Source organism: Oceanobacillus sojae (genome assembly GCF_007991515.1).
Taxonomy (GTDB): domain Bacteria; phylum Bacillota; class Bacilli; order Bacillales; family Amphibacillaceae; genus Oceanobacillus; species Oceanobacillus sojae.
The window spans coordinates 1-57,671 of sequence record NZ_BJYM01000009.1; the positions used below are offsets into that span (position 1 = coordinate 1).

Sequence of the window (57,671 nt, forward strand, 5' to 3'; positions counted from 1 at the left end):
CGGTGCAGGAATATCAAAATGCTCTCCATACATTTCTTCTTTTTCAATTTCAAAGTACTCGCCAATTCCTTTGGCAATTGGATGGGATGGGTCTACATTCCAAACACGTTCTGTATCGTCTGATTCACGCCATTTCAAATCACAGCCTGTTCCCATAAGAGATTTAAAGATTTTCGAGAAATGCCCTGAGTGAAGAACAATTAATCCCATACCGTCTAACACACGCTTTTTCACTCTTTCTACAATGTCATCCTGTACTTCATCATGTGCCATATGCCCCCACCAGATCAGCACATCTGTTTTCTCTAATAAATCCTCCGATAAACCATGCTCCGGCTCATCTAATGTCGCCGTAGTAACATCATGACCCGCTTCTGTTAAAAAACCGGCAATTGCTCCGTGAATCCCTTTCGGATAAATAGAAGCAACTGTTTCATTTGTTTTTTCGTGACGATTTTCATTCCATACTACTATATTCATATCAGACACTCCTTATTTTTCTTTTATTCCATCGTTACATTGATGACAGAACTATTATCTTTAGTTAATTTTCTATGAGACTCTCTCGGCTCAATTTTTGCAGGAATAATTACACTGCGTTTGAAAGTATCAGGATTATTAATCAGCTCAACTACCCCTCTTGAAGCTTCATAACCAAGCTGAAAAGCTTCTGTGTCTATGGACGTAAGCACAGGTATTGACATTTCTGTTATCAATGTCTTGTTAAAAACAACCAAGCTTATCTCATCAGGTACATGCACTCCTCTTTTATGTAATGCTTTTAATACACCTACTCCTTGAAGCGGGGTAGAAATGACAAGCGCTGTTGGTTTCGCTTCCATTATTAAAAATTCTTCTACTACTGCCCCTTCCTCTTCTGGAGTATGTACAAATTTCACATAGCTTGCATCTCTTCGGATACCATGTTCTTCAAGAGCTTTATAGTAACCTTCTACGCGATCCTGAATTACTTGAAAGGTGGGATTATCTCCTATAAAACCAATTCGGCTGTGATTTCTATGGATTAAAAATTCCGTAGCATCTTTTGCTGCCTGCATATTGTCGTTGTCCACAAACATGATTTCATTCATTCTTTCCATTGGTTTTCCGACAACAGAAAAAGGAATTGCTTTTTCCAATAAAAAAGGAACCACTTTATCATTTTTCTTAGCGTATAAAACAATAATTCCGTCTACTTGTTTTCCTTGTACCATTCGGCCAACATCTTTATAAATTTCTTCTTCTGTGCTTCCTGTAGTAATCATAATACTGTATCCGTGCTGTTGACAGTGAGCACTTATCCCTTGTAAAACCTCAGAGACAAATAGATTTCCTAATTTCCATGCATCGCTTTCCGAATACTTTAATACAACGCCTAATGTTTTCGTAGATTGCTGAACAAGACCTCTGGCATTCAGATTGGTATGATATCCGAGTTCGTTCATTACCTGTCGAACCTTCTTTTTTGTTTTTTCACTGATATGCCTGCTGTCAGAAATTACTCGGGAAACGGTAGAAGGGGCAACATTCGCTGCTTTAGCTACATCCTTGATAGTTATTGCCATGTGAATACTTTCCCTTCCTAAAATTTGTATTAAAAAGAATCTTAATTAAAAACCTTTTAATTACATTCAAAATAAAGCAAACGTTTGCATGAAATTTTGGTTTAATACTATCATTCATTTTATTGATATGCAAGAGTATTATATTCATTCTATTTAAAACATCACTTCCCTTTCAATCACATCAACGGAAACGTTTGCATAAAAATAATAAAATCTATAAACCTTTTTTTGAAAAATTGCTGATAACGAGTTACCAGCAATTTTTTCATTTCATTACTTTAACCGAATTCCGGTATGCGATAGAATGAGGAATAATAATCCGCTTTTTATGCAGCACCTGATTCGTGCATATTTGAATAATTGCTTTTGCTGATTCTACACCAAGACGAAAGATTTGGATATCCACTGTTGTAAGTGCAGGATGTATAATTTCTGAGAAATAAATATTATTAAAGCTGACTAAAGATATATGTTCAGGAACCTTCAGCCCATATTCCTCCAACATGCTGATAACTCCTACACTGATTAAGTCATCGCTTACAACAATAGCATCCGGCTTTACTTTAAGTTCTAAAATTTGTTCAACAGCTTCCCTTCCACCAGACTTTAGAAACTCTGTATGGATGATATACTCCTCTGTTACAGGAATGTCAGCTTCTTTTAATGCTGTTTCATAGCCTTTTTGCCGGTCGATGGTTACAACCAGATCTGCGGCTCCTCCGATAAACGAAATCCGTTTATGTCCATTTTCTATCAAATGCTCAGTAATATCTTTCCCCGCTTTTATATTATCATTGTCTACATGAACTATTTCGTCTTTATATTCTGAAGGTTTTCCCACCATAACAAAAGGGAAATTCTTTTCCTTTAAAAAATCCACTATGGAATCATTCAGTCGTGAATAAAGTAAAATTACCCCATCAACATATTTACCCAGGACCATTCTTTCGATTTCTTTAAACTTTTCTTCCTCTGTTTGCCCAGACGAAAGAAGCATTGAAAACTGCTCTTGATGAAAATATGATCCTATCCCTCTTAAAACTTCTGTAAAAAATGGATTCTGCAAAGACTTATCTGCTGAAGACGGCATAATCACGCCAATCGTTTTCGTTGACTGTACGACTAAATTCCTGGCAGTCAGATTAGGGTGATATCCTAATTCTTCCATTGCTGCTCTAACTTTTTGTTTCGTCTCTTCACTTATCCTCGAGTTATTAGCAATTACCCGGGATACTGTAGAAGGAGAAAAACCGGTCACCTTTGCTATATCTTTGATTGTAACTATTTTCATCACCCTCTAAGTCAGCTTATTCATGATAGTTTAATAAAGCAGAGAAACAGAGCTGACCAGCAAAACCCCATAAAACCTCTATAGGCTATTACGTCGGGAGTTCACAAAGCAACGCAGTCCCCAGGTATGCTTACCATGCAGAAAATAAATAATAACGGAAAAATTCTCTGTCTCTTATATCTTTTTATAGGACTTTATAACAAGTTTTATAAAACTATTTCATTTAGCATACAACATTTTAACCTTTTGTACCACCCGACGCTAAACCAGAAATTAAGTACCTTTGCAAGAATAAATAAATTGTTGCGATTGGAACAGCAATTAATACAGAGCCTGCTGCAAATCTAGTGAAATTATTCGCAAACTGATCGTTAATAAAGTTGTATAGCCCCAAAGCCAAAGTATAATTTTCTTCACTTGAAATTACAATGGACGGAAGTAAAAAATCAAATAATGGTGCCATAAAATTAAATAGAGCAACTACTGCCAGAATAGGTTTTGCCAGCGGAAGAAGAACACTCCAAAAAATCCTGATAGGACCGGCTCCATCAATCTTAGCAGCTTCATCCAGCTCTTTCGGAATTGTGTCAAAATACCCTTTTACCAGCCAAGCATTAAAAGGAATTTGACCACCTAAATAAATCAATATTAAACCGGTTAATGAATCTAATAGCCCAATCATATTTAAGAAGATGTATAGGGCAACCATCGCCATCATTACAGGAAACATTTGCAGTAATAAAAAGATATACAATCCATTCTTACGTCCTACAAATTTAAACCTCGAAAAAGCGTAAGCTACAAATGCTGTCAAGACTACACTCCCGATGGCATTTGCAAAAGCAACAATCAATGAATTTTTATACCATAATAAATAATCGCTTTGCGGACTGAACAGCCATTTATAATGTTCAAGCGAAAAATTATCCGGAATAATGCTTGAAGAGTATAAGCTTGTACCCTGATTGAGTGACATACCTATTGTCCAAAGCAGTGGATAAAAAATAATGACAGAAACGATTGCCAGTATAAGATAAATCGCCGTTACTTCTAATTTTGATTTCGTTTTCGAGCTCATTAAATTTCACCTTCTTCTTTAAAGGATCTTGTTTTTCGGAATTGGTAAAATGCAAAACCAGATACAATTAATCCCATGATGATGGAAATAACAGCTGCCATCGAATAGTTGTTTGTATCGAACGTCAATTTATATACCCAGGATATCAAAATATCTGTACCACCGGCATTCTGTCCGCGAACTGCGGGACCGCCTTCATTAAATAAATAAATGACATTAAAATTATTAAAGTTTGAAGCGTACTGCATAATTAATAAAGGGGCTGTTGCAAACATAACATGGGGAAATGTAATACTTTTGAACTTTTGAATCCGTGATGCCCCATCCATGTCAGCTGCTTCATACCAATCTTTTGAGATACTTTGCAATATTCCAGTGAACAAAGCAAAAATAAAAGGAAATCCAAGCCATGTTTGTATCATAATAATTGCTATACGGCTGTAGAGCGGATCACTTAGCCAGGATATTCCCTCCCCTCCGAATAAAGGAATGATAATATCTCTGTTAATCGCTCCAAAATCATCATTAAACATTGCGGCAAATACCAGAATAGTTACAAACGCTGGAACTGCCCAAGGTAAGATTAAAATTGTTCTGATTAATTTTTTAAATCGTACTCTTTCATCATTTACAAGGACTGCCAGAAAGAAACCCAGAGCAATCTGTAATGTTGTTGCTACTACTGTCCAGACAATTGTCCAAACAAATACACTAAGAAAGGTTTCCTGCCAAATTGGTACTGTAAATAAACTCTTAAAATTATCCAATCCTACCCAGTCTACTAAATTACGGGGAGGAGAATGATATAAATCATAATTTGTAAATGCTAATAGTAAAGAAAACAGCAATGGAAAAATAACAACAAAGATCATTAAGAATAGGCCTGGGAACGTAATTATATAAGGAAATGAATAATCATATACCTCTTTAATTACCTGTTTAAAGCTTAAAGGTACCCATCCTTTTTTTATTTTTTTTGCCTGTTTTCTTGCATCAAGTACATTAAATACATACAGTGTAATTGCTATGACCGAAACAATTAAAGACAGTACACCCAGTACAAGTAATCTTATAGAGTGATCTGTTCCTGGAATGGTTCCTAATGTACGCAATCCCCAAAGTCCAAAATTTAACGCATCTAAAAATGCCAGAAGGAATGCTCCTTCAATAAAAATAAATATACTTCCTTTTAAATATCTACGGTTATATAACTGACCTAACCCGGCAAATAAAATGGACAAAATTGTAGCAGTATTCGGGTTATGTTTATGATAATTCTTTTTCGGCTGCTTTTTTGGAGTAGTCAATCTTACCCCTCCTTTAACTTAACTGTGTATGAAATAAACAAGATTATTTTTAATAGCCTGCTCCCTTAAGAATCAGTAAATTAAAAAGAGGAGATAGACTCCTCATTTTAATTAATTTCCTCCGCCGCCGGCTTGTATGTTTGTATTGATCTGATCTACAGCTTCTTCTAATACTTCTCTGGCATCTTCACCTTCAGTTAAGAACTGTAATGCATTTTGCATCGGTTCCCAGACTTGGGCCATTTCTGGAGCACTAGGCATTGGAACACCAAATTGAATTTGCTCAGCAAAGTCAGCATACATTGGATCTTCAATATTATTTAAAGCCTCTTCATTTGGAGGGAGCTCTCCGGCAATATCATAATAAGTCTGTTGATTCTCTTCGTTTGTAATAAACATCGCTAAATCTTGAGCCCAATCTTTATTTTCTGAGTAATAGGATACCATCCAGGATTTAACACCTACGAAAGTAGAACTTGGTTCCCCATTAATTTGTGGGAAAGGCGCAAATGCTAAATCATCTCCCAAAGCACTTTCATAAACTGGAATACTCCAAGGTCCATTAATAACTGCTCCTATTTTTCCTTCTGTGAACAAGCCATCGATTACATCTGCAGTTGTAGCAGCCGGGATTTTACCAGAACCAAAAAACTCTTGATAGAATTCTCCGCCTTCAATTGCACCATCATTCGCTAAGCCAACGTCTGTAACATCATAATCACCAACTTCTCCCCCAAAGATATATCCACCATAATTAACTAAGAATGGGTAAGAAAAATAGAAATCATTTGGCCGCATTAAAAATCCATATTCATCATTAGAAGCATCTGTATGATCTTCCAGTAATCCTAAAACATCTTCCATTGTTTCCGGTGCTTCACCAATAATACTTTTGTTATAAAAAAGACCATATGTTTCAATAACTGCAGGTAAACCATATATATTTGTTTCATCATCATAAGTGTAAGTAACAGCATCTACTGCTGCATCTACGTATCTATTTAATTGGTCATCCGTAACATCAAGAGGCTCCGCTAATCCTTGCGCAACAATATTTCCAATCTGGTCGTGGGGCTGATAGAATAAATCCGGACCATTCCCTTCAGGTCCAGCTAATGATAATTGCTGTAATTGATCAACCATTGGTCGTCCTTCCACTTTGACTGAAATACCTTCTTGTTCTTCGTATTTCTCCACAATTTCATTAATTGCATCCATCTGTTCATCCTGATCATTCATCCAAATCACTAATTCTTCCGGCTTTTCAGATTCACCGCCAGCACTTTCCTCTCCTGGTTCTTCTCTATCAGGTGCACATGCTCCTAAAACCAGAATAAATAGTAAAGAAATTAACGCCAAGAAACGAACTTTCCCTTTCATTTCCCCAACTCCTCTTATATTTTTTAGTTGCGCAAACGTTTGCACAACAGCTACAAAAATCATTCTAATCTATTTAATCTATTTTTGCAAGGGGTTTCATAATTTTATTTTTCCTCTTGACTTATTAACTCTATTCTGCAAATAATAGATTTAATTACTATGTTTCACATACAATTTGAGGGCAATGCTTTGTCATGACAACAACCCCTGTTTTCTTAATTTGAAAACAGGGGTTGTTTATTTTTAAGGAGGAATTCCATGTTAAAAGAAGCTATCTATCACAGACCTAAAGGAAACTTTGCTTATGCTTACAAAGAAGAAACACTTCATATCCGGTTAAAGACGAAGAAAAACGATGCCAACAAAGTAAATTTGATTTACGGCGACCCCTATGATTGGAAAAAGAAAAAATGGACTTACAAGAAGAAAACGATGACTGTTGCTGCTTCCGATGATTTATTTGATTACTGGTTTATTGAACTAGATGTACCTACAAGGCGCTTACGGTACGGCTTTGAAATAAATGATGGGAAAGATACATTGATTTATACAGAAAAAGGATTTTATTCTCAAATAGAAACGGACGATATATCCTATTATTTCTGTTTTCCATTTATTAATCCCATTGATATTTTTGAAGTACCTGCATGGGTTAAAGAGACTGTCTGGTATCAAATTTTCCCGGACCGATTTGCAAATGGAAATAAAAAAAATGATCCTGAAAAAGTATTGCCCTGGGCCAGTGAAGCGCCAGCCTTAGACAACTTTTTTGGCGGGGATTTTGAAGGGATTATTAAGAACCTAGATTACTTAACAAATTTAGGTATCAATGGGATTTATCTGACACCTATCTTTAAAGCGTATTCCAATCACAAATACGACACCATTGACTATATAGAAATTGATCCGCAATTCGGAGACAAAGAAACGTTTAAAAAACTTGTCGATGCATGTCATCAAAGAGGTATCCGTGTAATGCTGGATGCCGTGTTTAATCATAGCGGTCTGTATTTTGGGCCATTTCAAGATGTCCTGAAAAATCAAGAAAAGTCCAAATACACAGACTGGTTTCATCTGCATGAATTTCCAGTAAAGGATGTCTATCCACCTAACTATGATACATTCGGATATGTTGAATCAATGCCAAAACTAAATACCGAAAACCCGGAAGTGCGCTCTTATTTCTTAGATGTAGCCTCTTATTGGATTGAAGAATTTGATATTGACGGCTGGCGCCTGGATGTGGCAAATGAAGTAGATCATTCTTTTTGGAAAGCATTTCGTAAAAGAGTTAAATCGATTAAACCAGACTTATATATTCTTGGAGAAATATGGCATGATGCACTCCCATGGCTGGAAGGAGACCAGTTTGATGCAGTTATGAACTATCCGCTCACTTTAGCCGGACTCGATTATATTGCAAAAGAAAAAATTAATACTATTCAATTTGCTAACCGATTATCCAAATCTTATACATCTTATACAGAAAACAGTAATGAAGCAGCTTTTAACCTGCTTGGCAGTCATGACACACCACGAGTCCTGACTGAATGCGATGAGGATATTAACAAGGTTCGTCTATTATATACCCTGTTATTTTCTTTCCCTGGTACACCTTGTGTTTATTACGGGGATGAAATCGGCATGACTGGAGGAGAAGATCCAGAATGCAGAAAATGTATGGTCTGGGATGAAGAAGGCCAAAATACCAGTCTGAAAAACTTTGTTAAACAGTTTATTCAATTGCGCCTTTCTGAAGAAGCATTTACACAAGGAAAGCTCTCCATTATCGAGCCGGATAATGAAGATGATTGTTTTCACTTTGTAAGAACTGTCAAAAATACTTCAGTTCACTTCTTTATAAATACGTCAGATCAGTCAGTGAAGACATCATTGGACTGCAGTTCTACTGAGTATGCTTTTGATTTATGGAATCAAAAAGAACTGAATATCAAAGAAGATAAATTGGACTTTGAGTTACCTGCCAATGATTTTGTAATTATAAAGCAGAGAAATTATAGTAAGTAACCTAAGCCAGTGAAGGTACAGCTATGTCATTCTCCTTCACTGGTTTTTTAATTTATTTCCAACAATATAGAAGCAAACAATATTTTTAATATGTTATTATAAAAGTAAACAATCCGCTAGAAGGTGTATTCTTATGAAAGTAAAAATGAATGTTCAAACTGCTTATCACGGTGATTTATTACGTGCCGGAAAGGAATATGAAATTGATGAGGAGACTGCAAAACGCTGGATCGCCAGCAGACTTGCTGAGAGAGTACAAGAGAACTCAGAAGATGAATAAATAAAGTAACCAAAAAAACAGCCCGTCTGTCTTCAAAATGCAGGTGGGCTGTTTCTTTGGAGTTCCATCAATTAAAAGTATTTATCTGTTTGCAAAAAATTCTTCTGCTTCTTCTAAATACTTTTCTTGATCGGGAGTTAAATCGTACTCCTCTTCAATTGCAGACACTGGACAAACTGCCTTGCACGCGCCGCAATCGATGCAAATATCAGGATCAATATAAAATTGCTTGATGCCTTCTTCTATACAATCAACAGGACAAACACTAACGCATTCTCCCGCTTTTTCACCTCTGCATGGATCAAGAATAACAAAAGCCATGGAAAGAAAACCCTCCTTACATGATTAACATGATTCATCCTAAATGATAAGGGTTTTATGGGATGAAGTAAACTGTTTCACCTCTGTTTATGTGTATTTTCTGTGAAAAAAGCGAGACTTTATTAAGCAGATTTGCATTTTTTCTGCTGAAATTAGGTGACAGTAATCGAGCTGTCCAGCAATCCGTTTTATCCTATTTAATTTCAATAATACCGTTCTCTCCAGCATCTACCCCTGTTTTCAGCAATCCAACTCGCTGACCATCTTCCAGATTTGTAAAGATAATTGGGCTAATAGTTGATTTAGCATATTCACTAATGCAATCTAAATCAGCTTTTAATAACGTTTGACCTACTTTCACTTCCTGTCCCTCTTCTACAAAAATTTCAAATCCTTCACCTTTAAGATTTACTGTATTAATACCAATATGAATCAAGATTTCTTTACCTGTTTCTGATTCCAGACCAATCGCATGCTTCGTAGGAAAAACATTCGTGACTTTCCCATTTACCGGAGAAACTACTAAACCATCCGACGGCTCAACTGCAAAGCCATCTCCCATCATTCTGCCGGCAAATAATTGATCAGGAACTTCTATAATCGAAATTAATCTTCCGTTTAGCGGGGAAGCAATATCTTCAACGAAGCTTGGATACTGTCCATGTTCCTTTGTTTCTTCCGCAGTGTAAAGCCCCGGATTTTCTGGCACAAGTCCAGGTGCCCTGCCGGATATAATATCCTGTATCTGCCCTTTAATAATTTCTGAGCGTGGTCCGAAAATAGCCTGAATATTATTTCCAACCTTCTGAATGCCTGTCGCGCCCAGCTGCTTCAGCTTATTTTTATCGACCTCTTTAATTGAATTCACAGACACACGTAACCGCGTAATACAAGCATCCAGATGAGTAATATTTTTCTGTCCGCCCATTGCTTCTAATACATGATAGGCTAAATCAGCGGATTTTCTTTTTCCACCATTATTCTCTTCTTCAACTGTTTCTTCACGTCCCGGAGTCATCAGGTTAAACTTCTTAATAAAGAAACGGAATAAAAAGTAATAAAGCACTGCAAAGAAAAGTCCAAGTATAATTGTAATCCACCAGGGCTCCTGATTCGGCAATACTCCGAACAGTACGAAGTCAATTGCCCCTCCTGAGAAGGTATAACCGACATTGACACTGAACCATGTCATCAATACATAGGATAGCCCATCTAGAACTGCGTGAATAAAAAATAATAATGGTGATATGAATAAGAATAAGAACTCAATCGGTTCTGTAATACCTGTTAAGAAGGAAGTCAATGCCCCTGAAACAAGCAGTCCGGCAACAAGCTTCTTTCTTTCTGGACGTGCAGTGTGATACATTGCAAGCGCTGCAGCAGGTAACCCAAACATCATAATCGGAAATTCTCCTGCCATAAAGTTACCTGCAGTAATCTTTACACCATCTCTTAACTGCGCAAAGAAAATGGTCATATCTCCACGAATAATTTCGCCGGCAAGGTTCGTATATGTACCAAATTCATACCAGAAGGGAGAATGAAAAATATGATGCAGTCCAAATGGAATTAATAGACGTTTAATAAATCCAAACATAAACACTGCAATATAAGTTCCTTCTTCAATCAGCCAATAGGAAGCACTGTTCATAACGTTTTGTATCGTCGGCCATATAAACATTAATAAAATTCCGGCAAGGAAAGAAACAGCTGCCGTCACAATTGGAACAAAGCGTTTTCCCGCGAAAAATCCTAAGAAGGATGGCATCTCCATATTATGAAACCTGTTAAAACAATAGGCGGCTATTAAACCGGCGATAATCCCGCCAAATACCCCAGTCTGTAAAGTCCCTATCCCAAGTACACTTGCAAAACCAGGATCTTCCCTAATCATTTCTGGAGTTACCTGCATAAACGAACCCATTACCTGATTCATAACCAGGTAGCCTACCAGTGCAGCAAGCCCGGCAGCTCCGTCACTTGCCAGTCCTATCGCAACACCAATTGCAAAAATAAGCGGTAAATTATCAAAAATAACTCCGCCGGCATCTTCCATTACTGTTGCAGTTAATTGAATCCAGTCCGCTTTAAGAAACGGAAGATATCCAAGCATGGTATCCTGTTGAGCAGCATTTCCAAATCCAAGCATAAGACCTGCTGCCGGCAAAAGAGCTACCGGAAGCATAAGTGCCTTACCAACCTTTTGAAGAACTCCAAACGTTCTTTTGAACATATAAACACCTCTTTAATCTGACCCCGGCGATAAAAAAGGCATAAGCAGAAACACAAGGATAGTGCATGCAGATACTGAATACTGTACCTCTCACTATCTAAGTATCCTTACTCATGCCTGATCAAACCACTCACACGTTTAAGAACTAAATAATTATTTCGTCTTTGCTTTTAATTGAATACTTTCATATAGACGCTGCAAATGAATTGTCAAATAGACGGATTCAGCATCAAAGATTGGTTTCTTTAAAGCCTGCTGCATAATTTTAATCAGCTTCCATGACAAATTATAGAACACCGGATATTCCTCTTTCAATAAGGCTGCCATTTTTTTCGGCTCCTCTACCTTATCTTCAATTAAAACACGTTCTATTGTATATCGGAGATGCCTGACAAAACGAGCATAATCCATACCATCTCTATCTAAAGTTATACAGAGCTGATCCTCAATCACCTGAATTAAATTAGATACAAGCTGTGAATACCGGTTAATTTCATTTAATGTTGTACCCTCCATTGCACTATGAATATGCAATGCAATAAATCCAATTTCTCCCACTGGCAGATGGACCGGTAAAAATTGATTCATATATTCTACAATTTCGGATGCAATTTCATATTCAAATGGATAAAGCACCTTTGTCTCTGACAGAAATGGATTACGAATTTCTAACCCTTTCTGCAAACGGGCAATTGCAAAAACAATATGGTCTGTCAATGCAACAAGTGCATGTTCATCCGTAAATGTATTGACACGTTTTTTGATTATTTCTATAGAATCCACAATACTCTGCAATGTTTTTTCATCGATATTGTGAATAATCTTTTTATAATTTTCCTGTTCTGCTTTATTTCGGAGAACAAATAGCTTCTCTACGGTTTTGGATTCAATAAGATCATGCTTCTTTTTAGCAAATCCGATGCCCTTCCCGATAAGGATGACTTCATTTTGATCCGTATCTTCGGCAATAAGAACATTGTTATTGAGTGATTTGATTACAGAAAAGGCATCCATATCAATCATCCCCTCTACGTATTAACTCTCTCTTCTACCTATTATATATCACTTCAACTAAACTGCAAATTATGGATTTTTTTAGGGAATAAGGTCTTTTAGTATTGAAATGATGTACTTCCTATCTCAGCAAATACCTACTTAAAAAATCATTTTTTATATCCTTGTTCTTCGTTTCATTAGATGAAAAAGTCCCCATTTTTATTGTGGGGACTTTACCATTTCTATTCACTCAGGAACGATCTTTTAACTTCGCCAATGCATCTGCAAGAGCATTGTTTTTAAAATCATCCTGCTTTTTCATATACTTATTGACATCTTTTTTAGATACCTTCTGGTTCTTTTCTTTTTCTTTTCTGGCCTGGAAGGTAGATAACTTTTCACGATGCCCGCAGGAGCACATAAACATTTGACCCTCGCCTTCGCCGCGGAGTTCTAAACGTTTATGGCACTTAGGACAGCGCGCATTAGTATATTTTGCGATATTCTTTTTACCGCCACAGCTGCGATCCTGGCAGACCAGCCTTTTACCATGCTTGTTTTTAACTTCCAGCATCAGCTTACCGCATTTCGGGCATTTTGTCCCTGTCATATTATCATGTTTGAACTTTTCTTCACTTGCTTTTATTTCTTGAACAGCCTGCTTTGTATACGTCTTGATTTCTTTTAAGAAGGCTTCTTTCTTTAGCTTGCCATCAGCAATTTGCCCTAATTTTTGCTCCCACTCTGCTGTTAAGATTGGAGAACGGAGCTTTTCAGGTGCTAATTCTAACAGCTGCCTTCCTGTCGAGGTCAGATAGATATATTTGCCCTTCAGCTCCATGTATTGATTATTGAACAGCTTTTCAATAATATCTGCACGAGTAGCAACCGTTCCAATGCCGCCTGTCTGCTTCATTGTTTTTACAAGCTCTTGCTTTTTCGTTTCCATATATTTCGTCGGGTTTTCCATTGCTTGCAGCAGACTTCCCTCTGTAAAGCGTTCCGGCGGTGTTGTCTGACCTTCCTTAATCGTATAGGTAAGAGCCATTTCCTCCCCTTTCGTAACTTGAGGAACACTGGAACGAATTTCTTCTTCATCGTCTGCCTGGTGCTGGTAAATTTCCTTCCAGCCTGAAGCAACAATTCTATTTCCCTTTGCCTCAAAGGTTTCCCCTGCTGCTTCTACGGTAATGCTCGTTTGCTCATATTCATACGGTTTGGAAAGAGCACCTAAAAAGCGCTGCACAATTAACTGGTAGATTTTCCGTTCCTGATTAGACAATGCACTGTAATCTACCGGTTCTTCTGTAGGGATAATCGCATGGTGATCAGTTACTTTGCTGTTATCCACAATAGCTTTACTGATCCGTAAATCTTCTCTCAAGATTTTCCCCGCTGCTTTCGCATATTCATCTACACCACTGGCTTTTACACGTTCTTTTAATGTAGATACCATATCCGCAGATAAATGCCTTGAATCAGTTCTTGGGTACGTAACAAGCTTATGCTGTTCATATAATTTCTGCAAAACAGATAATGTTTGTTTCGCCGAAAATTGATAAATCCGGTTGGCGTCCCTCTGTAAATCCGTTAAATCATATAGTGTCGGCGCATGTTTTTTCTTATGCTTTTTATCCACATGCGAAATAACTGATTTTTCTTTGGATACTTTTGCTTTTAATTTATCCACTGCTTCCTTTGAGAAAATACGGGATTGGTTCTTTTTATCCTTCCAGGTTACCACAAATCCGCCTTTTGTTTTTCCCTGCAGCTGATAGTACGTCTTTGGCTTAAATTGATTAATTTCCTGTTCGCGCATGGCAATCATTTCAAGCGTAGGTGTCTGTACACGACCGCTGGATAAAGAAGCATTATGCTTTGTTGTTAATGCTCTTGTCGCATTTAAACCGACATACCAGTCTGCTTCCGAACGCGCTACAGCTGATTGATACAGATTCCAATATTGATTTCCAGGCTTTAAGTTTCGAAAGCCATCTTTAATTGCTTTATCTGTAACAGAGCTGATCCATAGACGCTGAACCGGCTTCTTGACATGAGCTTTTTCCAAAATCCATCTGGCAACAAGCTCTCCTTCTCTTCCAGCATCGGTAGCAATAACAATATTGCTTACATCTTGACGTGACAACTGCTGTTTTACGGTTTGGAATTGCTTACCTGTCTTCTTCATCACAACCAATTTCAAATGATCGGGAAGCATCGGTAAATCTTCCATACTCCATGTTTTATATTTTGCATCATAGACTTCTGGATCTGCTAAGGTAACTAAATGTCCTAACGCCCAGGTCACAATGTACTTTGTCCCTTCCTGATAACCATTACCTTTTTTATTACAGCCAAGGACTCTTGCTATATCTTTACCTACAGACGGCTTTTCTGCTAATACTACTGTCTTACTCATTTATATCCCTCTTTTTATCGGTTTCTATTCTGTTACTACTTTAACATATTTCCTTGTAACACGTTCAATCAAGGCACACATTGCCCCTGAAAACATAGAATATCCTACACAAAAATTATTAGAACGATACAGCTTCATGCTACCCTCAGAAGCTTTTACTTGTACTTATTAGAAAAAGGATGTTTTATATGATATATACAGGTATGCTTTTACTCGTTATTGCAGTAAGTCTGGATGGATTTAGTGTAGGAATAACCTATGGTATGCGAAAAATTAAAGTTCCTTTACTCTCCTTAACTGTTATTATGTTCTGCTCAGGAATGATTGTCTATCTATCGATGGAGGTCGGAGATTTCTTACGCTCTTTTATCTCTCCTCAAGGAGCAAGTATGCTTGGAGGCGGCATTCTTATTTTTTTAGGCTTCTTCTCCCTTATTTCCATGTTTCGCTCAAGAGAAACAAACACAGCAGAAAATAAAGAGCAGCCCTCATCCAATGTTAAATTGGAAAATGTGAGAACAGTGCTCAGCCGCCCAAAGGAAGCTGATTTAGATAAATCTGGTATTATCTCTCTGAATGAATCCATTCTGTTAGGATTTGCTTTAGCACTTGATGCATTTGGAGCCGGTATTGGAGCTGCTATGCTTGGATACTCTCCTTTTACCACAGCTTTATTAACAGCCTGCATGAGTGGAGTCTTTTTGTATAGCGGGATTATGTTCGGAAGTTATTTATGGAGAATACCTGCCTTACAGCGTCTATCCTTTTTACCGTCAGTTTTTCTTATTACCTTGGGATGCTGGAATGTATTTAGCGGCTAGTCTTAAGCTTTCTGAAAACATTGAGTATATTTTTCTAAAGGAAGCTGATTCATTTCAAATTCGTTACTGCACATTAAATCACCTTGGAACCAGACAAAATCACCGTATCAAATAAACTCGATACGGTGATTTATTTATTATAACTTAAAGAGGACCTTCAAAAAGTCCAATAAAGATGACACAGCGAATTTCTGCGTTGACGAGCATTTTCCAATGGGACTGCGATTACTCGCCCCACCAAAAGCGTTACTCACGTATTATAAAGCATACGCTCCGTTCGGAAAATGCTAATCGCCTTGAACTTCTTGGTCCTATTTATCAGCCTTTTTGATCACGTACTTAAAGATTACTCTTCTTCCTGCGCAAAGAATGCTATAACATCTTTTTTATTTTTTAACTTAATTAATTTCTCCACATTTTCTAATTCAGAGCAGCTGGTAGCTATAGAAGACAATAGCTCAAGGTGCTCATTTCCTTTGCCGGCAATACCAATAACTAATCTCACTTCATTTCCATCCCAATCTATTGGGTTATCATAAAATACAATTGCTAAGCCGGATTGGTAGACTTCTTCTTTCGCATTGTCTGTACCATGAGGAATGGCTAAGAGATTTCCCATATATGTTGATACACTTTTCTCTCTTTCGAACATTTTCTCCACATAATCATCGGAAACATACCCCTGCTCCACAAGGATTCTTCCTGCTTCAGCGATTGCTTGCTCTTTATCCTTTGCTTCCCCGGACAGCTTAATATTGTCTTCTGTCAGTATTTCATTCATTTTATGCTCGCTATCAAAGCTTCCGGCATTCTTAATTTTTTCTACAACTTCATCATAGGATGGACTGTTTAGGAAGTTATCAATAGAAATATGATAAGCATCAGGCTGCTTGGCTTTTGCCCGGTCTGTCAGCTCTTTATGTGTGAAAATAATATCTGCTTCGGTTGGTAAATTACTAATAGCAATATTTTTAACAGTAATCTCCTCATACCCTGCAGCCTTTAGTTTCTTTTTAACCAATGATGCCCCCATAGCACTTGATCCAAGACCTGCATCACAAGCAAATATAATATGCTTTACATTGCCAAAATCCATTGCTGAAGCATTATTTTCAGTTTGGCCGGAATTACTCAATCCGGAAACAACACTGCTCTTTTTCCCTTTAATTGCTTCCATTTTTTTACTTGCTTCTGCAAGATCATCACTGTCGCCTTTTTTATCAAACTTAAGAATAATCGATGCCACGGCAAACGATACTGCTGTTGCAAATAAAACACTTAGAATAACACCAATATAACTATCAGAAGCTGTCATTAACAGAATAGAGATAATACTTCCCGGAGAAGCCACGCTCACTAAGCCGGCATCAAAAACGGTTAACGTAAATATACCAGTCATCCCGCCTAAAATAGCAGCAATAATTAATAGCGGTTTCATTAATACATACGGGAAATAGATTTCATGAATTCCACCGATAAAATGAATGATACCGGCCCCATAGGCAGAGGCTTTCGTTGCTCCTTTGCCGAAAAGCATGAATGCCAGCAAGATTCCTAAACCAGGGCCAGGGTTTGCTTCGAGTAAGTAAAGAATAGATTTCCCGGTTTCCTCTATCTGACTGCTTGCAATCGGGTTTAAAATTCCCTGGTTAATCGCATTGTTGAGAAACATTACTTTCCCCGGTTCAATAAAGATACTGACGAGCGGGAGAAGCCCATGACTTACCAAAAAGTCCACTCCTGCTCCCAACACTTTAGTAAACGCACTCACAAGTGGTCCAATAGCGATTGATCCAAATAATGCCAGTATTGCACCAATTATTCCTGCTGAAAAATTATTAACCAGCAGTTCAAATCCGGACTTAATTTTACCTTCAAAGACCTGGTCGAATTTTTTAATAGCTAATCCGCCCAGCGGCCCCATAATCATTGCTCCGATAAACATCGGTATATCCGCTGCAACAATGACCCCCATTGTTGCAACAGCTCCTACAACCCCTCCGCGAAAGTCATGAAGCAGACGTCCGCCGGTAAAACCAATCAGTAATGGCAGCAGATAGTTCAGCATCGGACTAATAAAATTAGTGAAAAGCTCCAATTGCGTCGGTACAGCGATTGCTGTTAAAATCCCCCATGCGATAAAAGCTCCAAGGTTAGGGATAATCATACTGCTTAAATTACTGCCATACGTTTGAATCCTTGAACGAATACTCTTCTTTTGCCCACTCATTCGTTACAGCCCCCTTTGTTATGACCAGCTCTTTATTAATTCACTTTTACCGGCTGACCGGTTTCAAGTGATTGTTCGATACTTCTGACAACTTTGACTGCTCTCAGCGCTTCTTCCACTGAAATAGGAAATTCTTTATCATTTAAAACATTATTCACAAAAGTACTCAGTTCTTCTTTCATGATTCCAGTCTGTGTTCCATATAGATCCACTCCATACATAGTATCCGGGAATGTAATCTTATGGTCTTTTTCAAATACCCGGATAGATTGGTCAAGAATATCAATATTGATTACACCGTCTGTCCCGGTAATATCAAGCTTAGCATCCAGTTCTACATGGTTATCTGGCAACACCCAGCTTGTCTCATAGCTTCCGATTGTTCCAGATTCAAATTTTAGTGTGGTGATAATAGCATCTGCCGTATCAAATTCTTTTAAGCGCTTTCTTACTTCAACTGCAGAAACTTCCACAATCTTATCTCCTGTAATCCACTCAATAGCATCTAAATCATGAACACCTAAAAACATCACTACTGACGTTCTTCCTTTTAATCTTCTTCCATTCTGATAAGAATTGTTACGTCTGGAATGAAGATGAACCGGTTCACCGATTTTCCCCGCTGCAACTGCCTGTTTTGCATGATAATATCTTGGGTCCCAGCGTAATGTGTGGCCAACCATCATTTTTACGCCAGTTTCTTTCACTTTATCAATAATCCCTTGTGCATCTTCTACATTGTCAGCCAATGGTTTTTCAATCAGAATATGCTTATGATAATCACAAGCCTTGCAGGCAACCTCAAAGTGCTGATCATCTGATGTACAGATACTGACTGCATGCACATTCTCGTCCTTCAACAACTCTTCTAAATTATGAACAGCAGTGGTCTGAAATTGTTCAGCCATATTTTCTGCGTGCTCCTGATTAATATCGTGAACTGCTACCAAATTTACATGAGGCAGCTCCGAATAAATTCTTGCGTGTGATTGCCCCATTACTCCCATACCAATTACAGCTACATTTAATTTATTCAATATACCCATCTCCTTTATATTTGATAGATTCAATTAATTTGCTAGATAAGTTGTAATAAAGATTTTACTTTCTAGCATTCGCTCCGGAAAAACACTACGCTAATTGAATGGTTAACCATGAAATAAGTAATTTGTCATGTTAGACACAAAAGATAAATTTAAGAATTCAACTTATACAATTCAAAAAGTAATCAAATTAGAAGCAGATCAAAGTAACTTTTTACGAACGGACTTGCAAGTGTGTGATGACATCTTTGTTGTCTATAAAGGTTTTCGCTCAGACGAGTAATCGCAGCTCCAGTCCCATCGTGAAAAAACGCTACTGCCGAGATTCGCCGTTTACCATTTGAGGTCTTTTTGAACATCCTTTTACAGTACCAGGCTTGCTGCACCTATTATCATGGCATTCCCGCCAAGTGATGATAATTCAATCTTTACATCTTTATTAATTTTATTTACATTGCTTTGAACCTGCTCACGGATATCTGTCAGAAACGGTGACAATGAGCCGGATACCCCGCCTCCCAGAATGATTTTTTCCGGATTAAACATATTTGTCAGCGTTGTCAATCCAATTGCTACATTTTCTACATACTGATTGATGATAAAAGCTGCATTCTCGTTATTAGCTAAAGCTTCTTTAAAAATTTCCTGTCCTTTCTTCACCTCCTTAAAAGTTTCAGCATATAGTTCCTCTAACGCTGTACCGGAAGCATATGCCTCAAAACAGCCCTGGTTTCCACATGGACATTTCCTCCCGTTTGGGTATAACACCATGTGACCAACTTCTCCTGCGGCTCCAGAATGACCGCGCTGAAGTTTTCCATCTGCTATAATCGCTCCTCCAATCCCTGTTCCCACCGCTACACAAAGAAAATTATTTACACCCTTCCCTGTTCCAAAGAATTGCTCTCCCAATCCCATTGCCTGCACATCATTAACAACTGCAACGCGCTGCCCTGTCGCTTTTTCCAGCCAAGTTTGAATCGGCAGACCCTGCCAATCGCTGAACGTATCCGTTGCCGAAAGCACCGTGCCGGAAAGTCCAATCTGTCCTGCAGATCCAACACCTATACCTGTTGTATTTTCGTCATAGAAGAAAGGTAATTTCTCTGTAATTGTTTGGAGAATTTTCTCTCCATTTTCATTTTTTAAGGTGGTAAATTCCTCCTTTTTTAAAATCAAACCATCCTCTTGGACCAATCCAATTGCTATCTTTGTGCCACCAATGTCTACTCCTATTGCATTTCTCATTTTCTTTTCAGTCTTTCCGCAAATTTTCTGGTAATTAATTGTGGTCTTGTAATCGCTCCTCCAACGACAACAAATGCTACACCAATATCAATTGCCTTTTTCGCTTTTTCCGGGGAATCAACATTTCCTTCTGCTATTACAGGTACTTTTAACGTATTTACTAGGCTTTCCATTAAATCAAAATCCGGTCTGGGTCTTCCTTTTGTATCCTCTGTATATCCGGATAACGTTGTCCCCACCATATCGCATCCCAGGGCTTCTGCCTGCACTCCCTCTTGAAGAGTTGCTACATCTGCCATTACCGGCTTATTTAGATCCTTTTTTATATACTCAATTAATTCTGGTAATTTTTCTGATCTTGTACCATTTGTTGCATCAACAGCTATGATATCGGCCCCAGCATCTGCAATTAGTTTTGCATCTGCTTTTGTTGTTGTAATAAAAGCCTGAAAGCCTGGATATTCCTTTTTTAAAATACCGATAATCGGTAAATCAACCTTCTTCTTAATTGCCTTAATATCATCTGGTCCATTCGCCCGAATACCTGCAGCCCCGCCTTCTTTTGCTGCCAGAGCCATCGAAGCCATATGAGATGAGCCATGAAGCGGCTCACCCTCTAAAGCTTGACAGGATACAACTAATCCACCTTCTAATTCTTTTAACATTTTTCCACCTGACCTTCTCTTCATTTGTACACAATGCGCATTTAAAATGCATTACAAAAAATCTAAACTCTCCTTTAATGAAGTTTTTTTATCTGTTCAGTGTTTTTAAGATTTCATGTAAAGGCATATCTGTCATTGAATTTAATTTTAAATGATAATTCTCAAAAGGTAATGCAGCGGTAACTGGATTCGGAATAATAACTGTCGGGAGGTTTACTTCCTGTGCAGCAATTAATCCATTTAGAGAATCTTCAAAAACTACTGCTTCCTGAGCTTCTAAATCTAATTTTTCAAGTGTTTTTAAAAAGATATCCGGTGCCGGTTTCACCCTTTCTACCATGTCCTGGGTGACCAGAAAATCGAAATAAGAAAGCAAATTTAAATTCGTTAAATGTGTTGTTGCCCATTCAGTTGTTGAGCTTGTTGCCAGAGCAATCGTTAAACCTTCATCTTTCGCGTCTTTCAGATAATCTGTCACGCCTTCTCTAGCTTTTGCATCGTGGACAAATTGACTGTGCAGTTTTCTGGCCTCATTACGAACAGAATTAACATTCAGACGATTGTCCAATTCATTCTGCAGATATGAAAAAAGAACGGTATCATCTGACCCTACACATTTCACAAATTCTCCCAGAGGTAAATCAAATTGGAATTGACTCCGGAGAACCTCCTTATAAGCATCGAACCAAGCAGTTTCTGTATCTAGAATCAGTCCGTCAAAATCAAATATAGCTGCCTTAATCATTGTCTTCCTCCTTTAAATATGTGTTCAAAAACATTGATGGCTTTTGGAACATCCCTTTCATTTCATTTTAAAATTTTTCGCTTCAGCGTTTGCTCCATTAATACCCAGCCTTCTTCACAAGCAGGTTCCGTAAGATATGGTTCAAACCCGTAATTTAAGTACATATTAATAGCTTGAAAACTTGTTGTCTGGGTAGTGAGATATGCTTGGGTATGATATTCAGCTAAGGTATTCATTGCCGCTGTCATTAAAGGCTTGGCAAGCTTTTTACCTTGATACGCCGGAGTGACGCCTACCCAATGAATTCTGCCTGCTATTTCTCCATCCCCTTTTAAATCACCATACCAGGCAGTAGTTGTTGCTATTTCTTCTCCATCTTCTGTCTCAATAAACAGACAGCGCTTCGTCATTTCTTCTCTAAACGAACCAAATTCCTTCTCGTAATGCTCTAATGCTGCTGCTTCGTTTTTAAACTCTTCTACACTTGTTTCAATTCGTGCCCAATGATGTTCATCCCCTTTTTCAAAAAGTCGGATTCGATATCCATTGGGCAGAGAGAATTGAGGAATATCTGACAAATTATTTCTTACCATGGTCAGCGGGATATATTTCATTTTTTACTGCTCCTTTCTCCGTCCAGTCTTTATTAATAATATTAATAAGCTTTATCAGCTACTGCTTTTGCAGTCGCCTCTTTAAATTGAAGTGCTTTCTCTTTTAATTGGCTGGCAACTCCATTACATAGCATATCAATCACAAATAATTGCGCAATCTTTGCAGACATGGATCCACCCTGAAGCGCTGTTTCTCTTCCGCCAGTCAGCAGAACTACATCTGATATCTTGGTAATTGGTGACCGCGTAAAATGAGTAATAGATAAAATCTTTGCTCCATTTTCCTTGGCAATTTTTAAGGCATCAACAGTATCCTTTGTGCTACCGCTTACAGAAATGCCTACTGCCATATCTTCCTTTGTCAAAGTTGTTGCAGACATTGCTTGCATATGCGAGTCAACAAATGCTTCTGTAGAGCGTCCAATACGGATAAATTTATCTCTGGCATCTGCTGCTGTATTCCCTGATACACCAACTCCATAAAAGATAATTCGTTTACTTGAAATAATATAATCGATAGCTTTTTCTAATTCACTTGTTTCTATAATAGTTGCTGTTTCTTTTAAAGCCTGAATATTATTAGAGAGTGCTTTTTGAACAATAAAATGCACTTCATCCGTTTCATTAAATTCATCTTTATTTGTTTCATCAAATACATCATGAGTGGATTTTGCTACTTCTTTTGTAACAGCCATTTTAAAGGACTGATATCCTTTGAAACCCATTTTCCTGCAGAAACGCAGTACTGTTGTTTCCCCTACTCCTATACGTTCTGCTAATTCTGTTACAGTCATATATATAGTTGATTCCATATTTGCCTGCACAAAATCTGATACTTTTTTTTCGGATTTTGTAAATGTATTCTGATAGCTCGATATTTTGGCTATAAATTGAACTTCATCATGAAACTCTTTCTGTTTGTTCAATTTCATCTTCTCTCCCTTCTTCGATATCCTCAAAAACGATACAATACTGATGAAGTATATCTTTCCTGCTATTCTCTTGCATATATAGTATATCGAAATTCACACAAAGAGAAAAATGAATTTATGTTGATTGATAGGTTATAAAATTATTATAACAATAAAAATGAATATTTCCACCATTTTTTAAAAATAAAATGGAGTTTTCCTCTTTTTTATTTTTAACAACTCATTTTTTATTTAAATAAAGGGCTTCAACAAATAAAAATAGCGTCTGACCAGTTTTTAACCGAACCAGTCAGATGCTATTCCCTTTTCCTTATATAACTAAATCATTCTTGCTTTTTTTTGATGCTACGTCACAATATTCAATAAAACCGTAATTGTAACTATACTGACTACCGTCGAAATAAACGTAATTGTGGATACCAGCTCCGGTTCTGTATCAAATTCAATGGCATACATTGTTGTTGTTGCTGCTGTTGGCATAGCAGAAATGATAATTAAAACAGTTCCAATCAAAGGGTCCATCGGAACGAGCCATACAAAAATGCTTGTCAATATTGGTGCAACAATCATTTTTAAGGTAACAGAAGAAAGAACGATCTGCCAGTCTATTTTCAATGCTGTTAATGATCCTAGCTGCATACCAAGCATAACCATCATCACAGGGATAGCAGCATTGCCGACCATTTCTAATGTGGAATGTATATAGTCTGGTATGGTAATGGATTGCAATGAAAAGAAAAATGCCAGAGCTGCTGCATAGGTTGTCGGCATTTTCAATATATTTTCCAATGCTCTCCGCATTCCGCTCGTACTTCTTGACGCATAGTAGACACCAAAGAAATTATTCTGCAATGCCTGAATCACCATGATAAAAATCGCATATGGTACAGCAGCAGTCCCGACACTATACAAAACGACAGGCAGGCCATAGTTTCCAGAGTTCATAAAGCCTGTTGAAAGGATAGCAGCACTCTCTTTATTTCCGTCCCAGCCAAAAATTTTTGCCAGTATTTTATTAATAAATACCATCACATAAAATAATAGAAACATAAAAATTAAAATAACTAAAAATCCTGAATCAAATTCTGCATCATACAATGTCACAAAAACAAGTGCAGGTGAAAGAATATACAAACAAACAGCTGACACCGAACGTACGTCTAACACACGAATACGCTGCAAAATAAATCCAGCAGCAAATACAGCCATAATCGGTAAAATAACTTCAATAAATAATAACATATGTACCTCTCCATGCTTTTTCAATTAATTCAAGTGTATCATATCCGGTCAACTGGATTTTATCATTCGTTGTCTAAAATTCATTTTTAATACGAAAAGTTGACAAACCGGCAAAAAAAGTTCATACTAAGAAAGTTAATAAGTAACAGCTGTGATTTGGCATTCTGCAATGCTTTTTGAAAATGCTTATTCACACTGGCGCGGCTAAGGGGCCGCAAGGATGCAGCAGAAGGTTTGGGGCTGCATTGCTTAAGTTAGAAAAGATTATTTTAGAATTTTACCGCGGACAATTCCGTAAGCGTTATACGGATCAGATGGTCAGCATATCTGGCTGATCAATTTAAAATAAGCTAATAACTCAAATTAGAAGAGAATTTATATATTCTCAATTAAATATTATGTTTAAAGAGGGACATTAGCCGGAACTTTTTAAACTCATATTAAATTTAATTTTGATATCACGTGTTACTTTAATCATAAAGGGGTACTCTTTTAAGAGAGTATCCCTTTTCCAAATTACAAATGTTTTGAAAGGAGTATTTATATGCCGACAGGTTTACCTATTGGTTCAATCATCGCAATGACTGTGTTACGAAAAATAGATACTGGATATGTTTTATCTGCCTATGGAGAAGAAGTTCTCCTGCATCATAATGAAACAGAGTCAGCTTTAGAAGTGGAACAGTCTGTGGATGTTTTTCTTTATTTAAATAAAAAAGGACAAGTAAATGCCACTACATATTTACCATCCGTTACGCTTGGACTTTATGATTGGGCGGAAGTTGTGGGTGTTGTCCCCCGTTTAGGTGTTTTCGTCAACATTGGCACTTCAAAGGACATTCTTGTCTCCAAAGATTCCCTACCTTTATTCCAGGAGAGCTGGCCACGCTCTGGAGATCGTCTATATATTACCTTGCAGTTAGATAAAAAAGGACGTTTATTAGGAGTTCCCGCTTCTGAAAATATTATTGCCACCAATGTTTTCGCAGCACCGGAACAGCTGAATCAGCAAACAGTGATTGGCACAATTTATTATACAAATAAAGAAGGAGCAGCCTTAATTACGAGTGAAGGCTATCGCGGTTTTATCCATCGTACAGAAAGAAAAGAAGAGCCTCGTGTCGGGCAGGTGGTTGAAGGAAGAGTGATTGCTGTAAAAGAAGATGGTTCCATTAATGTGACACTGCGCCCATTAAAGCAGGATAGCTTATCCGATGATGCAGATGTCATTTTAAAGCATCTGGAAGCCAACAACGGCATCATCCCTTTTCATGATAAAAGTGATCCCGAAGAAATCCGGGCAACCTTTCAAATCAGTAAATCAGCCTTTAAACGTGCCTTGGGGACTTTATTAAAGCGAGGACAAATTAAACAGGAAAATGAACAAATTGTTAAAATAGATTAGTTATATAAGAGGACGTTCACACTATAATAAAAAAGCAATGTCTGCATTTCTCCACAGACATTGCTTTTTTATTACGCTTCTACATTTTTGTAAGAGTCCATAACTGCTGAAATAATGAATCCGATTGCACCTGCAAACATACAAGCGATTCCGATTCCACCAAATCCAGCTCCTGCAAAATCAACTTTCGGTGCGATTGATGCTATAAGAATTAATAAAATTCCCACCAATGCCAAGAATACATTTGGATAGTAGCCAGCATGGGATTCTTTAGAGGTCATTTTAACTAGAAAAATACTAATAAGTGCTGTAATCGCTGTTAAAATAGCTCCGAATGTGATGACTGTTTCTACCATTTCTTCACCCCGCTATTATTTAATTACACTACCTTCAGTTTACAATTGAACTATAGGAAAGTCAATATACACTAAAGCCATACGTTATTAAAGCAGTGAATTTTTTTATTTTCCTTATGCATAGAAAAGAAGTACCCGTGTTTACAGAGTACTTCCTTTCAATAAAATACCTTTATACTTTACATTAACTGCTTACAATTTTTTATTCTCTTTTAACAGCAGTGCTTTCATTTGATCTACTTCAATCTGCTGGTATACGGATTTTTCCATCGTTGGCCGATATCCGCTTACTTGATATTTCAAATATCCTTTTCCACTAAATAATTCATCCATATGGCTTTCTAATTTTAAAAAGTTGGACTGATTCATTTCTCCTTTAATAACGGATTCATCTTTTAATTCTTTAATGTCTTGAATTTCTGCATCTTCCCGTCCTATTTCACTAACCGCTTTCCCCAAAAAAATTGTTGGAACAAACAATTCAAATGAAATATTGGGTTCCATTATGGTGGTCCCTGCCTCCAATAAAGCTTTATAGAGAACATAAGGGGCTAACTTCCGGAAATCAGATGGTGTGCTTACAGGACTGTAGAATAAAGCATCTTCCAATGTAATATCTATATCGATTAAAGCCCTGCCGTATAATCCCATCTCTATTCCTTGATTAATACCTTGTTCAATTGCCCGCTGAAAAGATTGTTTTAGATAACCTGTAGTTACTAAACTTTTATACCGTATACCTAAGCCTTCATTTCCCTCCACTTTCAGCATGATTTCCGCCCAATATGAATTAATGGGCTCCTCTATTTCAATTCGTGCCCGCCCCATTTTTTTCACCTTTTCCTTATATAATACTTGTGGTAAGGATAAAGACAATGTTTCAAAAGGATACATTTGTCTTAAGGTATCTTCAATGAATTCTTGTTGAACCGTGCCATAGGTCATCATACTGATTTCATTTGTCTTTGATTCAATTTGCAAATTTAATAACGGATCTTCTAAACAAAGGTTACTTAAAAGGTTTAATAAAATAAAACGTTCGTGCTCCCCAATATGAAAAGTTGTTTTTAAAGTCGGTAACTGAACTGGAATCGTTTTTTCTTCCAAAGTATTTATAAAATCTCCAATTTCAAGGTCCTCTACATCTGGCAGCATAAAAATGTCTCCGCTATTTACCTTTGCTGCCTCTACAAATTGATTGTCCTTTAAACACAATAAGTTATTAATTTTTAACTTCATCTCTTCGTTTATTTTTACATATTCTCCCCGGGACAGCTCTCCAGAAAGTAAATTCAAGTAGGTCTGTTTCCGCCCTCTAACAAATTCTACTTTATAAACGACAGCAGACTGTACATCACTTGCTTTATTCATGACAGCAGACGCCTCAGTGAGAAAGTCGAGTAACCCTCTTACGCCCAAATTTTTAATGGCAGATCCTTTAAATACAGGGTACATGTTACGCTCAAGAAATTGATGCCTCAACGCTTCAGCTATCCTATCCGTTTTTATTTTATGATCAGCAAGATATTGCGCCAACAAAGATTCACTTTTCTCAATTATTCTTTCTTTCGTTTCTATTTCTTCTATTTTGTCCATTTCTACTAGCCGATCAGAAAGCTTTTCAGACATCTCTTTTATTAACTCTTTAGAATTCGCTGTTAATAAATCTACTTTATTCACAAAAATAACTGCTGGAATACCGGCTTCAGATAAAACATCAAATATTCGTCTTGTTTGAGGCTGTAAAACATCATTACTCGATACCAAAAGAATAGCAATATCAACAACGGATAAAGAACGAATGACTTCTCCAAAAAATTCAATATGCCCGGGCATATCTAATATATTGATTTTTGTACCTTGCCAGTCTACGGAAATAGAATTGGTTTTAATGGTAATCCCGCGCTCTTTTTCTATATCTAATGTGTCGGTCAGCATATTCTCCTTTTTAATGCTTCCTTTTTGATAATCTGGATGTGCCAGACTATATATTGATTCAGTTAAAGATGTCTTCCCGGCGTCAACACGGGCGACAATTCCAACATTAATAATTTTTTTCATAAAAAAAAAGACTTCTATGGTTTTGCCAAAAAAACACTCTTGTCATACCATAGAAGTCTTTGATCAGTCCTTCTTCACAGAGTTCAAGAGTATTTCTATAAAAGCACAACAAATAAACATTAAAATCCATGTTTTTTTAGTTTACTTATAAAGAAATACCTCGCCGCATACTGATCACTCGCTTTTCATTGATAAAGCAACTTTACCGAATTTTTCTTCATCTGTCAATCCTTGCTCAAGAAATGGAGAAATTAATAGATAAGATTCAATAAGACTTTATTATCTGTTACAGATTTTTTTCTTGCTGATTATAGAATTTAGTATTTTCCTTCAGGCTGTCACTTTTCATCTAAAAAAAGCATACATTTTTTCCAAATAGAGGTATAATTAAAAAGATATGTTCTATTTCTTCAATATAAATATAAGGAGGAGTACAAATGCAAACGTTCGCAAATTATACTTATGAACGACCGAATATTCCGAAAGTAAAAGAGGATTTTTATCAAAAGCTGGAGCAGTTTCAAAATGCCGCTTCCCTCGATGCAGCAATTAATGCTATTGATGAACTTAATGCTATTAGAAATCATCTTTCAACAATGTATAATCTTGTATTTATTCGTGCTTCCATTGATACACGTGATGAATTTTATCACAACGAAAGAGATTTTTTTGATGAACATTTACCGGAAATCCAGGAGCTAGCTACAGCTTTTTATAAAGAGCTCCTGAAATCTCCTTTTGAAGGACAGCTCCGGGACAAATATGGTTCACAATTATTCGATCTCGCAGAATGTCAAATCAAATCTTTCTCAAAAGAAATCATTCCTTTGCTGCAGGCAGAAAATAAGCTGACATCTGCTTACTCAAAATTGATTGCATCTGCAGATATTAACTTCAGAGGGGAATCTTATACATTGGCACAGCTTGGACCTTTTTCAGAGGACCCAGACCGTGAAACTCGTAAAGAAGCACTGGAGGCTCGTCAAAGCTTTTTCGCTGAGAATAAAGAAAAGCTGGATTCAATCTATGATGATTTAGTAAAAACACGCCAGCAAATAGCTGAGAAGCTGGGCTATAAAAACTTTGTCGAGGTTGGCTACCTTCGTATGCAGCGTATTGATTATAATGCTGAAATGGTCAAGCGCTTCCGCAGGCAGGTAGAAGAAGTTATTGTACCAATTGCAACAAAGCTTTATGAAAAACAGGCAAAACGAATTGGTGTAGATTCTCTGAAATTCTATGATGAATCCTTTGCTTTTTCCTCTGGCAATGCTACTCCGAAGGGCACACCGGAATGGATTATCGAAAACGGCAAGCAAATGTATGATGAATTATCGGAAGAAACCAGCGAATTCTTCCAGTATATGCTGGACCGTGAGCTGCTTGATTTAGAGGCAAAGAAAGGCAAAGAAAGTGGCGGTTATTGCACCTATATAGAAGACTATCAGTCTCCATTTATTTTCTCTAATTTTAATGGAACGTCCGGAGATATTGATGTGTTGACACATGAAGCGGGACATGCTTTTCAAGTTTATTCCAGCCGCCATTTTTCTGTACCGGAGTATTACTTCCCGACAAGTGAATCTGCTGAAATTCACTCCATGAGTATGGAATTCTTCGCATATCCATGGATGGAAAATTTCTTTAAAGAGGAAGTAGAAAAGTATAAATATGCGCATATATCTGATGCTATTCAGTTTCTTCCATACGGTGTTGCTGTAGATGAGTTTCAGCATCTCGTATACGAAAATCCTGACTGGACGCCAGAAGAACGTAACCAGGCTTGGCGTAATTTAGAAAAGAAATATCTGCCGCATCGGGATTATGATGGCATTGAAAGCTTAGAATCAGGAGCGTTCTGGCAAAAGCAAGGGCATATCTATGAGGATCCATTTTATTATATTGACTATACACTCGCTCAAGTTTGTGCATTTCAATTCTTAAAGAAATCACAGGAAAATCGCGGAAAAGCTTGGCAGGACTATATCGACCTATGTAAATTAGGCGGTTCCCAGCCGTTTTTAGAGCTTGTTCAATCGGCTGATCTGAAATCTCCGTTTGAAGAAGGAACGGTTGAAGATGCTGTTTCATTCATTGAAGATTGGCTTGATAACATTGATGATCAGGCATTGTAATGGTAAATATATGGTGAGATGCTGATGAAAATCGGCATCTCACTTTTTTATTAGTACTAACCGCTGACTACTAGGCATTCCTTTAACATTATGATAAAATAATCATAGTTTTAAGATGAAAAGGAGATTATAATGACCTATCGAGCACTTTTTTTAGATATTGATGGAACTATTTTGCAGCCCGACCATACCTACGCACCATCCACCCTGGAAGCGATTCAACAAGTAAAAGAAGCAGGTTTGGAAGTTTTTTTATGTACAGGCAGACCATTCGTTGATATTCAAAATTTAACTGCTGATTTTGGAATCACATCCTCTATTACCTATAACGGCGCCTACGCCCTTTACCAGGGAGATGTTATTTTTAACGCACCAATGAATAAGGAAGATGTTGAAAAAATGGTATCCGTTGCCGGTCAGAGTGAAAGCGAGCTTGTCCTCTACACGACAGAAAATAATTACTTTACTTCATTAACAAGTCCACATGTTGAGAGTTTTAATAGAGTATTCCAGCTGTATCAAAATAAACTATTCACTGCAGAGGTTGCTGATAAAATTATTTCTGCCTCCGCAATTAATGTTTCTGCTGATCAGATAAAAGATTTTGAAGTCACAGACGATTTTCATCTCACTAAAGTAAATGTAGAGCATGCCAGTGAATCTTATGATGTACTGCGTGCCTCTGTCAATAAAGGAGTAGCTATTGCGCAAATGCTGAATCACCTGGATATCTCTCCCTCTGAAGTAATTGCTTTCGGAGACGGGATGAATGACAGAGAAATGCTCAAGTTTGTCGGCACTGGTATTGCAATGGGAAATGCAGATCCAAGACTAGTTGAATATGCAGATTTTCAAACAACACCTGTTACAGAATCAGGTATTTTTAATGGCTTGAAAAAGCTGGGTCTGGTGAAATAATAGACACTTAAAAAAGATGGAAAAGCTTTGTCAGCTTTTCCATCTTTTTTATACATATGCTCAGTTCATTTTTTCATATTCTAATATAACAGCCTGCGTAATAGGATAATCCTGCTCTAAGCCGCTCACCTCAGTAAAAGCTGCCTTTACCCCTTTTTCCTGAATCATTTTCTGAAGCTGGACAGCTTCTTCATCTGCTGGATTATGAAATAGCAAAGCTGCCGCCATTGCTTTAGACAGATATTTTGGAGCAGCAGAGGTAAACTCCAAATACATGCTTGCCGGCCTTACAAAGCGGTCTTTGGGACCGAGCTTACGGAGCGGCCCTCTGGCAACCCGGTTTACCTCATCAGAAATATGCGGATTTTGGAATCTGCCGATGATTTTTTGGATATAAGCTTCATGTGCCTTCACATCAAACCCATATGCCTTTATTAAAGCCTGGCCTGATTCCTCTAATGCTCCGTTTAACATATCAAGAATTGTTTTATCCTGTAAAGCTTCAAAAATGGTTTTATACCCATGATAGCTCCCTAAATAGGCTGTTGCCGCATGGCCGGTATTTACAGTGAACAGTTTTCTCTCAATATATGGCCCGAGTTCATCCACATAGGTAATTCCTTTAATTTCAGGCAATTCACCTTGAATAAATGCTTTTTCTACAACCCATTCAAAATAGGGTTCTACCGTAACATCCAGTAGATTCTCATTCGTTTGATTCGGTACAATTCTATCTACAGCAGCATCCGGGAAGCTAAATAAATCATCGAAGCCTTCCCTGTCCACTTCATCAATCTCCTGATAGACATATTCCTTTAATAACGTACTCCCGCCAATCATATTTTCACAGGCAATAATCGCCAGTGGCTTCCGCTGGATATCTATTCTTTCAGCAAGCCCTTCTGCAATAGCCTTGGCGATAATTGGCAGGATATTCGGACCGACTGCTGTTGTGACAATGTCAGCTTCTATAATTGCATTTGTTACAGCTTTAGGATCTTTCATACTATTTATACCTGATATATGCTGAACAGTGCTGGATTCACTTATGTCGTCAGCAAAATGAACCTGATAGGATTTATCCTGGTTAATTGCTGTGATTACCTCATCATTGACGTCTACAAAGGTAACCTCATATCCTGACTGGTCCAGTAAAAGTCCAATAAAACCTCTGCCGATATTTCCGGCTCCAAAATGAACAGCCTTCATTATTCATTCACCTCATTAAGGAGTGTAATGATTTCCTCCTTGGAAGATGCCTGTATCAATTTCTCTACATTCTCTTCCTCCGAACAAATAATAGCAATTTGCGAAAGAATTTCTAAATGCTCATCTCCTTTTCCAGCAATACCGATCAAAAGCTTCACAATATTTCCATCGCCAAAGTCAACACCGTCTGGAACAGTTACAACAGAAAGCCCTGTTTCTATAACTTCTTTTTTCGCATCTTCTGTACCGTGCGGAATTGCTAGAGAATTCCCCATAAAGGTCGTTGCAATTTCTTCACGCTCCAGCATTTTATCAATATAATTTTCTTTCACATAGCCATTATTTAATAAAATACCGCCGACATAACGAACTGCTTCCTCCTTAGACGAGACTTGTACACCTAATTCAATATTCTCTGTGCTTAAAATTTCTTTTGCCATGGATATGCACTCCTTTGTAAAACTTGGATGTAGTATCTTTTTCTATTGATGCCTTAATCAGCATTCTACGGACCATTTTCCACATGATAAAATTTTTCCTGAATAAATAGTTGAAACTGATTTGTTAAAAATTGACTGATTTCTTTTTCTTCTGCTTCCTGAAGCAGCTGTACATAATGATCATCCTGGACGATTAATCCGCTGAGATAGCTTAAGATATCTAATGCTTCTTTATGTGTGGACGTTGGGGCAAGCATCATTAAAATGCGTGACACTTCCATTTTTACACCGTCCATTCCTAATAACTCTGTTTTATTTGGTAATTGAAAAATAAAGAAGCCCGGGCCGTTGACAGTATCTGATCTTGTATGAAATAACGCAAGCTGTGAACCTGGAATCCCCAGTCCGCCCTGCTCTTCCCGCCTAATAAGCTTTTCATGCAGTATATGCTTATCTTCAATGATACCGTAATGCTGTAATTGATTACAAATTAATTCTAAAAAGGCTGTGTTATTATCCTTCAGATGAAATAATTTAAATTGATTTAAGACCCGTAAAATCACATCAGAATAACGATGCATTTCCTGAAGGTTAACTAGAAAATCCCCCTCCATAATCTTATTCGTTTTAACAGATGGCTTCGGCCTTCCTGTCAAAGCAGCTTTTCTTAGAGCTGTTTTGACTTTTGCTGCCTCGTTATCTGTCAGCATCGGTGAAATATGCACATAGCTCTGACCAAGATCCTCTAAAAGAACGGTTGAAACAATTACATCGTATTCTAAAAGCTCTGCCTGATTCAAATCAAAAATAGATTGATGCTTCGCTATCTCTATTTCTGGAAATTTACGCTCCAATTTGGAGGCAAGCATTTTTGAAGTACCAATTCCTGTTGAACAAATAACAAGTACACGAACATCCTTATGATGCTCTGTCTGAAGCAGAGTAGCTGCAAAATGCAATACAATATAAGCAATTTCTTCGTCAGGAATTTTTAAATCCGGAAACACGGAGATGACACACTCCTCAATTACTTCAAACAGCTCCAGATAATCCCGCTTAATTTCTGCCAGCATCGGATTATGAATATTCATTTGCTGCTTGATACGGTAAATAGCCGGTTTTAAATGTGTTGTTAAATCATTTAAAAAGCGGTTATTCCCCGATAAATCAATATGCAGCTGTTCTCCCACTTTGCGAATAAGCTCTTTTGCGCGATGTGCCAGATCTAAACTTGTCTCTTCCAGCAGATAGGATTGATTTTCTCTGAGCTTTGCTCCCATTAGATGCATCGTAATATAGCCAATCTCATCCTCTGGAATTTCTATTGAAAATGCTGCACTTAGCCTTTCAATCAGCTTAGCTGCAATCTGATACTCTTGTTTTCCCTGAATCTCCTGTTTATACACTTCATCAAAATGGATGGTATCGCCTTTTTGCAGCCTTTCAATAGCAAGCGCTAAATGAACAACAAGTCCGACATAAGCACTATCAGCCAAATGATAAGGAAGCGCCCTGCCAATTCCCTGAACCTGTTCCTCAATTATTTCTAATTTCTTCGGATCAACAAGCCCTAGTAAACGGTCAGAAATTGTTTCTCCCTTTGCTGTTTCTTCTTTATTTTTTGTTTTTATTTTCTCTATAAATTCAAATAAATCAATATGACGGGAGATTAAATTACTTAAGATCGCCCGCTTTTTCACTTCACTCCCCTGAATCTCTACGCCATATCCTTTTTTACGGACAAGGTTCAAATCAAAAGCTCTAATACGCTCTTCTATATCATCTAAATCTTGTGAAATGGTAGCAATAGTTACATTTAATTCACTGGACAGGGTAAATAATTTAATCGGTTCACGAACCTGGATTAACGTATTTAATAAAATAGACTGTCTTTCCTCTTTGGATAATTCCACCCCATCCATTTGTGCAACCTTATCTTTTAATTGCTGTTTCTTTTGCACATCCCCATAAATTGTTACACCTGAACCTGATTTCTTATGAAATGTCAGCTGATACACTGCTAATACATCTTCCAGTCTCTTTAATTCACGGTGAATGGTTCTGGTACTGACGTTCAGTTTATCAGCTACTTGTTTTACTGTTTTTTCTTCTTCAGATGCTAATAAAAAGGTGAGGATATTCCGTTCACGACTGGTAAGGTACATCCCCATTCACCTCCCTTCTGCCAATAGCCCTCTCTTATAGGATGTCAAAAAGAGAAGGCTATTATCATATTATAACTGCTCTGGATGTATTAGTCTTTTAATCGTTCAACCAGTTCATCATAACGCGGGCTGTTTAAGAAATTATCTACCGAAATATGCTCTGCATCCGGACGTTTTGCCTTTGCGCGGTCTGTAAGTGTTTTTTGAGTAATAATAATATCCGCGTCTTCTGGAATTTCATTAATTGCTTTATTTGTTACATCAATGTCGATACCGCTCTTCTTAAATTTATTCTTTAACAGAGAAGCTCCCATTGCACTGGAGCCCATTCCAGCATCACATGCGAATATGATTTTATTCACTTCTGCTGCTTCCTTAACAGGAGTTTCTCCATTATCAGCTTCTTTATCCCCTGTCAATGAACTGCTGACACTACTCTTCTTCCCTTTCATAGCTTCCATTTTTTCAGTAGAAGCTGTAAGGTCCTCTTCTCCGCCTTTTGAAGTCTTCAGGATAAAGGATGCAATCGCAAAGGAAACTGCTGCTGCGATAATAACACTTAAAATAACTCCTACATAACTATTAGCTGGAGTCATTGCTAAGACAGCGAAAATACTTCCTGGTGAAGCAGCTGCTCTCAGCCCTGCATCAAATAATTGTAGGGTAAAGATTCCAGACATTCCACCGAAAATTGCTGCAATAATTAATGTAGGCTTCATTAAGATATAAGGGAAATAAATTTCATGAATACCACCTAGAAATTGAATAATTATTGCTCCTGGTGCGGATGCTTTTGAAACACCTTTTCCAAAGATTGCGAAGGCAAGTAAGATTCCCAGACCTGGCCCTGGATTCGCTTCGACTAGAAATAATATAGACTTTCCTGCTTCTACTGCTTGATCTGCACCAAGTGGTGTCAGAATTCCATGGTTAATTGCATTATTTAAAAATAATGCCTTAGCAGGTTCAAGAATAATGCTGGCCAGTGGTAATAACCCTGCACTGATAATTGCTTCTACACCTCGTGCTAAAGCATTTGAAAAGCTGGATACTAATGGCCCAATTCCTACTACAGCAATCATTGCAAGAATAGCTGCAAGAATTCCGGCTGAGAAGTTATTATAAAGCATCTCAAAGCCTTGACGAATCTTCGCCTGGAATAAATCATCAATTTTTTTCATCAGGTAACCCGCTAATGGCCCCATTATCATTGCTCCAAGGAACATCGGCTGCTCTGCTCCGACAATGACCCCCATTGTTGCTGTGGCACCGACAACTCCTCCACGGATACCATAGATCATACGACCACCTGTAAAACCAATCAATAATGGCAATAAATATTTAATCATTGGATCAACTAATGATGCCATATTTTCATTAGGAATCCAGCCATCCGGAATAAATAATGCAGTAATAATTCCCCAGGCAATAAATGCACCAATATTTGGCATAATCATTCCACTGAGGTTGCTGCCAAACTTTTGTACCTTTGCACGTATACCGCTATTTTGTGTTGACATGTTGTTAACCCCTTTCATTTTTTTAGATTGTTTTCTTATCTTTATTTTATTCTCTGTTATATAGGGAAAACAACCTAATCAAAATGTAACTTTGTCACGTGCTTGTTGCCAAAATACTATTAGCTTTTTAGAATCTTTTCCGGATGCGGAATAATCAGCCCTAACGCTTTCATAAATTTATTTTTTTCATACCTTACTATCATGAAATTAAAGTGAAAAATGTTATTTATCAATGTAAAAAGACATCTGTCAGATAAAGAAGCATCTTCTTCTCCAACAGAATGTCTTTATTTAATTATCTGTATTATTTTTTCATTCATTTCACAGAAAAAAGCCCCCGTACAGCATTGCTCCAGCAATTACAAAGGCCGGATGCACCTGCTTGACCTCTATCAGGTAAAAACTGAGCAGAACAATTATTGCAGTCTGCAATAAGCCAATACTCACATACGCTTCCGTCCAAAAATTCCAGGCAATCACTCCCAGCAGTACAGCAATGACAGGCTGTACAAACACAGTCAGTCTATGCACACGTTTGGACTTTTTATATTTAAGTAAAATTCCTCCTAGTACAATCATTAAAATTAAAGAAGGAGCAACCGTAGCAAAAATTCCGATAAAGGAACCCAGCACACCGCCCAGTTCATAACCGACATATCCTGCCATTTTCGTCGCAATTGGTCCCGGTAAGGAATTAGCAAATGCCAGTACTTCCCCAAACTCCTGCACAGACATCCATCCATAATTACGTACAACTTCATTCTCTACTAAGGATATAGACGCTGGTCCGCCACCATATCCAAGAATACCAGGAAGAAAGAAGGCAACAAAAATATCCCAAAAAATCATGAGCGTTCACCCTCCTCCTCTTTCTTCTTTACTGGAAGAGCAAATGCAATAATTAAGAGAATGCCAATCACGATTCCCGGATGAATATGCAGGATATTTAAAACAATAAAAATAACAGCAAGCATAATTGAAGCCGTCAACCAGCCCAGTCCCTTCCCGGCTTTATATAAAAATTGCCAGGTAAGGACTGCCATCATCATACCGACCACAGCCACAACAGCAGCTGTCATACCTTTGACCCAATCAAATTCACGAACCTCCGATAAGGTTCTTAATAAAATTATAATCAATAAAACGGTTGGAATAACAGAAGCAATTAACGCATTCAGCATACCAATCCAGCCTGATACGCGATAACCGATATAGCCTGCCAGTTTTGTAGCTATTGGCCCCGGCAAAGTATTGCTGATCGACAGCATATCAATAAATTCGTCCTCATCCATCCATTTATATTTTTCTACAGCTTCCTTCCGCATTAATGGAATGGAGGCAGGTCCGCCACCGAAGCCCAGCATTCCCACCCGGAAGAATGCAATAAAAATATCCCATTGCTTTTTCATGAATATAACCCTTCTCTACATCTTTTTTCATCTACCATACAGCAATATGACCATCTGCCCGTGACTCTGTCCCTCCGGCAAGCACGCCTGTTTTCGGATCACGCCAGATAATTTGTCCGCGTCCAAAGCTGTTCGGCTCCAGCTGTATTTGGATATCATGCCCTTTTTGCCGCAATTCTTGAGCAATTGTATATGAAAACCGGTTCTCAACCTCTATCTTTTTCTCCTTCATCCATTGCCATCTTGGTGCATCTAAAGCGGCTTGCGGATGAAGTCCAAAATCGATGGTATTCATAATAACCTGCATATGACCCTGCGGCTGCATAAATCCTCCCATCACACCAAATGGACCAACCCCTTCATTATTCTTTGTAACGAAGCCGGGAATAATCGTATGATACGTTTTTTTACCTCCTGCCAGTACATTGACATGATTCTCATCCATCGAGAAATCAAAGCCTCGATTTTGCATGGCAATGCCTGTACCGGGAACAACAATGCCTGAACCGAAGCCCATATAATTACTTTGGATAAAGGAGACCATATTTCCTTCCTCATCCGCTGTGGCTAAATAGACTGTTCCACTGCCTGAAGGCTCGCCCGCTTCAGGAAGAATCGCTTCTTCACCAATAAGCGCTCTTCTCTGAGCTGTATATTGCCCGCTCAACAGCTGCTTTGTTGTATAACGCATCTTCGCTTCCTCAGTGATATGCTGCTTCCCATCTTCAAAGGCCAGCTTGATCGCTTCCATTTGCTTATGATATGTATCTACTGATTCTTTTGTTGTAAATTCAAATCCTTGTAAAATATTCAATGCCTCCAGCGCAATAATCCCCTGCCCATTTGGAGGAATCTCCCATATATCATAGCCACGGTAATTTACTTTTATCGGCTCCACCCATTCTGTTTCGCATTTTTCTAAATCTGACTTCGTTAAAAATCCCCCCGCTTCTTTAGAAGCTTGTGCTATTTTTTCAGCCAGCTCTCCTTCATAAAATGACCTTGCACCGGTTTCTGCAATTTCTTCCAGCGTTGCCGCATGGTCGGCTGATTTCCAGATCTCTCCTACTTTTGGAGGTCTGCCATTTGGCGCAAAGGTTTCAAACCAGGCTGTAAAATCATGTCCTTCTTCCTTTTTATACATCTGATATGCCCTTTTCCAAAAGCGGGCCAGTATCGGTGAAACCGGAAATCCTTCACGGGCATAACGAATAGCCGGCTGCAGTGTTTCTTTTAATGATAACTTGCCGAAACGTTCGGATAATTCAGCCCATGCTTTTGGTATACCAGGAACCGTAACAGGAATCCATCCGAATTTTGGAATTGCATCATGTCCTTTTTCTTTTACTGCTTCTATAGAAATACTCTCCGGGGATCTTCCGCTGCCATTTAATCCATGTAATTTCCCTTTTGTCCATACAAGTGCAAAGGCATCTCCGCCAATTCCGTTTGAAGTGGGCTCTACAACTGTTAAAGAAGCAGCTGTCGCAATAGCAGCGTCAATGGCATTTCCTCCCTTTTTCAGAATTTCCAAACCTGCTTCTGCCGCCAAAGGCTGTGTTGTAGCCACCATTCCTTTTCTTGCGTATACAGATTCTCTTGCAATTGCATAAGGATTAAATTTATTATGTATATGCTCCATCTGCTCATCCTTTCAGAGGTATTTTATTTTTTGCGGAAAAACAGTATATTCCGTCAAATAAACATGGAATATGTTTTACTCTAGTATCCTTATAGTCTATCATATTTGTTCTTGAATCTGTATGTGTTCTTGCCAGACTGTACATTTCTTCTATTAATTATATAAAAAAAGACCCTCCCTACCTTTTTAATAGGAAAAGTCTTTTGGAATACTCTAATTACCTGCGAGGAAAAGTCCAAGCTGTGCTAATAAAGCACTGCACACATAAGTACCTGCAAAAACAAATACAGCTACAATCGCGACTTTCCAGGATGTTTTCCGCAAATCAACAAGGCGATTCGCTACAGAAATTCCGGCAACGGTCAAAATCGGTGTTGTAATTGCCAGAAAATCGACAGCCTGAATTGCTTCGACAAAAAAGTCTGAGACCAGACACAGACTTAAAGAAGTGATGGATACCCAGCCTAAAATCGGGAAATCACGAATGACCTTAATAGGAACCAATTTCATTAAATCGGCAATAATAACACCGATAAATGAAAATAACCAAAGGATGCCTAAACCAACGAAGGTCATTGATGTAATTGGTGTAGAGTCTGGATTCTTGATCAGCTTAATTTCTTGTGCGAATAAAATTAATGCTACACTTAATAACAGTACTAAAGCATAACGGACATAACGGCGCATTGTCGGGCTCATTTTTTGTCACCTCTAACTAAAAACTTATACATAAACTGCTGTAATGGTGCTGCGAGAAATACCATGGTAAATGTCCCGATAAAACTCGTTAATAGCTGACTGGCTGAAGCATAGGCTAAAATCGTACTCTCCATTTCTGGAACTCTCGCAACCAATGTTGCAGATGCAGCACTCATCATACTTCCAGACCCTACCCCGGATGCCATCGCCAGTGCTTCGACCCGAAACCCGAAATCTAGTAAAATAGGTGCAAAAATACTAAAGAACATCGTTCCAAACAACGTACCGATAACATAGAGCGAGATAACTCCCCGCCCTTCAGGAGATTCCAGTGTATATTTTTCTGAAATATAAGCGAGCTCTCCTTCTCTTCCTATTCCTAATGTTGCCCCGATTGCTTCACGGCGCAGACCGATTAATATTGCTATCGGCAGTCCGATAAGAACAGTACCAAGGTTACCAATTTCCTGAATGATAAATACCCAGCCAACCTGCAGAATTTCCCGAATCTGCGGTGCCACATCTGATCCATATCTGGCCATTAATGGCAGCATAATAAAAATTAAGTATTTACTGGCGAAATCAACATTCTTCTTACTATAAATCTTTTTGAGAATACCTTTCCTTAAGAACGGCAAAGCAAGAATCATAGCAATCGCAATTGCAAATACTAACGGCAGCATGGAAATATTCATGGATCCTATCGAAAAGGTCTGAATCCCAATCAATTCAGCTGCTGCAATTACCGCCAATACAAAAACTAAAAAATAAACAAAGTTTTTAACCATATATATTCCTCAATTCCTAAATGTAATTAGTTGGTTTAATCAACAATCTGGTTAATGACAGAAAGATATTCCGAATAAGAACGCTTGTACAATTTTTCCTTATCTACATTTTTATCTATATTTTCTAATACTTCCGCAACAAATTCCGGAAAGATACGATAGATAAATTCAGGATCTACATCAATAAAATCATCACCATGAATTGTTCCAGTAAAGCCGCTGTAGCCAATTTGAATACATGGAATCATATAGGACAAATCACCAATATCTCCAGCTGCGCTAATAAAACTATCATCATCGATTTCGTCAATTTCTGAAAAGTCTTTAAAAACAGCTTGTACGAAGCTTGATAGATATCTGTCCTGGATAAAAGGCAGGTATCCCATTTGCGTATGTGCTGCTACTTCTCCTTGTAAAGCAATGGCACTTCCTCTAGCTGCATCATCCAGCTTTGCTGCTGCTTCTTTTAAATAATCGACTGTTTTGGTCCGGAGATCTGTTCCAACCGTAATTTCATTTGGAATAACATTGGTAGACATATCCGATCCCATCACAATGGGATTAATACGCACATGCTCCTTCTCATCCAGCTGCTGTCTCATTAAACCAACTGCTGTATTAAAAACCGTTGACATGCTGTATGCATTCTTGCTGGAAAATGGATCAAACCCGGCATGTGTCGCTTTACCTTTAAAGGTATACTTCTTATAAAGGAAACCGGCTAAATCACAATTCACATTCACTGTTCTATTATCAAATTCACCGCCAATGGCATGGACACAAACAGCTAAATCAATATCATCAAACACACCAAGCTTCATCGCTTCTGGCTTCCCGCCGTAGTGGGTGATCGTTCCCTGTTCAATTAAGCCATCACGATAAGCTAGATCTAAATATTCTTCCGCCGGGACAAAGACAAAGGTTATTCTATTCTTCCAATTTTGGCTGGCATTCGTTTTCACATAATAACGGTAAACAGCAAGTGCAATTGCCACCTGCGTATAATGTCCGCAATTATGTGCCGCCCCTGTTTCTTTATCTGCGTACATATGCGATGGAGCATACACTGCATCCAGCTCGGCAATAAACGCAATATGTGTATCCCCATCTTCTGGACCTAATGTGGTCTTGAAGCCTGTAGTACTAAAATGCTCCATCTCAACATCTGGATTAACTTCCTTCAAAAAGCGGATAACATTTTCTTTTGTCCGCTGCTCTTTATAGCCCAGCTCTGGATGATGATAAATATCCTCCGCAAAGTCTTTTATCTGCTGATACTGCTCCTTAAAAAACATAATGGATTCTGAACGCTCCTTTTTCAACCTATTAAAGTGTTAAAGCATGATAATATCTTACCATTCGACAAATTTCACGTCAATACAGCTTTTTCTAAGTTTTTAGATATTTGCTAAATTAAATATAATAGCTGCTGCTATAACGCATTTCACAAGTTGAATTATCGCAGCCTAGGAAAATACCACATCAGGACTTAAAGCAAAAAAGTATGATATCAAGATATAAATTCCCCTTGACATCATACGCTTCCTTTATTACTCTATTTCATCTGTTTTGAAACAGTTACTCTACTCACTAACCTCTATATCATATTTCCTCAGCCAATAATCAATCTGGCAGAGATGGGCGATTAATTGCGGACCTCGCATCAACTGACCATACCATGGATCTTTAAACTCTTTCCCGGCGCTCTCCACAATTTTTTCTACTTTATCTTTCTTCAAAAATTCAAAAATTCTTGCTTCTGAATCTGTTAAGATTTTCCGCATCCATTGAGATACCTGCTCTGTATATTCCGGCTGGAAGGTTCTTGGATAAGGGCTCTTCTTCCGGTAAAGCACCTCCTGCGGCAAAATCCCTTCCATCGCCTTCCGCAAAATACCCTTCTCCCTGCCATTCGCCATCTTCATTTCCCATGGAATATTCCAAACATACTCAACAAGATGATGATCAGCATACGGAACACGTACCTCCAGCCCTGCTCCCATGCTCATTCGATCTTTTCTATCCAACAGCTGGGACATAAACCATTGTATATTTAAATAAAACAATTCTCTCCGCTTCGCATCAACATTGCTTTCTCCATCCAGACGAGGTGTTTCCGCTATCGTTGCCTGATATCTTTCCCGCACATAATCCTCAATCTTTAATTTACTTTGCCAATCATCATGCAGTAAATCAATTCTTCCATCTAAAGAGCGTATCCATGGAAAGCTGTCACCAGCCGCTTCCGGATCATGGAACCAGGGATAGCCGCCGAATATTTCATCTGCACATTCTCCTGACAATGCCACTGTTGTATGTTTTTTTATATTCCTGCAAAGCCAGAGTAAAGAAGAATCAATATCTGCCTGACCTGGCTGATCTCTTACCTCTACCGCTTCCCTCAATAAAGAAGCAAGCTCTACTCCTGTAATAATTTCTTCATGATGGTCCGTTGAGAAGGCCTCCACCATTTTCTCAATCCATTCTTGGTCACTGGAGGGTTGAAATTTACTCACTTGAAAATACGGCTTATTTCCTTGATAATCCAGCGAGAAGGTAGGTAAAGCGCCTAGATCGTTGTCTCTGTAATGGTTTGCGGCTATTGCTGTAATAGCACTGGAATCTAAACCACCTGATAGAAAGGTAGATACAGGAACATCTGATACCAGCTGTCTCTCTATCGAATCAATAAACAGTGTCCGTACTTTTTCTGCTGTCTCCTCCAGAGAATCTTTATGCTCTTTACTTACTAGATTCCAGTACCGCCAGACCCTTAACCCTGCTTTTGTCACTGTCATCGCATGCCCGGCTCTTAATTCATCGACATCTTTAAACAGCCCATGCCCTGGCGTTCTTGACGGTCCCAAGCCAAAAACCTCAGAAAGACCGGTACGATCGATATTTGTTGTAACCTGTGGATGGGCGAGGAGTGCTTTTATTTCCGAGCCATATACAAATGTTTTTCCTTTCTCACTATAAAAAAGCGGCTTCACCCCTAACCGGTCCCTTGCAATAAACAGCTTCTCTGACGCATCATCCCAAATAGCAAATGCAAAAATACCATTTAAATGATCAACACAGTCTTCCTTCCACTCCATATAACTTGTTAGAAGCACCTCTGTATCTGAGGATGTAGTAAATGTATAACCTCGCTGCATTAAGCTTTTACGCAATTCCTCTGTATTATAAAGCTCTCCATTATAACAGATAACGTATTTCTTATGTTCCGTTTCTTTCAGCATTGGCTGCTTCCCGCCTTCTAAATCTATAACAGAAAGACGTTTATGCCCAAATCCAACATGGCCTTCCAGCCAATAACCCGTTGCATCTGGACCGCGCAAAGATAATGTATTTGTCATCTTTTCTATTATTTCCCGCTCGTCACTTGCCCGTTTATCCCAGCTGATAAATCCAGTAATTCCACACAAATCTCATCATCCTCTCTGGCAACCTATCCAGCTCCTCATTAGCCTATGCTCTTTTGGGCGTGTTTGTGAGGATTTTTTGAGAAAACCGCTGCACTTATACTATTACAAAGTTGATCCTTTCTAACTACAAAGTAAAAAGACCATCTAAATAGATGATCTTTTATTTATAACCTATTTTTCTTTTATAGTGATACCTTCTGAACCGCCAATAATAATAGTGTCAGCCATATCAATAAATAACCCTGTTTCCACCACTCCGACAATTGATTGTAATTTCCGGTCTAAATCTGCAGGATCCTTTATCTTTTCAAATGAACAATCCACGATATAATTTCCATTGTCTGTGATAAGTGGCTCTCCATCCTTCAATCGAAGTACTGGAGTGCAGCCCAGCTTCTCTATTTCATAGGCTGTACGTTCCCAAGCAAACTGCAGAATTTCTACCGGCAATGCAAATGCCCCTAAATGCTCTACCATTTTTGAATCATCCACAATAATAACTAGCTTTTTTGCAGCCTGAGCAATAATTTTTTCCCTGAATAAAGCTGCTCCGCCGCCCTTGATTAACTGAAAATCCGGATCTACCTCATCTGATCCGTCAATCGTTATATCCAACTCCTTTGTTGTTGCAAAATCTGTCAAAGGGACACCAAATTCTTTCGCCCATTCCCCTGTCAGAATAGAGGATGGAATTCCTTTTATATCTAAGCCTTCCTGTTTTACTCTTTCACCTAAAGCACGTACGAACCAATATACTGTTGAACCGAACCCTATACCTACTTTCATACCGTCCTCTACTAATAATGCGGCTTTTTCACCTACTGCTTTTTTTAGTTGATCTTGTGTGTTCACGATGAATTCCTCCTGAATGAAGTTTTCTTTTATGTATCCGTATCCATTATAGCGTATATGAAGGTTTTTAGAAATGGACGATTATTGGATATTTATTAGTTCTTTAACTTTTACACAATGAAACACATATATAAAGTGAAGTATCCATCTACAGGTAATTTTACGTTCCTCTCATGATTAATACTTAACTGACAAAAAAGAATGCCCCTAAGGACATTCTTCTTACTGAATATTATTCAGGAAGTACTGGATCTTCCTGTGTAACACCAACTTCTTGCCATTCACTCCAGTCTAGAGCTGCAGAATAGCCTGTTACACGCTCGTTTACCGGCGTAAGAGCAGCACGATAAACTGTTGGGAATACAGGAATATCTTGAACCATTAATTCTTGCCATTCCTTATAAACCTCTTGACGGTGTTCAACTTCAAAGGATTCTTCTGAGTTACCCTCAGCGATTAAACGATCATTTTCTTCGCTTGAGTAACGAGAATAGTTAAACGGTGCTTCTTTACCATATAGACCGGATGGATCTACATCAGAGCCAGTGCTCCATGCAGCTTGATAAATATCAATATCTGGATCATCCGCTTCTACACGATCATAGAAAGCATTAAATTCATGCAGACGGCCATCTAATAACTCTACTTTTAATCCTACTGCTTCCCAAGCCTGGATATAGTAGTTTGCAATTGGTTCAGCAGTGTCTCCGCCTTCCATAGATGCAAAGTTAATTACTAATTCTTCTCCATCTGGATTTTCACGGATGCCATCACCATCAACATCTTCATAACCAGCTTCGTCTAAAATTCTGTTTGCTTCATCTGGATCATACGTAGGAGCTTCTACTTCATCATTATAGAAATCTGGATATGCCGGACCAATCAATGTTGTTGCATTCCAGCGTAATCCATTATAGAATCTTTCCCCTACTGCATTATTATCTACTGCATGCCACATTGCTCTTCTCAGCTCTACATCAGCCATTTTTGCATCAGGATCTGTTACAACTTCACTGCTGTCTGCATCCCAATGACCCAATTTAAAACCAATATACGTGTATGCATTATCAATAACTCCTAAGAACTCAACATTTGTTAAAGATTCCTCTACATCAGGATATTGATCTGTCGGGAATCCGCCGCCAGCTATATCAATTTCACCAGATTCTAAAGCCTGAACAACTGTTTCTGGGCTGACTACAGTTAATGTAACTCCGTCAAGTTTGGGAGCACCCTTCCAGTAATCTTCATTCGCTGTATAAGTTACAGACTCCCCAGGAACAACAGATTCAACTTTAAATGGCCCCATGCCGATTGGATTTTGACGAACTTCAGCTGACTCTTCCATTTCAGCAATCGGAATATCTTCAAAAATATGCTTCGGTGTAGCATAAGCCCAAATACCGCCAGCTAATAAAGATGGCCAAGCCTCTTTATAGCTAATTTCTAACGTTTTATCATCAATAACTTCAATACCCGAAATTGTATCTGCATCTCCAGAATGGTACTCGTCCATTCCTTCTATGTTACGAAAACTTGCATCATAACGGATACCAGTATAATCTGGATGACCAATAATTTCATAAGAGTATAACCAGTCTTCTGCTGTTACAGGTTCACCATCATGCCAGTTTACATTGTCACCAATAGTAAATGTAAATGTTCTATTATCTTCACTTGTTTCAAATGTTGCTGCACCATCTTGAGTATAAGTGAAGTTTTCATCTGCACTCAATAATGATTCATCAAAAAATTGGATAACATGTGCATCTGGATTACCTTGATAAAAATTCCAGTTTAAAATCCCTTCAAATACTGAGGAGTTAACTAAACCATAATTTAATGTACCTCCATCAATCGCCTCTCCAGCATCGGTCTTAGCAGCTGGAAAATCATCAATGGAATAAATACCATCTTCTGATCCGCCTTCACCTTCGTCTGTCCCTTCTTCAGTACCATCATCTGACCCGCCATCACCCTCAGCGTTATCATCTGATCCACTACTACAAGCAGCCAATACTAAAATAAGCATTAACATCATTGCCAGTAATAACTTCGATAAGCTTGCTTTCTTCATACCTTGAACCTCCCCTTATATTTGTTTATTATGCCGGTTACAAGTTCCCAGCTATCTATACTCCACACCAACTATTCAGAATAATTGATGAAAGTAACAAAGATTACTAGCCCCTTCTTTGACGGGCGTCTGCTGCACGCTTTAATGCTTCTCCAACATTTCGGACAGCCAGCATCAATATTAAAATCAGTACTGCCGGCGGAACCCAAATCCACCATCTATGCTCTAAGGTTTGCGGGTTTGTTGCATAAGAAATCAATGTTCCTAAGCTTGGTGTACTTTCCGGCAATCCAAAGCCTAAAAAAGACAGTCCGGATTCTAAACCAATATTTGCTGCCAAATTCAACGTCATTGTTACAATAATTAACGATACAATATTTGGCATAACCTGTTTGAAAATAATATTAAAGTTGGATGTTCCCAATGTTTTCGAGGCCTGCGCGTAATCCAGTTCCCTTTCCTGTAACGCCTTGGACCGGATTAGCCGGGCAATCCCCATCCACATAAAAGCAGACATAATTAGTGAAAATGTTATTGTATTGTAATCCGGAACAATTACCACAAAACTAATAATAATAAATAAAAATGGTAAAATATTCATAAAGTCAAGAATACGCATCATCACGTTATCAACATGACCGCCATAATAGCCGGATATCAAACCATAGGCGATTCCAAAAACACCGCTAAGCAGCGTAACTAAAATACCAATAGTTAATGAATTCCTGGTTCCAATAATCAATTGACCAAAGACATCTCTTCCACCATAATCTGTCCCTAGAATAAAGTCTTCGCCAGGTGGCTCATTTATTGCGAATAAATCAACCGTGACAATCTGGTCCTGGTCTAGAAATATGGATAGACCGTATACAAAAGCTGCGACTAAAACCAAAAATATTAAGGAAACAAGTGCCAATTTATCCCGATATAATTCTTTTAATAATACTTTTATAGCTGAAGGGGTTTTGGCCTGCTCCAATTCCTTCACGTCAGTTGCTTCCATCTATAATCACCTCAAAATTATTAAGATTCTACTTAATACGAATTCGTGGATCGACAATACTTAATATAATATCTGATAATAAAGCTCCCATGATTTGTGCTGTACCAAACAACAGTACAAGTGAATTTGCAACACTAAAATCTCGCTGTGTAATAGATTCTAAGAATAGAAGTCCCATACCCGGGTAGCTAAATATCTTTTCCACAAATACCGTTCCAGTGATTAACGTTGTAATTTCCCAGCCAAAAAATGCAGCAATTGGTAATAAAGAATTTCTAAATATATGTTTATTATATACTCTCTGTTCACCTGCCCCTTTAGCACGGGCTGTTATAATAAAATCTTTTTGCTTCGTATCAATAATTTCACTCCGTAGATATTGAACAGTTGAGACGACTTGAATTAAAGCTATCGATATTCCTGGTAAGAGCGCATGATAAACTTTACTTAGCCAATATGCGATAGTTCCCGGTTCAGTACCCGGCGCCACACTTCCGCTGGTTGGAAACCAGCCTAAATTATAACCAAAAATCCAAAGCATAAATAAGGAAAAAATAAACAGCGGTGTAGCAAATCCAATATAGGTATAACCAGTAATAGCCTGATCAAGCAGCGTATCATTAAAACGTCCGCTAATTAGTCCTAATGGAAGTGCAATTAAATATGTAAAGATTAATGTAACAACCGATAGAAGAACCGTATTTACCATTCGCTGGCCGATTAATTCTGTAACAGGCATTTTAAAACGGAATGACTGACCAAAATCGCCTTGCAGAATACCTCCGACCCAGTCTACATACTGTATATACCAAGGGTTATTTAAGCCCAATCTTTCCCGTTGCTGCTCGACTGCCGCCGGATCAATACTTGGATCAATCAGTCCCGATAAAGCATCTCCGGGCATCATCTGAGCTAATATAAACACAATAATACTCAAAATAATGATTTGCGGGATAGTAATCAATAATCTTCTGACTATAAATTTCCACATAAATTCATCAACCTTTCTGCGGCAGAGCAACACGATGTGTGTCTGAAATAGATTTCAATTGGAAAGCCAATCCGTCCTGATCGAAAAAATCATTATAGGATTGCGTGTATTCTTCCAATACCTTTTGCCGATTATGAAATTGCTTTTCACGATTTTTTGGATCAATATCCGGAATTGCAGCAATTAAACGTTTCGTATAAATATGCTGTGGATTTTCAAAAATATCTGCTGTACTTCCCTGCTCCACATATCTTCCTTTATACATAATCGATATATTGTCGCACATATGCTTCACAATCCCCAAATCATGACTGATAAATAAATAGGTCAGGTTGAGTTCACTTTGAATTTCCTTTAAAAAGTTCAATACTTGAGCCTGTACAGATACATCTAAAGCAGATACAGGCTCATCCGCTATAATCAGCTTCGGTTTTAAGGCAATTGCTCTGGCAACTCCAATACGCTGCCTCTGCCCACCGGAAAATTCATGTGGATATTTAAAAATACTGTCAGGACTCACATTAACGATGTCTAAGAGCTCCTGTACACGCTTTCTCTCTTCTTGCTTCGATAATTTTTCAAAGTTCCGCAGCGGCTCTGCAACAATATCCAGTACCCGCTTTCTCGGATTTAAAGAAGAATAGGGATCTTGAAAAATCATTTGTACATCTTTCCTGAATGCTTTATTTTTTGTTTTTTTATCTGTAATATCTTTTCCATCAAATAAAATCTTCCCGGAGGTTATATCCTCCAAGCCAATGATCGCCCGTCCTGTCGTTGACTTTCCGGAGCCGGACTCACCGACTAGACCATATGTTTTCCCCTGTTCCATCTCAAAGGATACACCGTCAACAGCTTTGATATGATCCACTGTCCGATTAAAAATTCCACCTTTTATCGGGAAGTATACTTGTAAATCTTGCACCTCAAGAAACGCCATTTGCCTGCTCCTCCTTATTATCCGGGAAGTAAAAATGCTCATAACATGTGCATCTGACAAAATGTCCGGATTCTACTTCATGTAATTCTGGATGCTCCTCATGATGTGAAGCATCAATCCAAGGAATCCGTTCTGCAAAACGGCATCCTGTTCTTGGTAAATTCTTCAAGGTAGGTACAACACCCTGGATTACATGAAGCCTGTCCTGTCCTTCAGCCGGTACCGAATTTAATAAGGATCTTGTATATGGATGCAACGGGTTTGCAAACAGTTTGTCTACAGGTGCAATTTCTACAATTTGCCCTGCATACATAACAGCTACACGGTCAGCCATTTCCGCCACAACACCTAAATCATGGGTAATCAAAATAATCCCTGCATGTATTTTTTCTTTCAGTTCACGGACTAAGTCAAGAATTTGTGCCTGAATGGTTACATCCAAAGCAGTAGTTGGTTCGTCAGCAATTAATAGTTCCGGATCATTCGCAATCGCGATCGCAATAATAATACGCTGCCTCATACCACCTGATAATTCATGTGGAAACTGCTCATAAACGCGTTCCGGTCTTGGAATTCCCACTAAATTAAGCAGCTCAATAGTACGTTTTTTCCTGCCCTGCTGGCCAAGTTTTTTATTATGCAAAAATAAATTTTCTTCAATTTGTCTGCCTATTGGCATAAGTGGATTTAAAGCAGTCAGTGGATCCTGAAAAATCATCGCCATTTCGTCTCCACGTATTTTATTTAATTTTGACGTCGACATTTTGACAATATTTTGATTATTTAACAAGATTTCTCCTTCAATTTTTGCTCTTGTATGCAGCCGCATAATCGAGAATGCCAGAGCGCTCTTTCCCGAACCAGACTCTCCAACAATTCCCAATACTTCATTTTTATTCAAGGTAAGCGTTACATCATCTACCGCTGCGTAATATTCATCCCCAATACGAAAAGATGTTGAAAGGTTTTTTATCTTTAAAAGTTCATTACTCAACCTACATCCCCCTTAACCAAAATGTTTTTTCATTCTCTATGCTGTATGTTTCAGGCAATTCAAATTTTCAGCAAACCTCCCCTTTCTGATTTCCGAATAATCAGATGACGAAAATTTGAGTAATTTCTGAATAAAAAAATGCATGCATGATCATTCATTTTTAATTATCAATAATTAAAATTTTTTTGAACAAACATAACATGGTCTCGGCTTGGCTCAGCTCATCTACTAAATTATATTTTTCCCTGCTCTCAGCAGTAATCTATGATATAAATTTAGTTTCTCTAGTAAGCGATTTTTTCTATCTTGCGGACGATATGTAATATGTAAAGAATATAATTGTTGTAATTTTTCTGAAAATTGTCCGTAAATAAATAAGAAATTTTATCGCTTTAACAGGCTAAATTCTATTCTATTTTTATTAATCTTTGTTACCTCTAAAATGTTGCAATTTCATTTCAAAAATTTGAATTCGAAAACTTATCGTAAACAAATCTTAATATACTTTGAAATTATAGTTTATAACCTTGCTAAAATCAATAGGTTTTGACAAAAAATAAGATTGGCAGCTGTATACATAATTTCCTTTATGTCACCAAAAACCTTTAAAATCAAGGGATTATTCCAATAATTTACTTAAAAAATTAATTTAAATTTTTTCAATTTTCTTCTCATAATTTTGTGTCGTTTTATCAAAAAAATCATCTATATATCGTCATGAGTACCAAATATTAACTGTTTGAAGGAAGGAAAAAATGCTTTTAAAAAAGGATAAAAATGGATAACAGTATGCGTTATGTATGAATTAAAATAAAAAAACAAAGTAAAATGGTTTTAGTATTCAGCCCTTATATTCCGAATCTAAGAAAGTATTTTTATAGATTTTCACAAAAAGAATAATTCATTATGAGAGTGTTACGACAATTTTGCATAAAAAAATAAGTATTTATTGAGTCCTGCCCACAAATGAAAAAAACTTCTAACATAATAAATAAAACTTCATTCAATGAGGATATCCTCATTGAATGAAGTTATTTATAAAGCAACATACGATTTTACTTTTTTCGGTTTATACTTTTCGGATAACTCTTGAATTCGCTGCATGTTCCCGATATCGAGGTTCCCACCACTCACGATGACTCCGCAATGTCTAGAACGAAGCTGATGATGATGTGCGAATAAGGCTGCCAGAGCAGCTGCTCCAGCTCCCTCCATCAATGTTTTATTCCGTTCAAGCATATATATAATCGCTGCAGCAATTTGCTCATCAGTTACAGTTACAATATCATCTACATATTCTTGGATAATTGGCAATGTATGCTTTCCAGGTTCTTTTACAGCAATCCCTTCTGCAATAGTATCCACTTGCGTCAGCTTTTTCACCTGCTTGGTATGATAGCTGTCATAAATAGCGGCAGCTCCTTCAGCCTGCACACCAATCACCCGGATATTCCGGTTGATATGTTTGGCTGCTACTGCAATCCCGCTAATTAAACCGCCGCCGCCGATCGGCACTAAAATGGTGTCTATGCGATCTTCCTGACGCAGCAATTCCATTGCAATAGTGCCTTGTCCAGCCATAATATCATAATCATCAAATGGATGAATATAGGTTGCACCTGTTTTCAGCTGATGCTCTAATGATGCCTGATAGGCCTCCTGAAAGCTTTCTCCTGTCAAAATGACGTCAGCACCATAATTTCTTGTTGCATTTACTTTAGCCAGCGGTGTTCCTTCTGACATGAATATTGTTGCCTTCACACCTAATTTTGACGCTGCATGCGCAACTCCTTGTGCATGGTTTCCGGCAGATGCTGTAATAACACCATTTGTAAGCTCTTCATCTGTCATTTGCATCAGTTTATAACTTGCGCCCCGAAACTTAAATGCTCCGGTTTTTTGCTGATTTTCCATCTTACAATACACATGCTTCCCTACCAAATCATCTGTTGTGTGCGATGTTAACAGCGATGTTTGATGAACAATTGGCTTTAATTTCTTCCATGCTTGATATACTTTTTCACCAGTTAAGCGATCCCCAAGTGAATCCACACTCCTTTAATACTCTGATTGTTTCTAATCTTCTTTCTATCTCTCTATTTTCTCATATTTTTCTGTACTTAGCATTTTTTAAGCACGTTTTTCTTCAAATGCTTGAATCGCATCTTCCTCTAGAAGAGTCAACGCAATATCATCCCAGCCGTTAAGAAGTTTCTCCTTATGATAAGGCGGAATATCAAATGAAACTACGGTGCCATCTGTATCTGTAATTTCCTGTTTTTCTAAATCAACATCTAATGTTAATCCCTGCTCCGCTTTTTTCATCCACTGCTGGACCTGCTCTTCATTCATTTTTATTACTAATATGCCGTTTTTCAACGAATTATTATAAAAAATATCTGCAAAGTCAGGAGCAATAATGACTTTAAACCCGTAATCCTCTAAGGCCCAAGGAGCATGTTCACGGGATGAGCCACATCCAAAATTATCACCAGCTAACAATATTGTAGCATTTTCATATTTGGGCTGGTTTAAGACAAATTCATCACGTAAATTTCCATCATCGTCAAAACGCCAATGGAAAAATAAAAACTCTCCAAATCCTGTACGTTCAATACGCTTTAAAAATTGCTTGGGAATAATCTGATCGGTATCCACGTTTCCACGATTCAACGGAACAGCAATTCCTTTATGTTCTTTAAATGGTTCCATGCTTATTCCTCCTAACTCGGTACTCCGACAAATTGTCTCACGTCAACGAAATGTCCTTCAATCGCTGCTGCTGCTGCCATCTCTGGACTTACCAAGTGTGTACGCGCCCCGTTCCCTTGTCTTCCTTCAAAATTCCGGTTTGACGTTGATGCACATCTGCCGCCTGCTGGAACAATATCATCATTCATTCCAAGACACATACTGCAGCCTGAATTTCTCCATTCAAACCCTGCATCTATAAATATTTTGTCCAGGCCAATCTCTTCTGCCTGCTGTTTAACCAAGAATGATCCCGGCACAACAATCGCTTTAATGCCTTCTTTGACTTTCTTGCCTTCTACAATCTTAGATGCTTTTTTCAGATCACTTAGACGGGAATTTGTACAGGAGCCGATAAATACATGGTCCACCTCAATCGATGTGATTGGCTGGTTTTCATTTAAATCCATATATTTTAGTGCTCGCTCAACTTCCTCAGGATACTCAGCATCTTTAATAACAGGTGTAGCAGCGCTTACTGGCACACACATTCCCGGGTTCGTACCCCAGCTTACCTGAGGTTCAATTTCATCTGCATGTATTGTAACAGTGTGATCATATTCTGCATCCTCATCTGTTGCCAAAGCAAGCCATTCTTCTGCTAACGCATCAAATGCCTCTCCTTTTGGAACCATTTCACGACCGCGCAGGAATTCTACAGTTGTTTCATCTGGACTGATTAAACCGGCACGTGCTCCAGCTTCAATAGACATATTACAAATTGTCATTCTTTCTTCCATGGTTAATTTGCGGATAGCTTCTCCTGTATATTCCATCACATATCCCGTTCCAAAACGGACACCGAATTTTGCAATAATAGCCAGGATTAAATCTTTTGCAGTAACACCAGTACCTAAATCTCCAATAACTTTTACATTTAAAGTTTTCGGTTTGTCCTGCCAGATTGTTTGTGTTGCCAGCACATGCTCTACTTCACTTGTTCCAATCCCAAATGCAAATGCTCCGAATGCTCCATGTGTGGATGTGTGGCTGTCTCCACAGACAATCGTTTTTCCCGGCTGGGTTAAACCTAACTGCGGTCCGATAACATGGACAATACCCTGATCCGGGTGATACATGTCTGCCAGCTTTACTCCAAAGTCTGCACAATTCTTTTTTAATGCTTCCATTTGTTTGATAGAGATTTCATCCTTCATATTCTCTCTATTAATAGTAGGAACATTATGATCCATTGTAGCGAAAGTAAGATCAGGACGTCTAACCTTCCGTCCATTTAATCTTAAACCTTCAAACGCCTGCGGAGACGTTACCTCATGAACAAGATGCTGGTCAATATATAAAAGAGCCGGCTTTCCTTCCTCTTCTTTTACAACATGCTTATTCCAAATTTTTTCAAAAGCTGTCAAAGCCTTTCCCATTTTTTTTACACCTCCGAAACGATATATATTGTTTTTAATACCGGAATCTCTTTATAATGAGTGTTCAAAAAGTCCTTTTTACCGTCTTTTTTTTGAACATCCTCTTATACATAAGAGCTACAAATAGAATCAGAAATACATTTCGTAGTTAAATTCTCGATTATCGCTTCTGTTATTTCTTCTGTACTCATTTGTTTTCCATCTTTTATATTTAAGTCTGATGTGTGATAGCCCTGCTCCAGGCAATCCATTACTGCTGTTTCAATTGCTTTTGCTTCTTCCTTCATTCCTAGAGAATATTCGAGCATTAATGCAGTTGACAGAATCATTCCGATTGGATTTGCAATTCCTTTTCCAGCGATGTCAGGAGCGGAACCATGAACCGGTTCATACATGCCCAGGCCATCTGTGCGGACACTTGCTGATGGGAGCATTCCCAGTGACCCTGTCAGAACAGAAGCTTCATCACTTAAAATATCACCGAATAAGTTCTCTGTTACAATAACATCAAAGCCGCTCGGATTTGTAATAAGCTTCATTGCTGCTGCATCTACCAGCAAGTGTTCTACTTTTACGTCTGGATAGTCAGCTGCTTTCTCATTGACAATTTCTCTCCACATCCGGCTCGACTCTAATACATTTGCCTTATCGACCGAGGTTAAATGTTTATTACGGATTTGTGCAGATTCGAAGCCTTTTTCAACAATTCTTTCAATCTCTTGTCTTGAATAGGCTAACGTATCTACGACATCCTCTCCGTTGTTTCTGCGTTCCCTCGGTTCGCCGAAATACAAACCGCCAGTCAGTTCACGAACAATCATCATATCTGAATCTTTGACAATCTCTTCTTTTAAAGGAGAAGCATGCAAAAGGGATGGGAATGATTTAACAGGGCGCAGATTAGCAAATAATCCTAAGCCTTTACGAATTCCGAGCAGCCCTTTCTCCGGTCTGAATTCAGGGGGCTGATTATCCCATTTCGGACCTCCGACTGAGCCCAAGAGAACTGCATCCGCTTCTTCACATGCTTTTAGTGTATCATCAGGTAATGGCACACCATAACGGTCAAGAGCATCTCCGCCAATAGCACACTCCTGGAGAACAAAATCATGATGATATTCACTTTCAATTGCTGCGAGCACCTTTTTAGCTGACTCCATAATTTCTTTACCGATTCCATCTCCAGGTAACAGGACGATTTTCTTTTCCATTATTATTTCTCCTTCTTTTCACTCGTGAACGAGCTGTTTAATAGTTGCTTTTTTCTGAACATAATAGCGATTTATCGCTTGAATAAGTGCATTGGCTGAAGCCTGCAGGACATCCTGTGCTGTGCCGCGGCCATTGTTAATTTGTTCATTTATTTTGATTTGCACATGTGCCTCTGCCAAGGCATCTTTTCCGCCGCCGACAGAATTCAGCTGGTAATCTGTCAAAGTGATTTCTTCATCTATTAAAGAATTAATTGTCTTATACAGCGCTTCGACACTTCCGCTTCCGTACTCTGTTGCTTCTACATTCACCCCGTTTGGAGCTTTTAAAACAACTGTTGCAGATGGTGTATCCTGTGTATCATAGGATACGCCGAATTGAATTAATTCGTATTTATCAATGTTGGAGGAATCTGTTTTGATTTCCATTACAATAGCATAAATATCATCGTCTGTTACTTCTTTTTTATGATCTGTCAGCTGTTTAAATTGTTCAAAAGCCTCTTTTAACTCTGCTTCTGTTAATTCAATTCCAAAGGTATTCACTTTATCTTTAAAAGCATGTCTTCCGGAATGCTTGCCGAGGAATAATGTATTTGGAGTTACTCCGACCAGCGCCGGTGTGATAATTTCATACGTCTCTGCATGCTTCAGGACGCCATCCTGGTGAATGCCTGATTCATGAGAGAAAGCATTTCTTCCAACAATCGCTTTGTTTGCCTGCACATACATTCCTGTCAATTTAGACACAAGATCACTCGTTCGTTTCGTTTCATCGAATTTCAAACTTGATGCATATGGGAAATAATCAGAGCGTACATGTAATGCTAAAGCAACTTCCTCTAACGCTACATTTCCTG

The 57,671-nt window shown here is 38.1% G+C and carries 48 protein-coding genes (1 of these 48 running past the window's edge); 6 read left to right on the top strand and 42 right to left on the bottom strand.

What is annotated here, in order from left to right; translation table 11 throughout:
• The 6 genes from OSO01_RS11360 to OSO01_RS11385 all read right to left on the bottom strand — a co-directional run.
• Positions 1 to 480: ThuA domain-containing protein (locus OSO01_RS11360; protein WP_147210559.1), on the bottom strand; the 480-nt coding region annotated here is incomplete at its 3' end.
• A gap of 23 nt (positions 481 to 503) precedes the next feature.
• Complete coding sequence (locus OSO01_RS11365; protein ID WP_147210560.1) at positions 504 to 1,565, bottom strand: LacI family DNA-binding transcriptional regulator; 1,062 nt, start codon at positions 1,563 to 1,565, stop codon at positions 504 to 506.
• Positions 1,566 to 1,830: 265 nt separating this feature from the next.
• On the bottom strand, positions 1,831 to 2,850 hold the full coding sequence (locus OSO01_RS11370; RefSeq protein WP_147210712.1) for a LacI family DNA-binding transcriptional regulator: 1,020 nt from the start codon (positions 2,848 to 2,850) through the stop codon (positions 1,831 to 1,833).
• 244 nt (positions 2,851 to 3,094) lie between these two features.
• Entirely contained in the window at positions 3,095 to 3,934 is an 840-nt protein-coding gene (locus OSO01_RS11375; protein ID WP_147210561.1) for a sugar ABC transporter permease, read from the bottom strand.
• Positions 3,934 to 5,241, bottom strand: a complete 1,308-nt coding sequence (locus tag OSO01_RS11380) for a sugar ABC transporter permease (RefSeq protein WP_147210562.1) — start codon at positions 5,239 to 5,241, stop codon at positions 3,934 to 3,936. Before OSO01_RS11380 ends, OSO01_RS11375 begins: the two co-directional genes overlap by 1 nt.
• Before the next feature lie 111 nt (positions 5,242 to 5,352).
• Complete coding sequence (locus OSO01_RS11385; protein WP_147210563.1) at positions 5,353 to 6,621, bottom strand: sugar ABC transporter substrate-binding protein; 1,269 nt, start codon at positions 6,619 to 6,621, stop codon at positions 5,353 to 5,355.
• A gap of 258 nt (positions 6,622 to 6,879) precedes the next feature.
• Between OSO01_RS11385 and OSO01_RS11390 the strand changes: the two genes are divergently transcribed.
• Positions 6,880 to 8,649 carry a glycoside hydrolase family 13 protein gene (locus OSO01_RS11390; protein ID WP_147210564.1) on the top strand — a complete coding sequence of 590 codons (1,770 nt, stop codon included), beginning with the start codon at positions 6,880 to 6,882 and terminating at the stop codon, positions 8,647 to 8,649.
• A gap of 133 nt (positions 8,650 to 8,782) precedes the next feature.
• A complete protein-coding gene (locus OSO01_RS23380; protein ID WP_186813645.1) occupies positions 8,783 to 8,929 on the top strand; it encodes a hypothetical protein in 147 nt (48 codons plus the stop codon).
• An 81-nt stretch (positions 8,930 to 9,010) separates the two neighbouring features.
• On the opposite strand, the gene OSO01_RS11395 is transcribed toward OSO01_RS23380, so the two are convergent.
• The 4 genes from OSO01_RS11395 to OSO01_RS11410 all read right to left on the bottom strand — a co-directional run bounded on the left by OSO01_RS11395 (position 9,011) and on the right by OSO01_RS11410 (position 14,898).
• Entirely contained in the window at positions 9,011 to 9,250 is a 240-nt protein-coding gene (locus OSO01_RS11395; RefSeq protein ID WP_077601899.1) for a ferredoxin family protein, read from the bottom strand.
• A 193-nt stretch (positions 9,251 to 9,443) separates the two neighbouring features.
• Positions 9,444 to 11,483 (bottom strand): glucose-specific PTS transporter subunit IIBC, encoded by a 2,040-nt coding sequence (gene ptsG, locus OSO01_RS11400; protein WP_147210565.1) that lies wholly within the window; start codon positions 11,481 to 11,483, stop codon positions 9,444 to 9,446.
• A gap of 153 nt (positions 11,484 to 11,636) precedes the next feature.
• Complete coding sequence (gene glcT / locus OSO01_RS11405; protein ID WP_147210566.1) at positions 11,637 to 12,497, bottom strand: glucose PTS transporter transcription antiterminator GlcT; 861 nt, start codon at positions 12,495 to 12,497, stop codon at positions 11,637 to 11,639.
• A gap of 232 nt (positions 12,498 to 12,729) precedes the next feature.
• The gene (locus OSO01_RS11410) at positions 12,730 to 14,898 is read right to left on the bottom strand and encodes a DNA topoisomerase III (protein WP_147210567.1); all 2,169 of its coding nucleotides are present in this window, start codon (positions 14,896 to 14,898) and stop codon (positions 12,730 to 12,732) included.
• Between the two features lie 188 nt (positions 14,899 to 15,086).
• Between OSO01_RS11410 and ytaF the strand changes: the two genes are divergently transcribed.
• Positions 15,087 to 15,719: a sporulation membrane protein YtaF gene (ytaF, locus tag OSO01_RS11415; protein ID WP_147210568.1), complete on the top strand. Its 633-nt coding sequence runs from the start codon at positions 15,087 to 15,089 to the stop codon at positions 15,717 to 15,719.
• Between the two features lie 346 nt (positions 15,720 to 16,065).
• On the opposite strand, the gene OSO01_RS11420 is transcribed toward ytaF, so the two are convergent.
• The 8 genes from OSO01_RS11420 to OSO01_RS11455 all read right to left on the bottom strand — a co-directional run bounded on the left by OSO01_RS11420 (position 16,066) and on the right by OSO01_RS11455 (position 24,438).
• Complete coding sequence (locus OSO01_RS11420; RefSeq protein ID WP_147210569.1) at positions 16,066 to 17,949, bottom strand: PTS mannitol transporter subunit IICBA; 1,884 nt, start codon at positions 17,947 to 17,949, stop codon at positions 16,066 to 16,068.
• 35 nt (positions 17,950 to 17,984) lie between these two features.
• Complete coding sequence (locus tag OSO01_RS11425) at positions 17,985 to 18,986, bottom strand: Gfo/Idh/MocA family protein (RefSeq protein WP_186813646.1); 1,002 nt, start codon at positions 18,984 to 18,986, stop codon at positions 17,985 to 17,987.
• Positions 18,987 to 19,355: 369 nt separating this feature from the next.
• A complete protein-coding gene (locus OSO01_RS11430; RefSeq protein WP_147210571.1) occupies positions 19,356 to 20,240 on the bottom strand; it encodes an ROK family protein in 885 nt (294 codons plus the stop codon).
• A complete protein-coding gene (locus tag OSO01_RS11435; protein WP_147210572.1) occupies positions 20,237 to 20,905 on the bottom strand; it encodes an N-acetylmannosamine-6-phosphate 2-epimerase in 669 nt (222 codons plus the stop codon). Before OSO01_RS11435 ends, OSO01_RS11430 begins: the two co-directional genes overlap by 4 nt.
• A gap of 88 nt (positions 20,906 to 20,993) precedes the next feature.
• Positions 20,994 to 21,650 (bottom strand): HAD family hydrolase, encoded by a 657-nt coding sequence (locus OSO01_RS11440; RefSeq protein WP_147210573.1) that lies wholly within the window; start codon positions 21,648 to 21,650, stop codon positions 20,994 to 20,996.
• Between the two features lie 62 nt (positions 21,651 to 21,712).
• On the bottom strand, positions 21,713 to 22,264 hold the full coding sequence (locus tag OSO01_RS11445; protein WP_147210574.1) for a GNAT family N-acetyltransferase: 552 nt from the start codon (positions 22,262 to 22,264) through the stop codon (positions 21,713 to 21,715).
• A gap of 41 nt (positions 22,265 to 22,305) precedes the next feature.
• A complete protein-coding gene (locus OSO01_RS11450; RefSeq protein ID WP_147210575.1) occupies positions 22,306 to 23,196 on the bottom strand; it encodes a MurR/RpiR family transcriptional regulator in 891 nt (296 codons plus the stop codon).
• Positions 23,197 to 23,541: 345 nt separating this feature from the next.
• Positions 23,542 to 24,438 carry an AEC family transporter gene (locus OSO01_RS11455; RefSeq protein ID WP_147210576.1) on the bottom strand — a complete coding sequence of 299 codons (897 nt, stop codon included), beginning with the start codon at positions 24,436 to 24,438 and terminating at the stop codon, positions 23,542 to 23,544.
• Positions 24,439 to 24,982: 544 nt separating this feature from the next.
• Between OSO01_RS11455 and OSO01_RS11460 the strand changes: the two genes are divergently transcribed.
• On the top strand, positions 24,983 to 25,843 hold the full coding sequence (locus OSO01_RS11460; protein WP_147210577.1) for a CvfB family protein: 861 nt from the start codon (positions 24,983 to 24,985) through the stop codon (positions 25,841 to 25,843).
• A gap of 71 nt (positions 25,844 to 25,914) precedes the next feature.
• Here OSO01_RS11460 and OSO01_RS11465 read toward each other — a convergent pair whose 3' ends face one another.
• Both OSO01_RS11465 and OSO01_RS11470 read right to left on the bottom strand, forming a co-directional pair.
• Positions 25,915 to 26,199, bottom strand: a complete 285-nt coding sequence (locus OSO01_RS11465; protein WP_147210578.1) for a hypothetical protein — start codon at positions 26,197 to 26,199, stop codon at positions 25,915 to 25,917.
• A gap of 192 nt (positions 26,200 to 26,391) precedes the next feature.
• Entirely contained in the window at positions 26,392 to 28,260 is a 1,869-nt protein-coding gene (locus tag OSO01_RS11470) for a GTP-binding protein (protein WP_147210579.1), read from the bottom strand.
• Between the two features lie 437 nt (positions 28,261 to 28,697).
• On the opposite strand from OSO01_RS11470, the gene OSO01_RS11475 reads away from it, so the two are divergent.
• Both OSO01_RS11475 and OSO01_RS11480 read left to right on the top strand, forming a co-directional pair.
• Positions 28,698 to 30,395 (top strand): M3 family oligoendopeptidase, encoded by a 1,698-nt coding sequence (locus OSO01_RS11475; protein WP_147210580.1) that lies wholly within the window; start codon positions 28,698 to 28,700, stop codon positions 30,393 to 30,395.
• Positions 30,396 to 30,527: 132 nt separating this feature from the next.
• On the top strand, positions 30,528 to 31,313 hold the full coding sequence (locus OSO01_RS11480) for a Cof-type HAD-IIB family hydrolase (RefSeq protein WP_147210581.1): 786 nt from the start codon (positions 30,528 to 30,530) through the stop codon (positions 31,311 to 31,313).
• 60 nt (positions 31,314 to 31,373) lie between these two features.
• On the opposite strand, the gene OSO01_RS11485 is transcribed toward OSO01_RS11480, so the two are convergent.
• From OSO01_RS11485 to OSO01_RS11590, 22 genes are all read right to left on the bottom strand, one after another.
• Positions 31,374 to 32,522 (bottom strand): mannitol-1-phosphate 5-dehydrogenase, encoded by a 1,149-nt coding sequence (locus OSO01_RS11485; protein WP_147210582.1) that lies wholly within the window; start codon positions 32,520 to 32,522, stop codon positions 31,374 to 31,376.
• The gene (locus OSO01_RS11490) at positions 32,522 to 32,962 is read right to left on the bottom strand and encodes a PTS mannitol transporter subunit IIA (RefSeq protein WP_077601879.1); all 441 of its coding nucleotides are present in this window, start codon (positions 32,960 to 32,962) and stop codon (positions 32,522 to 32,524) included. Before OSO01_RS11490 ends, OSO01_RS11485 begins: the two co-directional genes overlap by 1 nt.
• 65 nt (positions 32,963 to 33,027) lie before the next feature.
• Positions 33,028 to 35,133: a BglG family transcription antiterminator gene (locus tag OSO01_RS11495; RefSeq protein ID WP_246145138.1), complete on the bottom strand. Its 2,106-nt coding sequence runs from the start codon at positions 35,131 to 35,133 to the stop codon at positions 33,028 to 33,030.
• Positions 35,134 to 35,216: 83 nt separating this feature from the next.
• Positions 35,217 to 36,647, bottom strand: coding sequence for a PTS mannitol transporter subunit IIBC (locus tag OSO01_RS11500; RefSeq protein ID WP_147210584.1), 1,431 nt, complete (start codon positions 36,645 to 36,647; stop codon positions 35,217 to 35,219).
• Between the two features lie 321 nt (positions 36,648 to 36,968).
• On the bottom strand, positions 36,969 to 37,496 hold the full coding sequence (locus OSO01_RS11505) for a chromate transporter (protein WP_147210585.1): 528 nt from the start codon (positions 37,494 to 37,496) through the stop codon (positions 36,969 to 36,971).
• Positions 37,493 to 38,056 (bottom strand): chromate transporter, encoded by a 564-nt coding sequence (locus OSO01_RS11510; RefSeq protein WP_147210586.1) that lies wholly within the window; start codon positions 38,054 to 38,056, stop codon positions 37,493 to 37,495. The genes OSO01_RS11505 and OSO01_RS11510 overlap by 4 nt, the downstream gene beginning before the upstream one ends.
• A gap of 31 nt (positions 38,057 to 38,087) precedes the next feature.
• Positions 38,088 to 39,698 carry a gamma-glutamyltransferase family protein gene (locus OSO01_RS11515; RefSeq protein WP_147210587.1) on the bottom strand — a complete coding sequence of 537 codons (1,611 nt, stop codon included), beginning with the start codon at positions 39,696 to 39,698 and terminating at the stop codon, positions 38,088 to 38,090.
• Positions 39,699 to 39,911: 213 nt separating this feature from the next.
• Positions 39,912 to 40,397, bottom strand: coding sequence for a DUF751 domain-containing protein (locus OSO01_RS11520; RefSeq protein WP_147210588.1), 486 nt, complete (start codon positions 40,395 to 40,397; stop codon positions 39,912 to 39,914).
• Positions 40,394 to 41,185, bottom strand: coding sequence for a DUF3100 domain-containing protein (locus OSO01_RS11525; RefSeq protein ID WP_147210589.1), 792 nt, complete (start codon positions 41,183 to 41,185; stop codon positions 40,394 to 40,396). The genes OSO01_RS11520 and OSO01_RS11525 overlap by 4 nt, the downstream gene beginning before the upstream one ends.
• 35 nt (positions 41,186 to 41,220) lie before the next feature.
• A complete protein-coding gene (locus OSO01_RS11530; RefSeq protein ID WP_147210713.1) occupies positions 41,221 to 42,480 on the bottom strand; it encodes a M20/M25/M40 family metallo-hydrolase in 1,260 nt (419 codons plus the stop codon).
• A gap of 288 nt (positions 42,481 to 42,768) precedes the next feature.
• Positions 42,769 to 44,613 carry an asparagine synthase (glutamine-hydrolyzing) gene (gene asnB, locus OSO01_RS11535; protein WP_147210590.1) on the bottom strand — a complete coding sequence of 615 codons (1,845 nt, stop codon included), beginning with the start codon at positions 44,611 to 44,613 and terminating at the stop codon, positions 42,769 to 42,771.
• Positions 44,614 to 44,784: 171 nt separating this feature from the next.
• Entirely contained in the window at positions 44,785 to 45,465 is a 681-nt protein-coding gene (gene rpiA / locus OSO01_RS11540) for a ribose-5-phosphate isomerase RpiA (protein ID WP_147210591.1), read from the bottom strand.
• Positions 45,466 to 45,697: 232 nt separating this feature from the next.
• The gene (gene opp4A, locus OSO01_RS11545; protein ID WP_147210592.1) at positions 45,698 to 47,542 is read right to left on the bottom strand and encodes an oligopeptide ABC transporter substrate-binding protein; all 1,845 of its coding nucleotides are present in this window, start codon (positions 47,540 to 47,542) and stop codon (positions 45,698 to 45,700) included.
• Between the two features lie 106 nt (positions 47,543 to 47,648).
• Entirely contained in the window at positions 47,649 to 48,545 is an 897-nt protein-coding gene (locus OSO01_RS11550) for an ABC transporter permease (protein WP_147210593.1), read from the bottom strand.
• A 28-nt stretch (positions 48,546 to 48,573) separates the two neighbouring features.
• The gene (opp4B, locus tag OSO01_RS11555) at positions 48,574 to 49,536 is read right to left on the bottom strand and encodes an oligopeptide ABC transporter permease (protein ID WP_147210594.1); all 963 of its coding nucleotides are present in this window, start codon (positions 49,534 to 49,536) and stop codon (positions 48,574 to 48,576) included.
• A gap of 7 nt (positions 49,537 to 49,543) precedes the next feature.
• The gene (locus tag OSO01_RS11560) at positions 49,544 to 50,476 is read right to left on the bottom strand and encodes an ABC transporter ATP-binding protein (protein ID WP_147210595.1); all 933 of its coding nucleotides are present in this window, start codon (positions 50,474 to 50,476) and stop codon (positions 49,544 to 49,546) included.
• Positions 50,463 to 51,470 (bottom strand): ABC transporter ATP-binding protein, encoded by a 1,008-nt coding sequence (locus OSO01_RS11565; RefSeq protein WP_147210596.1) that lies wholly within the window; start codon positions 51,468 to 51,470, stop codon positions 50,463 to 50,465. Before OSO01_RS11565 ends, OSO01_RS11560 begins: the two co-directional genes overlap by 14 nt.
• Positions 51,471 to 52,505: 1,035 nt before the next feature.
• Entirely contained in the window at positions 52,506 to 53,522 is a 1,017-nt protein-coding gene (gene ilvA / locus OSO01_RS11570) for a threonine ammonia-lyase (protein WP_147210597.1), read from the bottom strand.
• Positions 53,523 to 53,600: 78 nt separating this feature from the next.
• The gene (gene leuD / locus OSO01_RS11575; protein WP_147210598.1) at positions 53,601 to 54,182 is read right to left on the bottom strand and encodes a 3-isopropylmalate dehydratase small subunit; all 582 of its coding nucleotides are present in this window, start codon (positions 54,180 to 54,182) and stop codon (positions 53,601 to 53,603) included.
• Positions 54,183 to 54,193: 11 nt separating this feature from the next.
• Complete coding sequence (gene leuC, locus OSO01_RS11580) at positions 54,194 to 55,600, bottom strand: 3-isopropylmalate dehydratase large subunit (protein WP_147210599.1); 1,407 nt, start codon at positions 55,598 to 55,600, stop codon at positions 54,194 to 54,196.
• A gap of 104 nt (positions 55,601 to 55,704) precedes the next feature.
• A complete protein-coding gene (gene leuB, locus OSO01_RS11585; RefSeq protein ID WP_147210600.1) occupies positions 55,705 to 56,811 on the bottom strand; it encodes a 3-isopropylmalate dehydrogenase in 1,107 nt (368 codons plus the stop codon).
• A gap of 18 nt (positions 56,812 to 56,829) precedes the next feature.
• A protein-coding gene (locus tag OSO01_RS11590; RefSeq protein WP_147210601.1) for a 2-isopropylmalate synthase crosses the window boundary here: on the bottom strand, positions 56,830 to 57,671 show its 3' portion. It continues 703 nt past the right edge of the window; 842 of the gene's 1,545 nt are visible here — the last part of the coding sequence; its start codon lies beyond the right edge, outside the window — the gene reads right to left on this strand; its stop codon occupies positions 56,830 to 56,832.

Coding starts and splice junctions, on each gene's coding strand:
- OSO01_RS11455 (WP_147210576.1), bottom strand. CDS start 24,438: ATGTTATTATTTATTGAAGTTATTTTACCGATTATGGCTGTATTTGCT.
- OSO01_RS11495 (WP_246145138.1), bottom strand. CDS start 35,133: ATGGGGATGTACCTTACCAGTCGTGAACGGAATATCCTCACCTTTTTA.
- OSO01_RS11475 (WP_147210580.1), top strand. CDS start 28,698: ATGCAAACGTTCGCAAATTATACTTATGAACGACCGAATATTCCGAAA.
- OSO01_RS11500 (WP_147210584.1), bottom strand. CDS start 36,647: ATGTCAACACAAAATAGCGGTATACGTGCAAAGGTACAAAAGTTTGGC.
- OSO01_RS11395 (WP_077601899.1), bottom strand. CDS start 9,250: ATGGCTTTTGTTATTCTTGATCCATGCAGAGGTGAAAAAGCGGGAGAA.
- OSO01_RS11435 (WP_147210572.1), bottom strand. CDS start 20,905: ATGTTAAAAGAATTAGAAGGTGGATTAGTTGTATCCTGTCAAGCTTTA.
- OSO01_RS11445 (WP_147210574.1), bottom strand. CDS start 22,264: ATGAAATATATCCCGCTGACCATGGTAAGAAATAATTTGTCAGATATT.
- OSO01_RS11420 (WP_147210569.1), bottom strand. CDS start 17,949: ATGAGTGGGCAAAAGAAGAGTATTCGTTCAAGGATTCAAACGTATGGC.
- OSO01_RS11515 (WP_147210587.1), bottom strand. CDS start 39,698: ATGGAGCATATACATAATAAATTTAATCCTTATGCAATTGCAAGAGAA.
- ytaF (WP_147210568.1), top strand. CDS start 15,087: ATGATATATACAGGTATGCTTTTACTCGTTATTGCAGTAAGTCTGGAT.
- OSO01_RS11465 (WP_147210578.1), bottom strand. CDS start 26,199: ATGGTAGAAACAGTCATCACATTCGGAGCTATTTTAACAGCGATTACA.
- OSO01_RS11550 (WP_147210593.1), bottom strand. CDS start 48,545: ATGGAAGCAACTGACGTGAAGGAATTGGAGCAGGCCAAAACCCCTTCA.
- OSO01_RS11390 (WP_147210564.1), top strand. CDS start 6,880: ATGTTAAAAGAAGCTATCTATCACAGACCTAAAGGAAACTTTGCTTAT.
- OSO01_RS11525 (WP_147210589.1), bottom strand. CDS start 41,185: ATGGTTAAAAACTTTGTTTATTTTTTAGTTTTTGTATTGGCGGTAATT.
- OSO01_RS11430 (WP_147210571.1), bottom strand. CDS start 20,240: ATGAGAAATGCAATAGGAGTAGACATTGGTGGCACAAAGATAGCAATT.
- OSO01_RS11480 (WP_147210581.1), top strand. CDS start 30,528: ATGACCTATCGAGCACTTTTTTTAGATATTGATGGAACTATTTTGCAG.
- leuC (WP_147210599.1), bottom strand. CDS start 55,600: ATGGGAAAGGCTTTGACAGCTTTTGAAAAAATTTGGAATAAGCATGTT.
- OSO01_RS11385 (WP_147210563.1), bottom strand. CDS start 6,621: ATGAAAGGGAAAGTTCGTTTCTTGGCGTTAATTTCTTTACTATTTATT.
- OSO01_RS11365 (WP_147210560.1), bottom strand. CDS start 1,565: ATGGCAATAACTATCAAGGATGTAGCTAAAGCAGCGAATGTTGCCCCT.
- OSO01_RS11470 (WP_147210579.1), bottom strand. CDS start 28,260: ATGAAAAAAATTATTAATGTTGGAATTGTCGCCCGTGTTGACGCCGGG.
- opp4A (WP_147210592.1), bottom strand. CDS start 47,542: ATGAAGAAAGCAAGCTTATCGAAGTTATTACTGGCAATGATGTTAATG.
- ptsG (WP_147210565.1), bottom strand. CDS start 11,483: ATGTTCAAAAGAACGTTTGGAGTTCTTCAAAAGGTTGGTAAGGCACTT.
- OSO01_RS11410 (WP_147210567.1), bottom strand. CDS start 14,898: ATGAGTAAGACAGTAGTATTAGCAGAAAAGCCGTCTGTAGGTAAAGAT.
- leuB (WP_147210600.1), bottom strand. CDS start 56,811: ATGGAAAAGAAAATCGTCCTGTTACCTGGAGATGGAATCGGTAAAGAA.
- OSO01_RS11440 (WP_147210573.1), bottom strand. CDS start 21,650: ATGATTAAGGCAGCTATATTTGATTTTGACGGACTGATTCTAGATACA.
- OSO01_RS11505 (WP_147210585.1), bottom strand. CDS start 37,496: ATGATTTTTTGGGATATTTTTGTTGCCTTCTTTCTTCCTGGTATTCTT.
- opp4B (WP_147210594.1), bottom strand. CDS start 49,536: ATGTGGAAATTTATAGTCAGAAGATTATTGATTACTATCCCGCAAATC.
- OSO01_RS11460 (WP_147210577.1), top strand. CDS start 24,983: ATGCCGACAGGTTTACCTATTGGTTCAATCATCGCAATGACTGTGTTA.
- glcT (WP_147210566.1), bottom strand. CDS start 12,497: ATGGATGCCTTTTCTGTAATCAAATCACTCAATAACAATGTTCTTATT.
- OSO01_RS11530 (WP_147210713.1), bottom strand. CDS start 42,480: ATGTTTTTTAAGGAGCAGTATCAGCAGATAAAAGACTTTGCGGAGGAT.
- OSO01_RS11560 (WP_147210595.1), bottom strand. CDS start 50,476: ATGGCGTTTCTTGAGGTGCAAGATTTACAAGTATACTTCCCGATAAAA.
- OSO01_RS11450 (WP_147210575.1), bottom strand. CDS start 23,196: ATGAAATTGAACAAACAGAAAGAGTTTCATGATGAAGTTCAATTTATA.
- OSO01_RS11485 (WP_147210582.1), bottom strand. CDS start 32,522: ATGAAGGCTGTTCATTTTGGAGCCGGAAATATCGGCAGAGGTTTTATT.
- OSO01_RS11520 (WP_147210588.1), bottom strand. CDS start 40,397: ATGAGCCCGACAATGCGCCGTTATGTCCGTTATGCTTTAGTACTGTTA.
- OSO01_RS11510 (WP_147210586.1), bottom strand. CDS start 38,056: ATGAAAAAGCAATGGGATATTTTTATTGCATTCTTCCGGGTGGGAATG.
- OSO01_RS23380 (WP_186813645.1), top strand. CDS start 8,783: ATGAAAGTAAAAATGAATGTTCAAACTGCTTATCACGGTGATTTATTA.
- OSO01_RS11490 (WP_077601879.1), bottom strand. CDS start 32,962: ATGGCAAAAGAAATTTTAAGCACAGAGAATATTGAATTAGGTGTACAA.
- leuD (WP_147210598.1), bottom strand. CDS start 54,182: ATGGAACCATTTAAAGAACATAAAGGAATTGCTGTTCCGTTGAATCGT.
- OSO01_RS11375 (WP_147210561.1), bottom strand. CDS start 3,934: ATGAGCTCGAAAACGAAATCAAAATTAGAAGTAACGGCGATTTATCTT.